This window comes from Aquaspirillum soli, from assembly GCF_054781915.1.
The window spans coordinates 1-57,378 of record NZ_BAAGTM010000008.1 but is presented as its reverse complement, the minus strand read 5'-3'; the positions used below and the strand labels follow the sequence as shown (position 1 = coordinate 57,378).

At 50.2% G+C, this 57,378-nt stretch carries 57 protein-coding genes (1 of these 57 only partly in view); 30 read left to right on the top strand and 27 right to left on the bottom strand.

The window, feature by feature from the left end; translation table 11 throughout:
• The 5 genes in view from ACYVJG_RS08765 to ACYVJG_RS08745 are tightly spaced (at most 29 nt apart) and all read right to left on the bottom strand, a layout consistent with a single transcriptional unit that may run on beyond the window.
• A protein-coding gene (locus tag ACYVJG_RS08765; protein ID WP_460430721.1) for a mechanosensitive ion channel family protein crosses the window boundary here: on the bottom strand, positions 1–157 show its start. Its footprint begins 1,163 nt before the window's first position; only the first 157 of its 1,320 coding nucleotides appear in the window; the start codon lies at positions 155–157; its stop codon lies off the left edge, out of view.
• Positions 158–186: 29 nt separating this feature from the next.
• Positions 187–876 carry a lipoprotein-releasing ABC transporter ATP-binding protein LolD gene (gene lolD, locus ACYVJG_RS08760; RefSeq protein ID WP_460430720.1) on the bottom strand — a complete coding sequence of 230 codons (690 nt, stop codon included), beginning with the start codon at positions 874–876 and terminating at the stop codon, positions 187–189.
• The gene (locus ACYVJG_RS08755) at positions 869–2,110 is read right to left on the bottom strand and encodes a lipoprotein-releasing ABC transporter permease subunit (RefSeq protein WP_460430719.1); all 1,242 of its coding nucleotides are present in this window, start codon (positions 2,108–2,110) and stop codon (positions 869–871) included. The genes lolD and ACYVJG_RS08755 overlap by 8 nt, the downstream gene beginning before the upstream one ends.
• 10 nt (positions 2,111–2,120) lie before the next feature.
• Positions 2,121–2,339: a hypothetical protein gene (locus tag ACYVJG_RS08750; RefSeq protein WP_460430718.1), complete on the bottom strand. Its 219-nt coding sequence runs from the start codon at positions 2,337–2,339 to the stop codon at positions 2,121–2,123.
• Positions 2,336–3,397, bottom strand: a complete 1,062-nt coding sequence (locus ACYVJG_RS08745; protein WP_460430717.1) for a C40 family peptidase — start codon at positions 3,395–3,397, stop codon at positions 2,336–2,338. Before ACYVJG_RS08745 ends, ACYVJG_RS08750 begins: the two co-directional genes overlap by 4 nt.
• Positions 3,398–3,524: 127 nt before the next feature.
• On the opposite strand from ACYVJG_RS08745, the gene ACYVJG_RS08740 reads away from it, so the two are divergent.
• The 16 genes from ACYVJG_RS08740 to ACYVJG_RS08665 all read left to right on the top strand — a co-directional run bounded on the left by ACYVJG_RS08740 (position 3,525) and on the right by ACYVJG_RS08665 (position 19,147).
• Positions 3,525–5,207, top strand: coding sequence for an ABC1 kinase family protein (locus ACYVJG_RS08740; RefSeq protein WP_460430716.1), 1,683 nt, complete (start codon positions 3,525–3,527; stop codon positions 5,205–5,207).
• Positions 5,208–5,350: 143 nt separating this feature from the next.
• Positions 5,351–7,063, top strand: coding sequence for a cation:proton antiporter domain-containing protein (locus ACYVJG_RS08735; protein WP_460430715.1), 1,713 nt, complete (start codon positions 5,351–5,353; stop codon positions 7,061–7,063).
• Positions 7,064–7,120: 57 nt separating this feature from the next.
• Positions 7,121–7,777 (top strand): (d)CMP kinase, encoded by a 657-nt coding sequence (cmk, locus tag ACYVJG_RS08730; protein WP_460430714.1) that lies wholly within the window; start codon positions 7,121–7,123, stop codon positions 7,775–7,777.
• A gap of 114 nt (positions 7,778–7,891) precedes the next feature.
• Positions 7,892–9,571: a 30S ribosomal protein S1 gene (rpsA, locus tag ACYVJG_RS08725; protein WP_460430761.1), complete on the top strand. Its 1,680-nt coding sequence runs from the start codon at positions 7,892–7,894 to the stop codon at positions 9,569–9,571.
• A gap of 11 nt (positions 9,572–9,582) precedes the next feature.
• The gene (locus tag ACYVJG_RS08720) at positions 9,583–9,879 is read left to right on the top strand and encodes an integration host factor subunit beta (RefSeq protein ID WP_022653922.1); all 297 of its coding nucleotides are present in this window, start codon (positions 9,583–9,585) and stop codon (positions 9,877–9,879) included.
• Between the two features lie 107 nt (positions 9,880–9,986).
• On the top strand, positions 9,987–10,283 hold the full coding sequence (locus ACYVJG_RS08715) for a LapA family protein (protein WP_022653923.1): 297 nt from the start codon (positions 9,987–9,989) through the stop codon (positions 10,281–10,283).
• A gap of 35 nt (positions 10,284–10,318) precedes the next feature.
• The gene (gene lapB / locus ACYVJG_RS08710; RefSeq protein ID WP_460430713.1) at positions 10,319–11,479 is read left to right on the top strand and encodes a lipopolysaccharide assembly protein LapB; all 1,161 of its coding nucleotides are present in this window, start codon (positions 10,319–10,321) and stop codon (positions 11,477–11,479) included.
• A gap of 39 nt (positions 11,480–11,518) precedes the next feature.
• Positions 11,519–12,247, top strand: coding sequence for an orotidine-5'-phosphate decarboxylase (gene pyrF / locus ACYVJG_RS08705; RefSeq protein WP_460430712.1), 729 nt, complete (start codon positions 11,519–11,521; stop codon positions 12,245–12,247).
• Positions 12,244–13,593: a UDP-glucose dehydrogenase family protein gene (locus ACYVJG_RS08700; protein ID WP_460430711.1), complete on the top strand. Its 1,350-nt coding sequence runs from the start codon at positions 12,244–12,246 to the stop codon at positions 13,591–13,593. Before pyrF ends, ACYVJG_RS08700 begins: the two co-directional genes overlap by 4 nt.
• Positions 13,594–13,602: 9 nt before the next feature.
• Positions 13,603–14,562, top strand: a complete 960-nt coding sequence (rfaE1, locus tag ACYVJG_RS08695; protein ID WP_460430710.1) for a D-glycero-beta-D-manno-heptose-7-phosphate kinase — start codon at positions 13,603–13,605, stop codon at positions 14,560–14,562.
• Positions 14,563–14,572: 10 nt separating this feature from the next.
• Positions 14,573–15,562, top strand: a complete 990-nt coding sequence (gene rfaD, locus ACYVJG_RS08690) for an ADP-glyceromanno-heptose 6-epimerase (RefSeq protein ID WP_460430709.1) — start codon at positions 14,573–14,575, stop codon at positions 15,560–15,562.
• Positions 15,563–15,571: 9 nt separating this feature from the next.
• A complete protein-coding gene (locus ACYVJG_RS08685; RefSeq protein ID WP_460430708.1) occupies positions 15,572–16,216 on the top strand; it encodes an MBL fold metallo-hydrolase in 645 nt (214 codons plus the stop codon).
• 88 nt (positions 16,217–16,304) lie between these two features.
• Entirely contained in the window at positions 16,305–17,228 is a 924-nt protein-coding gene (locus ACYVJG_RS08680; protein WP_022653931.1) for a branched-chain amino acid transaminase, read from the top strand.
• Positions 17,229–17,238: 10 nt separating this feature from the next.
• Positions 17,239–17,445 carry a zinc-finger domain-containing protein gene (locus tag ACYVJG_RS08675; RefSeq protein ID WP_022653932.1) on the top strand — a complete coding sequence of 69 codons (207 nt, stop codon included), beginning with the start codon at positions 17,239–17,241 and terminating at the stop codon, positions 17,443–17,445.
• Between the two features lie 72 nt (positions 17,446–17,517).
• A complete protein-coding gene (gene waaF, locus ACYVJG_RS08670; RefSeq protein ID WP_460430707.1) occupies positions 17,518–18,534 on the top strand; it encodes a lipopolysaccharide heptosyltransferase II in 1,017 nt (338 codons plus the stop codon).
• A 34-nt stretch (positions 18,535–18,568) separates the two neighbouring features.
• Entirely contained in the window at positions 18,569–19,147 is a 579-nt protein-coding gene (locus ACYVJG_RS08665) for a TetR/AcrR family transcriptional regulator (protein ID WP_022653934.1), read from the top strand.
• A gap of 11 nt (positions 19,148–19,158) precedes the next feature.
• Here ACYVJG_RS08665 and ACYVJG_RS08660 read toward each other — a convergent pair whose 3' ends face one another.
• The 6 genes from ACYVJG_RS08660 to ACYVJG_RS08635 form a co-directional block, all read right to left on the bottom strand.
• Positions 19,159–19,833 carry a GGDEF domain-containing response regulator gene (locus tag ACYVJG_RS08660; RefSeq protein ID WP_460430760.1) on the bottom strand — a complete coding sequence of 225 codons (675 nt, stop codon included), beginning with the start codon at positions 19,831–19,833 and terminating at the stop codon, positions 19,159–19,161.
• A complete protein-coding gene (locus tag ACYVJG_RS08655; protein WP_460430706.1) occupies positions 19,757–20,410 on the bottom strand; it encodes a response regulator in 654 nt (217 codons plus the stop codon). Before ACYVJG_RS08655 ends, ACYVJG_RS08660 begins: the two co-directional genes overlap by 77 nt.
• Positions 20,411–20,589: 179 nt before the next feature.
• Complete coding sequence (locus ACYVJG_RS08650) at positions 20,590–21,213, bottom strand: alpha/beta hydrolase (RefSeq protein WP_460430705.1); 624 nt, start codon at positions 21,211–21,213, stop codon at positions 20,590–20,592.
• Complete coding sequence (locus ACYVJG_RS08645) at positions 21,206–21,529, bottom strand: (2Fe-2S) ferredoxin domain-containing protein (protein WP_460430704.1); 324 nt, start codon at positions 21,527–21,529, stop codon at positions 21,206–21,208. The genes ACYVJG_RS08650 and ACYVJG_RS08645 overlap by 8 nt, the downstream gene beginning before the upstream one ends.
• Positions 21,530–21,569: 40 nt before the next feature.
• Positions 21,570–22,979 carry a replicative DNA helicase gene (gene dnaB / locus ACYVJG_RS08640; protein ID WP_460430703.1) on the bottom strand — a complete coding sequence of 470 codons (1,410 nt, stop codon included), beginning with the start codon at positions 22,977–22,979 and terminating at the stop codon, positions 21,570–21,572.
• A gap of 39 nt (positions 22,980–23,018) precedes the next feature.
• Positions 23,019–24,191, bottom strand: coding sequence for a BaiN/RdsA family NAD(P)/FAD-dependent oxidoreductase (locus tag ACYVJG_RS08635; RefSeq protein ID WP_460430702.1), 1,173 nt, complete (start codon positions 24,189–24,191; stop codon positions 23,019–23,021).
• Positions 24,192–24,433: 242 nt separating this feature from the next.
• Here ACYVJG_RS08635 and fliW point away from each other — a divergent pair, with 242 nt between their 5' ends.
• On the top strand, positions 24,434–24,862 hold the full coding sequence (gene fliW, locus ACYVJG_RS08630) for a flagellar assembly protein FliW (protein ID WP_460430701.1): 429 nt from the start codon (positions 24,434–24,436) through the stop codon (positions 24,860–24,862).
• Between the two features lie 54 nt (positions 24,863–24,916).
• Here fliW and aroA read toward each other — a convergent pair whose 3' ends face one another.
• From aroA to mltB, 5 genes are read right to left on the bottom strand one after another with little or no spacing between them, the layout of a single operon-like run.
• On the bottom strand, positions 24,917–26,206 hold the full coding sequence (gene aroA / locus ACYVJG_RS08625) for a 3-phosphoshikimate 1-carboxyvinyltransferase (RefSeq protein ID WP_022654659.1): 1,290 nt from the start codon (positions 26,204–26,206) through the stop codon (positions 24,917–24,919).
• A 30-nt stretch (positions 26,207–26,236) separates the two neighbouring features.
• Entirely contained in the window at positions 26,237–26,842 is a 606-nt protein-coding gene (recR, locus tag ACYVJG_RS08620) for a recombination mediator RecR (RefSeq protein WP_022654658.1), read from the bottom strand.
• Positions 26,843–26,863: 21 nt separating this feature from the next.
• A complete protein-coding gene (locus tag ACYVJG_RS08615; protein WP_281166795.1) occupies positions 26,864–27,190 on the bottom strand; it encodes a YbaB/EbfC family nucleoid-associated protein in 327 nt (108 codons plus the stop codon).
• 31 nt (positions 27,191–27,221) lie between these two features.
• On the bottom strand, positions 27,222–29,090 hold the full coding sequence (dnaX, locus tag ACYVJG_RS08610; protein WP_460430700.1) for a DNA polymerase III subunit gamma/tau: 1,869 nt from the start codon (positions 29,088–29,090) through the stop codon (positions 27,222–27,224).
• A 33-nt stretch (positions 29,091–29,123) separates the two neighbouring features.
• Complete coding sequence (gene mltB / locus ACYVJG_RS08605) at positions 29,124–30,140, bottom strand: lytic murein transglycosylase B (protein WP_460430699.1); 1,017 nt, start codon at positions 30,138–30,140, stop codon at positions 29,124–29,126.
• 139 nt (positions 30,141–30,279) lie between these two features.
• Here mltB and ACYVJG_RS08600 point away from each other — a divergent pair, with 139 nt between their 5' ends.
• Genes ACYVJG_RS08600 through ACYVJG_RS08590 form a run of 3 tightly spaced genes read left to right on the top strand, consistent with a single transcriptional unit; the run spans position 30,280 to position 31,082 of the window.
• Entirely contained in the window at positions 30,280–30,804 is a 525-nt protein-coding gene (locus ACYVJG_RS08600; protein WP_460430698.1) for a YbaK/EbsC family protein, read from the top strand.
• Positions 30,758–30,877: an AAA family ATPase gene (locus ACYVJG_RS08595; RefSeq protein WP_460430697.1), complete on the top strand. Its 120-nt coding sequence runs from the start codon at positions 30,758–30,760 to the stop codon at positions 30,875–30,877. Before ACYVJG_RS08600 ends, ACYVJG_RS08595 begins: the two co-directional genes overlap by 47 nt.
• Positions 30,873–31,082 (top strand): PD-(D/E)XK nuclease domain-containing protein, encoded by a 210-nt coding sequence (locus ACYVJG_RS08590; RefSeq protein WP_460430759.1) that lies wholly within the window; start codon positions 30,873–30,875, stop codon positions 31,080–31,082. Before ACYVJG_RS08595 ends, ACYVJG_RS08590 begins: the two co-directional genes overlap by 5 nt.
• A gap of 4 nt (positions 31,083–31,086) precedes the next feature.
• Here ACYVJG_RS08590 and ACYVJG_RS08585 read toward each other — a convergent pair whose 3' ends face one another.
• Positions 31,087–32,442: an ATP-binding protein gene (locus tag ACYVJG_RS08585; protein ID WP_460430696.1), complete on the bottom strand. Its 1,356-nt coding sequence runs from the start codon at positions 32,440–32,442 to the stop codon at positions 31,087–31,089.
• 230 nt (positions 32,443–32,672) lie between these two features.
• Positions 32,673–33,971 carry an isocitrate lyase gene (gene aceA, locus ACYVJG_RS08580; protein WP_022654726.1) on the bottom strand — a complete coding sequence of 433 codons (1,299 nt, stop codon included), beginning with the start codon at positions 33,969–33,971 and terminating at the stop codon, positions 32,673–32,675.
• Positions 33,972–34,470: 499 nt separating this feature from the next.
• Between aceA and grpE the strand changes: the two genes are divergently transcribed.
• The 3 genes from grpE (at position 34,471) to dnaJ (ending at position 38,297) form a co-directional block, all read left to right on the top strand.
• Positions 34,471–35,022, top strand: a complete 552-nt coding sequence (gene grpE / locus ACYVJG_RS08575) for a nucleotide exchange factor GrpE (RefSeq protein WP_460430695.1) — start codon at positions 34,471–34,473, stop codon at positions 35,020–35,022.
• 128 nt (positions 35,023–35,150) lie between these two features.
• Entirely contained in the window at positions 35,151–37,079 is a 1,929-nt protein-coding gene (gene dnaK / locus ACYVJG_RS08570; RefSeq protein ID WP_460430694.1) for a molecular chaperone DnaK, read from the top strand.
• An 84-nt stretch (positions 37,080–37,163) separates the two neighbouring features.
• Positions 37,164–38,297: a molecular chaperone DnaJ gene (gene dnaJ / locus ACYVJG_RS08565; protein ID WP_460430693.1), complete on the top strand. Its 1,134-nt coding sequence runs from the start codon at positions 37,164–37,166 to the stop codon at positions 38,295–38,297.
• A gap of 68 nt (positions 38,298–38,365) precedes the next feature.
• Here dnaJ and bfr read toward each other — a convergent pair whose 3' ends face one another.
• Complete coding sequence (gene bfr, locus ACYVJG_RS08560; RefSeq protein ID WP_022654722.1) at positions 38,366–38,836, bottom strand: bacterioferritin; 471 nt, start codon at positions 38,834–38,836, stop codon at positions 38,366–38,368.
• Positions 38,837–38,967: 131 nt separating this feature from the next.
• Entirely contained in the window at positions 38,968–39,174 is a 207-nt protein-coding gene (locus ACYVJG_RS08555) for a bacterioferritin-associated ferredoxin (protein WP_022654721.1), read from the bottom strand.
• Between the two features lie 169 nt (positions 39,175–39,343).
• On the opposite strand from ACYVJG_RS08555, the gene ACYVJG_RS08550 reads away from it, so the two are divergent.
• The gene (locus ACYVJG_RS08550) at positions 39,344–39,796 is read left to right on the top strand and encodes an NUDIX hydrolase (RefSeq protein WP_460430692.1); all 453 of its coding nucleotides are present in this window, start codon (positions 39,344–39,346) and stop codon (positions 39,794–39,796) included.
• On the top strand, positions 39,790–40,863 hold the full coding sequence (gene mnmA, locus ACYVJG_RS08545; RefSeq protein WP_460430691.1) for a tRNA 2-thiouridine(34) synthase MnmA: 1,074 nt from the start codon (positions 39,790–39,792) through the stop codon (positions 40,861–40,863). The genes ACYVJG_RS08550 and mnmA overlap by 7 nt, the downstream gene beginning before the upstream one ends.
• A 230-nt stretch (positions 40,864–41,093) precedes the next feature.
• On the opposite strand, the gene ACYVJG_RS08540 is transcribed toward mnmA, so the two are convergent.
• Genes ACYVJG_RS08540 through hsdR form a run of 3 tightly spaced genes read right to left on the bottom strand, consistent with a single transcriptional unit; the run spans position 41,094 to position 46,614 of the window.
• Positions 41,094–42,758: a restriction endonuclease subunit S gene (locus tag ACYVJG_RS08540; protein ID WP_460430690.1), complete on the bottom strand. Its 1,665-nt coding sequence runs from the start codon at positions 42,756–42,758 to the stop codon at positions 41,094–41,096.
• A 2-nt stretch (positions 42,759–42,760) separates the two neighbouring features.
• A complete protein-coding gene (locus tag ACYVJG_RS08535) occupies positions 42,761–44,254 on the bottom strand; it encodes a type I restriction-modification system subunit M (RefSeq protein WP_460430689.1) in 1,494 nt (497 codons plus the stop codon).
• Positions 44,255–44,271: 17 nt separating this feature from the next.
• Positions 44,272–46,614: an EcoAI/FtnUII family type I restriction enzme subunit R gene (hsdR, locus tag ACYVJG_RS08530; protein WP_460430688.1), complete on the bottom strand. Its 2,343-nt coding sequence runs from the start codon at positions 46,612–46,614 to the stop codon at positions 44,272–44,274.
• A 316-nt stretch (positions 46,615–46,930) separates the two neighbouring features.
• Between hsdR and ACYVJG_RS08525 the strand changes: the two genes are divergently transcribed.
• Positions 46,931–48,244 (top strand): hemolysin family protein, encoded by a 1,314-nt coding sequence (locus ACYVJG_RS08525; protein ID WP_460430687.1) that lies wholly within the window; start codon positions 46,931–46,933, stop codon positions 48,242–48,244.
• 71 nt (positions 48,245–48,315) lie between these two features.
• Here ACYVJG_RS08525 and ppsA read toward each other — a convergent pair whose 3' ends face one another.
• Positions 48,316–50,706: a phosphoenolpyruvate synthase gene (ppsA, locus tag ACYVJG_RS08520; protein ID WP_460430686.1), complete on the bottom strand. Its 2,391-nt coding sequence runs from the start codon at positions 50,704–50,706 to the stop codon at positions 48,316–48,318.
• A gap of 174 nt (positions 50,707–50,880) precedes the next feature.
• Between ppsA and ppsR the strand changes: the two genes are divergently transcribed.
• The 4 genes from ppsR (at position 50,881) to ACYVJG_RS08500 (ending at position 55,306) form a co-directional block, all read left to right on the top strand.
• Positions 50,881–51,708: a posphoenolpyruvate synthetase regulatory kinase/phosphorylase PpsR gene (gene ppsR, locus ACYVJG_RS08515; protein WP_022654365.1), complete on the top strand. Its 828-nt coding sequence runs from the start codon at positions 50,881–50,883 to the stop codon at positions 51,706–51,708.
• Positions 51,709–51,803: 95 nt separating this feature from the next.
• On the top strand, positions 51,804–52,604 hold the full coding sequence (gene trpC, locus ACYVJG_RS08510) for an indole-3-glycerol phosphate synthase TrpC (RefSeq protein ID WP_460430685.1): 801 nt from the start codon (positions 51,804–51,806) through the stop codon (positions 52,602–52,604).
• Positions 52,605–52,733: 129 nt separating this feature from the next.
• Entirely contained in the window at positions 52,734–53,405 is a 672-nt protein-coding gene (locus ACYVJG_RS08505; protein ID WP_022654367.1) for an OmpA family protein, read from the top strand.
• A 32-nt stretch (positions 53,406–53,437) separates the two neighbouring features.
• On the top strand, positions 53,438–55,306 hold the full coding sequence (locus tag ACYVJG_RS08500; RefSeq protein WP_460430684.1) for a sensor domain-containing diguanylate cyclase: 1,869 nt from the start codon (positions 53,438–53,440) through the stop codon (positions 55,304–55,306).
• Between the two features lie 41 nt (positions 55,307–55,347).
• Here ACYVJG_RS08500 and ACYVJG_RS08495 read toward each other — a convergent pair whose 3' ends face one another.
• From ACYVJG_RS08495 to ACYVJG_RS08485, 3 genes are all read right to left on the bottom strand, one after another.
• The gene (locus ACYVJG_RS08495; protein ID WP_460430683.1) at positions 55,348–55,530 is read right to left on the bottom strand and encodes a hypothetical protein; all 183 of its coding nucleotides are present in this window, start codon (positions 55,528–55,530) and stop codon (positions 55,348–55,350) included.
• 387 nt (positions 55,531–55,917) lie between these two features.
• Positions 55,918–56,520, bottom strand: coding sequence for a flavin reductase family protein (locus ACYVJG_RS08490; RefSeq protein ID WP_460430682.1), 603 nt, complete (start codon positions 56,518–56,520; stop codon positions 55,918–55,920).
• Positions 56,521–56,752: 232 nt separating this feature from the next.
• Positions 56,753–57,378, bottom strand: a 626-nt coding sequence (locus ACYVJG_RS08485; RefSeq protein WP_460430681.1) for a PD-(D/E)XK nuclease family transposase, incomplete at its 5' end; no start/stop codon positions are given.

The following is a 57,378-nucleotide window of genomic DNA, read 5'->3' as shown; positions in this document are numbered from 1 at the left end:
GATGGCTTGAGAAAAAGCGTTGAAACACTTTTCTGGCAATCCACACACCGCAGTAGATGGCAACGGCAATGATGGCGAGTTGGAGTTGTCCTGCTGGTGTGATAACGATATCTACAAAGCGGTCAAATTCTGGTACACGATCGAATAAATCTTGCATGAAGTCCCCTGTCGATGCGAAAGAAAGGCCTAGACAGGGTGTAATACCCCATCTTGCAGCTGCAGGCGGCGTTGGGCACGCGCGGCCAATTGTGGGTCGTGGGTGACAATAATTAGGCTGGTGCCCAAGTCGGCATTCAGTTCTAACATTTCAGCAAACACTGTCTCTGCATTGCCCCGATCCAAATTGCCGGTGGGTTCATCAGCCAATACACACGCTGGACGGGTCACCAAGGCGCGAGCAATGGCGGCCCGTTGTCGTTCACCACCGGACAATTCACTGGGCTTGTGATGTAGGCGATGCGCTAACCCCACTTTGCTTAAGATCTCGCTGGCAGCTTGCTGTGCGTCAGGACGGCTTTGCCGCCGAATCAATAACGGCATTGCCACATTTTCCAGTGCCGAAAACTCGGGCAACAAATGATGAAACTGGTAGATAAAGCCAAGATATTGATTTCTCAAGCGACCCTTTGCCGCTTCTGACAGGTTGGCCAGCGCCTGCCCCATAATATGTACACTGCCGCTGCTGCTATGATCTAGTCCCCCGAGAAGATGGAGCAGGGTGCTTTTACCAGAACCTGAAGCACCAATGATGGCAATGCTGTCTCCTGCGGCAACTGATAAATCGATATTCGATAACACAGTGACCGCGCTCGGCCCTTCTAGATAGGTTTTACTGATGCCTTTGGCCTCAATTACCCACGGTGTGACGTTATTCATAACGCAAGGCCTCCGCTGGTTGCGTCCGAGCGGCACGCCAGCTTGGATAGAGGGTGGCTAAAAAGGCTAATAGCAGAGCAATGCCTGCAATCGTGAGCACATCCGGCCATTGCACATCCGAGGGTAAGGTATCAATCAAATACACTTCCGAAGAGAGAATTTTTGCGCCGACCCAGTGTTCTACCGTACTGACAATGCTGCCGAGATTAAGCGCCAGAACCACACCGCCACCCACTCCTGCTAAGACGCCCATTACCCCCGAGGCGGCCCCTTGTAACATAAAAATCTGCATGATTGAGCGTGGCGATGCGCCTAAAGTACGCAAAATCGCAATATCTGCCCGCTTGTCTGTGACGACCATGACCAAGGTGGAGACCAAATTAAACGCTGCCACTGCCACAATCAGCGTCAAAATAATAAACATCATCCGTTTTTCGATTTGTACGGCGCGGAAATAGTTGGCGTTTTGCTCGGTCCAGTCAGTGACAAAAGCCTGTTCATTTAACATCCCGAGCAGCGCCTTTTTCACCTGTGGCGCATCGAGTGAGTCGGTCAGTTTTAACCGTACACCGCTCACATCTTGTCCTAAGCGGAACAAGAGCTGGGCGTCTTGTAGATGAATCATGGCCAAGGAGGCATCATATTCATACATATCGACTTTGAAGATGCCGCGTACGGTAAATTGCTTTAAACGCGGCAGCATACCTGCTGGCGTGACTTGGCCTTGTGGGGTAATCAGGGTGACTTTATCGCCAACGCCAACCCCTAAAGCGCGTGCTAACTCCACCCCAATCACCACCCCAAACTCACCACCGCGTAAATCGGTCAATTGGCCGCGTAGCATGTGCTGGCCAACATCCACCACCTGATTTTCCAGTGCCGGTTCGATGCCGCGAATCATCGCCCCGCGTACATTACCTGCCATCGACAATAAACCTTGTGCATTGACGAAGGGGGCCACGCCAATCACGTGAGGGACTGTACGGGCAGCGTCGGCCACCTGTGGCCAATAAGCAAGGGCACCGCTGCTGCCTTGAATTTCAACATGCGATGCCACGCCTAAAATGCGCGAGCGGATTTCTTTTTGAAAACCATTCATCACCGACAGCACCACAATCAACGCGGCCACACCCAAGGCAATCCCAATCACCGACACCAAGGAAATAAAAGAAATAAAACCATTGCTGCGCCGCGCTCGTACATAACGCAACGCGATGAAAGACTCAAAATTCATATGGTGGGTGTTATCGCTCGTGATAAGGGTTTTCGAGTTGTTGCATCAACTCCGCCATAAAGTCACGAACTTGGATTGGGTCACAACCCATCAAGATCGCATCTTCAAAGGCATCTTGTGCCACTTGTTGTAGTTCTACTAGGTTTTCCTGCATCACTTTAATTTTTTCGACACAGGCCACTGGCTGACCTTGTGGGTCGAGCCAGACCGGGAAAGAAGGAACTGTCATCGTTTTGTGGCTTTTTTCTCAGAGGTTGGACTGGTTTTTTTGCTGGCAGCAGCTTTTACACGTTCTTTGCGCGCATCGGTTTTTTCTTTTACTTTGCTTGTGCTGCTGGCTTTTTTATTACTGTTCTTGTCCTGTCCTTTACGGTTTTGTGCTTCACGCGCATTTTGTTTACGCTGGTTTTTGCGGTCGGTCACGCTTTCTTTGCCTTTGTTTTTCTTTTCCTTCGCTTCGCGTGCGGCTTCGGCAGCTTTTTCTTTCGCTGTTAGCTTTTTCGGTTTGCCTTTGGCATCGAGTTCAATTTTCTTACGGGTGTTTTCCACCGGACGATACAACTCACGCCGCGCGGTTTCGCGTTCTTTTTTGCGTTCAGATAACAAAGCCGCAGCACCGAGGCCAGTGGCACCAATTGCAGCGGCTGCTAACACAGGTGCGCTGCTGCTGGCGCTGGCTGTATTGCCGCTTTCCTCGGCAAACTGCGCAATCGCGTCCCGTTCACGCGGTTTTTTTGCCACCACTTCATCACGAACATCGCCGGCAAAGGCATTGCCACGGTTGATGCGACGAGCACCATTAAAACGCCCAGCCCAATACGACGCACTCATGCTGGCAATTTCAATGTTTTTTCCTGTTCGCGGTGCATGAACAAAGCGACCATTGCCGATATACAAGCCGTTATGGGAATTGGCAAAACCACGGGTGTTGAAAAATACAATATCTCCCGGTCTCAGTTCACTGCGGTCGATACTGCGGCCAATTTGGGCTTGTTCGGCGGCGGTACGCGGCAGATTGACCCCAATTGAGCGTTGGAAAATATAACGAATAAAGCCACTGCAATCGAAGCCGTTGGTGGGGGTGGTGCCGCCAAAGCGATAGGCAATGCCCATCAAGCTCATGGCTTGCAGAATTAAATCACCTACCACCGCTTCTTCTGCTGTGGCACGCGGTTCGCCACTGCTGGCGCGGGGCGCGGGGTCGTCATGGCCATCGTTGGGTGCTGCATGCGCCAACTGGACGACACCGGCAAAGAGGAAGGCTAGTAAGCCGATAGCTAATCTCATAGACTGGACTGTAATTGAACGGCGTCATTTATGTAAAGAGAAGCTAATATTCTCATGTCCTTAGCTGACGCTCATCATGTTGCTGGTTAACCTAAGGCAGATTCTGCCGCGCTGTGATGCGATGTCAATGTTAAAAGAAACCTTTATTGCCATGCGCGATCTGCCTAGATTGCGCGAAATCAGTGCCATTTTAATCCGACATGGCCTCGGAGAGTTCGCCCAACGCTTAAATTTACCGAAAGCGATGGAAAAAGCCGGTGAATGGCTGCACATGCCATTGCCCAATGCGGCGGATTATTTAGATACGCCTGTGCGTTTGCGCCGTGCCTTGGAAGACCTTGGCCCCACTTTTATTAAGCTTGGCCAAATTCTTGCCACGCGAGCGGATGTGTTTGCTGCCGATTGGATTACCGAGTTTGAGCGTTTGCAAAGCAATGCCCCTGCCCTACCCGAACAAGCGGTACAACAACTGTTACAGGCCACATTAGGCTGTGATCCTGAAAGTGTGTTTAGTTTTTTTGATCCACAAGCGATTGGCTCCGCCTCGATTGCACAAGTGCATTATGCTCGGCTACATGATGGCACCGAAGTCGCAATTAAACTACGGCGCCCGAATATCGTTGAAAAAATTGAAGCAGATCTCCGCATTTTGGGTTACTTGGCCGCATTGATTGAACAAGAGTTCCCCGAAGCCCGACGTTATCAGCCATGTTTGATTGTGAAACAGTTTGCGCGTGCTTTGCGGCGTGAACTGAATTTGGCGGTTGAGGCGCGCAATATGGAGCGGTTTGCCAAAAATTTTGCTAACGAGCCCCACATCGTGGTGCCGCAGGTATTTTGGCAACACACACAGCAAAATCTCAATGTACAAACTTTCATTCATGGCATTCCCGCTAATCGCCTTGACAGTGTGGATTTAGCCGGTTTGGACCGAAAGTTATTAGCAAAACGTGCGGCTGATGCCATCCTCAAAATGATTTTGGTTGATGGGTATTTTCATGCTGACCCACATCCCGGCAATGTGTTTTTTCTGCCGGATAATCGGGTGGTGTTTGTCGATTTTGGGATGGTGGGCCGACTTTCTCCGCCTCGCCGCGAAGAGTTGGCCGATTTGTTGGCTGCCTTTGCCCAGCGCAGTGAGCGTGCGGTGTTCGACGTGTTGATTAATTGGACACAAGACAGTGAGGTAGATGAGGCCCGTCTCAACGAAGACATTGCCGAGTTTTTATTTCAGTACGATCAAATTCAGCTCAAAGACCTCAATCTCTCGCAGCTGATTCACGACATTATGGCGTTGATGCGAGACCATGCGATTGTACTACCAGCCGATTTGGCCATGTTATTCAAAGCCTTGATTACCCTAGAAGGATTGGTCAGACAATTAGATCCTTCATTTCAAATGGTCAACCACCTTACGCCCTTTGTTCGCAAAGTGGTGGCCGAACGTTATCAGCCAAAAGAATTATGGCGAAAAGGTAAAGCAGGTTTGGCCGAACTGGCCAGTGTATTGGGTGATGTACCGCATGATATGTTGCAGTTGGCCAAGGAAATTCGACGCGGTAAGTTCCGCATTGATTTAGACCTAAAACGGCTCGATCACTTTGGCCAACAGTTAGATAAAAGTGCGAATCGTCTGACCATGGGGATTGTTACAGGGTGTTTAATTATTGGCTCGTCGATTGTGATGACAGTGGATGCCGGCCCCATGCTGTTTGGTCTGCCGTTGTTTGGTTTTCTTGGTTTTCTAGTGGCATTTGCCAACAGTTTATGGTTGATGTGGTCGATTTGGCGTTCAAGTAAACATTTTTAATGTTTTGTTTTGAAATGGTTTTTTTGCGGTAAGCGTAAAAAAATTGCTTAGAGAAGAAAAAAATGGCCTCGTCTAAGTTTTTTCTAATCTTACGCTGTTTTAATGGCTGCCATGTCTTAGTAAAAACAGATAGGTGAACCGCGATGGAACATAATATTTCCTTGATTACTACGATTGCCTCCGGTTTTGCCATTGCCTTGGTCTTGGGGGTCATTGCTGAACGACTGCGCTTGCCGGCTTTGGTTGGCTATTTACTGGCCGGCATTATGATTGGTCCCGGTACGCCCGGTTTTGTTGCGGATGTGCATATTGCCAGCCAACTGTCTGAAATCGGCGTGATGTTGTTGATGTTTGGTGTGGGCCTACATTTTTCGATGCGCGATTTATTGGCGGTGAAGCGAATCGCTGTACCGGGGGCGGTGGTGCAAATGTCGATTGCCACTCTCCTCGGCATGATGGTGGCGTCGTGGTGGGGCTGGCCGTGGGGACAGGCGCTGGTCTTTGGCTTGTCATTATCGTGCGCCAGTACCGTGGTGTTGCTCAAAGCCCTTGAAGTACGCGGCATTTTAGACACCATGAATGGTCGTATTGCCGTGGGCTGGTTGGTGGTTGAAGACTTAGCGACTGTGTTGATTTTGGTCTTGCTGCCGCCATTAGCGGGGATTTTAGGCAGTCAAACGGCTAATACTGGCGCGAGCGACACGGCGATTTGGATCACTATCGGCCAGACTTTGTTACAGGTATTTGCGTTTATTGCCTTGATGTTGGTGGTGGGACGGCGGGTGATGCCGTGGTTGTTGTGGCAAGTGGCGCGGACGGGTTCGCGTGAATTGTTCACTTTGGCGGTGATTGCTGCGGCGATCAGTATTGCCTACGGTGCTGCGATGTTGTTCAGCGTGTCGTTTGCACTGGGTGCCTTTTTTGCCGGCATGATGATGCGCGAATCTGAGTTTAGCCATCGGGCAGCAGAAGAGTCGCTGCCACTGCGTGATGCGTTCTCAGTGTTGTTCTTTGTCTCGGTGGGGATGTTATTCGACCCGAAAATTATCATGGAACAACCGGTGCAGGTGTTGGCGACGGTATTGATTATTATGTTTGGCAAAACCTTAGCTGCTGTCGGTTTGGTCTTGCTGTTCCGTTATCCCTTTAACACGGCGTTAACCGTGGCGGCCAGCTTGGCTCAAATTGGCGAATTTTCGTTTATTTTGGCTGGTTTGGGATTGGCGCTGGGTTTGTTACCGCAAGAAGGCATGAGCTTGGTATTGGCGGGGGCATTGATTTCGATTGCCTTAAACCCTCTGCTGTTTACCTTGGTGCAACCGCTGAAAAAATGGCTGTTGGCTCGTTCGGCATGGGCGCGGCAACTGGAACAGCGGCAAGACCCGTATGCAGAGCTGCCAATGAGCACCGAGCGTCATTTTTTATCGGGACAGGTGGTGTTAGTCGGCTATGGCCGAGTCGGTAGCCGGATTGCCTCTGCCTTAAAAGAACGCGGTATTCCCTTTGTTGTCGCGGAACAAAATCGCGAAGTGGTTGAAGCCTTGCGGCAACAGGGCATGGCTGCCGTCTCAGGTGATGTGACAGATCCGGCGGTGTTGATTCAAGCCCATATTGCCAATGCAGCGATGTTGGTCGCTGCTTGCCCCGATCCGTTGGTGATTCGGCAAATGATAGAAACTGCGAAAATGCTGAACCCCAATATCGAGGTGGTGTTGCGTAGCCATAGCGAGGAGGAATCGCTGTTATTTGAAAAAGAAGGTGGGACAGTGTTTTTTGCCGAGGAACAATTGGCCAATGGCATGGCGCAGCATGTCTTGGCACGATTTTCTCCTAATACCGACCATGCCCACGGATAAAGTCGAGAAAATGCGGCTAAAACAACTAAAATATCGTTTTTGTTTCGGGTGAAAAATATGTCGTTTCCTGTGATTACCATTGATGGCCCGTCCGCTTCCGGTAAGGGTACGGTGGCCAGCCGCGTTGCGGCCGCATTGGGGTTTCATTATTTAGACTCAGGGGCTTTGTACCGCGTGCTGGCGTTATATGCACAACAGAAACAAGTGGCATGGGATAACGAAGCTCGCCTTGCCTTATTGGCCGTGCGTTTGCCGCTGTCGTTTGAACAGGGACGTGCTTGTGTAGATGGCCAAGATTGTGACGATTTCATTCGTGGAGAGGAGATCGGGGCTGGCGCTTCGCAAATTGCCGCTTTGCCAGCTGTTCGCTCGGCATTATTGCAACGTCAACGCGATTTTCGCCAAGCGCCCGGGCTGGTCACTGATGGCCGTGATATGGGTTCAGTGGTGTTTCCGGATGCCACTTTAAAGATTTTTCTGACAGCTTCTGCCGAAGAACGCGCGCAAAGACGGTATAAGCAGTTGATAGAAAAGGGCCAATCTGCTAACCTCGCACGCCTTCAACAAGACATTGAAGCGCGTGATGCGCGTGATGCCTCTCGCTCGGTTGCCCCGTTGCGACAAGAACACGACGCGCGTTTACTGGATACCACTGAACTGGACATCGCCACTGCTGTGGCACAGGTTTTAGCTTGGTATCGTGCTCTGCCTTGAGTGAAGTGGTTGTTTGCTGTGGTGATGTGAGGATCACGACAGTGTTTTTTAACTAACCCCGGTGGGGTTTTTCTCCACCTATTGAGTATTTTTTACATGACTACCACCCCCGTAATGGAAAGCTTTGCCGCCCTGTTTGAGGAAAGCCTGACCCGTCAGGACATGAAAGCTGGTGAGGTGATCACTGCTGAAGTGGTCGCAATCGACCAAAACTTTGTCACTGTGAATGCCGGTTTGAAATCCGAATCTTTGGTACCGGTTGATGAATTCAAAAATGACAAAGGCGAAGTTGAAGTTGAAATCGGCGACTTCGTGACTGTTGCTATCGATAGCCTCGAGAATGGCTATGGCGAAACCAAACTGTCCCGCGACAAAGCAAAACGCATGGCAGCTTGGATTGAGCTGGAAGAAGCGCTCGAAGCCGGTACCATCCTGTCTGGTCTGATCAGCGGTAAAGTGAAGGGTGGTTTGACCGTGATGGTCAACGGTATCCGTGCTTTCTTGCCTGGTTCGTTGGTGGATACCCGTCCAGTGAAGGACACCACACCTTACGAAGGCAAGCAAGTTGAATTCAAAGTGATCAAACTTGATCGCAAACGCAACAACGTTGTGGTGAGCCGCCGCGCTGTGCTGGAAGAAACCTTGGGTGAAGAACGCAAAGCGTTGCTGGAAAACCTCAAGGAAGGTGCGATTGTTAAAGGCGTGGTTAAAAACATCACCGACTACGGCGCGTTCGTTGATCTGGGTGGTATCGATGGTCTGTTGCACATCACCGACTTGGCATGGCGCCGTGTTAAACATCCAACAGAAGTGTTGGCTGTGGGTGATGAAGTCGAAGCCAAAGTGCTCAAATTCGACCAAGACAAAAACCGCGTTTCCTTGGGTCTCAAACAGTTGGGCGAAGATCCATGGGTGGGTCTGTCCCGTCGCTATCCTTCCGGCACCCGTCTGTTTGGCCGCGTGACCAACTTGACCGACTACGGCTCATTCGTCGAAATCGAACAAGGTATCGAAGGCTTGGTGCACGTCTCCGAAATGGACTGGACCAACAAGAACGTTCACCCATCCAAAGTGGTTGCTTTGGGTGATGAAGTTGAAGTCATGATCTTGGAAATCGACGAAGATCGTCGTCGTATCTCCTTGGGTATGAAACAGTGCATGCCAAACCCATGGGATGATTTTGCTGCTAACTACAAAAAAGGCGACAAAATCTCCGGTACCATCAAGTCGATCACTGACTTCGGTGTGTTTATCGGCTTGCCTGGTGGCATCGATGGTTTAGTGCACTTGTCTGATCTGTCTTGGAACGAAGCTGGCGAAGAAGCCGTGCGTAAGTTCAAGAAAGGTGACGAAGTTGAAGCCGTGGTGTTGGCAATCGACGTTGAGCGCGAGCGCATCTCCATGGGCATCAAACAGTTGGATGGCGATCCTTTCAACAACTTCATCGCAATGCACGACAAAAACGCGATTGTTAAAGGCGTAGTGAAATCTGCTGATGCCAAAGGCGCGACGATTGCGTTGGATGGTGACGTTGAAGGTTACTTGCCTGCTTCCGAAGTGTCGCGTGACCGCGTTGAAGACATTCGTTCCCACGTCAAAGACGGCGACGAATTAGAGCTGATGATCATCAATATCGACCGTAAGAACCGTTCGATCAAGTTGTCGATCAAAGCTAAAGATGCCGCTGAAGAAGCTGGTGCAATGAAATCCTTGCAGGCAGATGCAGCAGGTAACGCAGGTACCACCAACTTAGGTGCACTGCTGAAAGCTAAACTGTCTGGCGGTAACGAGTAAGCGGAATCGTGATGACCAAATCCGAGCTGATTGCCAAGCTCGCAGAACGTTATCCGCAACTGGTTGCTAAAGACGCTGAGATGGCCGTCAAGGCCATCTTGGATGCGATGGCAACCAGCCTTGCTCGTGGGCAAAGAATAGAGATTCGTGGATTCGGTAGTTTCGATCTCAACTACCGTCCTCCGCGTTTAGGTCGCAATCCCAAATCTGGTGCCAGTGTGTCTGTACCTGAAAAGTATGTGCCACACTTCAAAGCAGGTAAGGAACTGCGTGAACGTGTCGATGCCCACGCACAAACGAATGCTTGAGCTTTGGCTCTCATCTGAGGAAAACGCCGTGAAGTAATTCACGGCGTTTTTCATTGTTAGGCCCGTTGGTTTACACTATCGGGCCTAACCCATTTATAGAGGCTGCCATGCGTTATGTGATTTGGGCGCTCAAGCTATTGGTCTTTATCTTGTTGCTGGCGTTGGCGATGCAAAATACGCTGCCCGTGACCTTACATCTTTTCCTTGGTTATGTCTGGGAAGCCCCGCTGATTGTCTTGTTATTGGCTTTTTTCTCGACAGGTGCCGCCTTGGGTTTAATGGCTGGTTTTGTCTATTACTTGCGGTTACGGCGTGAGCTAACGGTGTTGAAAAAAGAATTGCGACAACGCAGTGCACCGATGTCGTCAGTGGTGGACGACCCGAGTGATGCCATTGCTAACTGACACTATTTTTTGTTTTTTGAATAAGAGAGCTGCCGGTGCAGGATTTTGAACTGTGGTGGTTATTGGTCTTTCCGGCATTTTTTGGCTTGGGCTGGTTAGCGGCACGGATTGATATGCGTGCGGTGTTGGCACAAGCTAAGGCCGTTCCTTCTGCCTATTTCCGTGGGTTACATGCTCTATTGGACGACAACACCGAAGTTGCTGTGCGTGAATTGACCGAGGTAGCACGAGCCAATCCCAAAGCGTTTGAATTAGAGCTGGCGGTGGGGCGTTTGCATCGCCGTCGTGGAGAGAACGACCTCGCGATTCGTCTCCATCAACGCATGTTGGACGATCAAGAGCTGCCTGCTAATCAAAAAGACCGTGTGCGCTTGGAGTTGGCCGAGGACTTTTTGCGGGCAGGGTTGGTGGATCGCGCCGAAGAGTTGTTGTTGAGTTTGGAACCGACGCCTTTTGCACAAGAAGCGCGGCAACATCTGTTGGCAATCTATCAACAAGAGCGTAACTGGACACGAGCCATTGATATGGCACGGGCGCTGCGTAGTGAGGCCATGAGCTATCAGCATGAGTTGTCACAATTTTATTGCGAGTTGGCACAGGCTGCGTTGTTCAAATCGCAGTTAGACGAGGCGCGCAATTATCTTGCCGAGGCATTAACCGCCAATCGTCGTTCTGCTCGTGCCAGTTTGATCGCTGGTGATATCGAATTAGTCGCTGGTCAAACTGAGGCAGCGATTGAGGCGTGGCTACGGGTAGAAAAGCAAAACCCAGAATATCTGACCTTGGTGGCTGAGCGTTTATTAGATGCTTATGAACGATTAGAAAAACCAACTGAGGGGTTGGCCTTGTTGCGTGGTTTCTTACAAACCTTCCCCGAACTCGATTTAATCGACTTGTTATATCCGCGTATTGCCCAGCGTGAGGGAGACGAAGCCGCACTCGACTTTTTGCGTGATGCCGTACATCGCCGTCCAACCTTAGCAGGGATGGCAAAGTTGATTGATGCGCGTTTTGCCTCGCTCACGCCGGATAGTCGGCAGGATGCCGAATTAGCGCGTGATCTTGTCCTGACGCAGGTGAAGCGCTTGAGTGTCCATCGTTGTAAACGCTGTCAATTTCGCTCGAAAACCTTTTTTTGGCATTGTCCTGCTTGTAATGAGTGGGAAACTTTTACTCCCAATCGCACCGAGTCGTAATGTGCGTGGGTTTCTCCTGATTGATTTGAGTGTGTGTGAATGAATCCCCTTGCTCCTGCTGCTGCCGCTGTGACGGCCTCCCCGGTGATTGTTGCCCTCGACTTTCCCGATGCACAAGAAACCCTTGCCTTTGTATCACGTTTACCACCAGCGAGTTGCCGCTTAAAAGTGGGTAAAGAACTTTTCACCGCGGCTGGGCCTGCATTAGTCGAGGCGCTAGTTGCCCGTGGTTTTGATGTCTTTCTTGATTTGAAATACCACGATATTCCAAACACCGTCGCCAGCGCGTGCCGTGTGGCGGCATCGTTAGGGGTATGGATGGTAGATTTGCATGCCAGTGGTGGTCGGCAGATGATGGAAACTGCGCGTGAAGCCCTCGCCAATATCAGTCAACCGCCGTTGTTAATCGCGGTGACTGTATTGACCAGCATGACACCAACTGATTTGACTGAATTGGGTTTACCAGATGCGGCAACTCAAGTGATGCGGTTGGCTGCCTTGGCACAAAGCAGTGGTATGGATGGTGTCGTATGTTCGGCGCAAGAAGCCGGTTTATTACGTCAGACGCTTGGGCCTGCGTTTACCTTGGTGACCCCGGGGATTCGGCCACAAGGCAGTGCCAGCAACGATCAGCATCGTATTATGACCCCTGCTGCGGCGATGGCGGCTGGTTCAAGCTATCTGGTTATTGGTCGCCCCATTACGCAAGCGGCAGATCCGGTGCGAGCGTTACAAGCGATTCATCAAGAGCTTGGGCTATCGGCATGAAAATCACGGTTGTTGGTACCGGCTATGTCGGCTTGGTGACCGGTGCATGTTTGGCCGAAGTGGGTAACCATGTGCTGTGTTTGGATGTTGATCCGGCAAAAATCGCCTTATTGCAAGGCGGCGGTATCCCGATTTACGAGCCCGGTCTTGAGGCGATGGTGAAACGCAATGCGGCAGCCGGCCGGCTATCGTTTACCACGGATATTCCTGCTGCTGTGGCGCATGGCGATATTCAATTTATTGCGGTTGGTACACCTCCCGATGAAGATGGTTCGGCTGATTTGCAATATGTTCTTGCTGCTGCGCGTGCGATTGGCCGTTATATGTCAGCAGAGCGAATTGTGGTGGATAAATCGACTGTCCCTGTTGGCACTGCGGATAAGGTCAAAGCGGCGATTGCAGAAGAATTGGCATTGCGTGAGTGTGCGTTACCGTTTGCCGTGGTATCGAACCCCGAGTTTTTGAAAGAAGGGGCCGCAATCGAAGATTTTATGAAGCCAGACCGCATTGTGGTTGGGGTGGAAGATGCGCGAGCAGCAGAAAAAATGCGCCGTTTATATGCCCCTTTCCAACGCAATCATGATCGTTTGTTGGTGATGGATATTCGTTCGGCTGAGCTGACGAAATATGCAGCCAATGCGATGTTAGCCACGCGCATTTCGTTTATGAATGAGTTGGCTTTGTTGGCGGAAACACTCGGGGCGGATATCGAACAGGTGCGGCAAGGGATTGGCTCGGATCCTCGAATCGGTTACCACTTTTTGTATGCCGGCTGTGGCTATGGTGGATCCTGTTTTCCGAAAGATGTGCAGGCCTTATTGCGCACAGCAGCAGAAAATCAGATGCCTTTACGGGTATTGCAGGCTGTTGAAGCGGCGAATGAAGCACAAAAACAGGTGTTGTTGCAGAAAATCACCGCGCACTATGGCGCAGATTTACGCGCTAAACACTTTGCTGTGTGGGGCTTGGCCTTTAAGCCGAATACCGATGATATGCGCGAAGCACCAAGCTTAACCTTAATCGCTGGGTTATTAGCCGCTGGCGCACAGGTCACGGTATATGACCCTGTTGCGATGGACGAAGCGCGTAAACGGTTGCCTGTTTCTCCTCAACTGCACTGGGCTTCGGGGATGGAAGCTGCCCTACAGGCGGCGGATGCATTGGTGATTGTGACGGAGTGGAAAGAATTTCGTAGTCCCGACTTTGGCTTATTGGCACGTCAATTAACAGATAAAACGATTTTTGATGGCCGCAATCTTTATCCTGCTGCTGCGATGGTAGAAGCAGGTTTGACGTATTTTCCGATTGGCCGTGCCGCAGTGCGGCGTCCAGCCATCGGACAGTGAGGAGTCGGTATGCGGGTGCAAATGCCTGAGCTGGCGCGCTTGCAAGCAGCGCGTGTGTTAGTGGTGGGTGATGTGATGCTGGACCGCTATTGGTTCGGTGAAGTGAGCCGAATTTCACCAGAGGCGCCAGTGCCAGTGGCGCGTATTCAACGCGGTGAAGAACGTGCCGGCGGGGCGGCAAACGTGGCGCGTAATATCGTCTGTTTGGGTGGACAAGCCACGTTGTTGTCGGTGGTGGGGGATGATGAAGCTGCGTTTACTTTAGAAAAACTCCTGCGCCATGATGGGGTACAGGTATCGTTTCGACGCGATCCAGAATTGGATACGACGGTGAAACTGCGTGTGGTCGCTCGTCAACAACAGCTTATTCGGCTCGATTTTGAGGCCGAACCTAGCCATGAAGTGTTAGCCGATAAACTTGATGATTTTGCCCAACAGTTACCACAGCATGATGTGGTGATTTTATCGGATTACGGTAAGGGCGGTTTAACGCATGTGGCGAAAATGATTGCATTGGCACAACAGGCGGGTAAGCCCGTGTTGATCGACCCTAAAGGGGATGATTGGCAAAAGTATGCCGGTGCCACGTTGTTAACACCGAATAAAAGTGAATTTAAACAAGTCGCTGGGGCATGGCAGAGTGAGGTACAACTGAGTGAACGTGCCCAACAACTGCGGCAACAATTGGCCTTACAGGCATTATTGGTTACCCGCAGCGAAGAAGGCATGAGCCTGTTCCGTGAGGCTGGCGAAGCGGTGCATGTCCCGACCCAAGCGCGTGAAGTATTCGATGTTTCGGGGGCGGGTGATACGGTGATTGCCAGTTTGGGTTTGATGTTGGCGGCGGGGGTGGCCCTTCCTGAAGCAATGGGCTTGGCGAATGTGGCTGCTGGCATTGTGGTTGGAAAATTAGGGACGGCAACGGTCAGTGCCGCTGAATTACAACACGCGCTACACCAGCACGCATAAAGGAAAAATTATGTATATCGTTGTGACTGGAGCCGCTGGTTTTATTGGCTCAAATTTGGTTCGTGCACTGAATGAACGCGGTGAAAATCGCATTATTGCCGTTGATGATTTAACGGATGGGATGAAGTTTCGCAATTTAGTGGATTGTGAAATCAGTCATTACATCGATAAAACCGATTTTATTGAGATGCTGTTAGATGGGACGTGGGATGGTGAAATCATGGCCATTCTGCACCAAGGCGCGTGTTCCGATACCATGGAACACAATGGTAAGTATATGATGGAAAACAACTATCAATACTCCATTAGTTTGCTCGAATATTGCCAGCAAGATGCCATTCCTTTCTTGTATGCCTCCAGTGCAGCGGTGTATGGCGGTGGACAAGTGTTTGTTGAGTCACGCGAATTTGAATCGCCATTAAATGTCTATGGCTACTCAAAATACCTGTTTGATCAGCATGTGCGCCGCCGGATCAACCAAGGTTTATCAGCACAAGTGGCTGGTTTCCGCTATTTCAATGTCTATGGTCGCCATGAACAGCACAAAGGCCGGATGGCATCGGTTGCTTTCCACCACTTCAATCAATACCGCGACACTGGCAAAGTTAAACTGTTTGGGGCGTATGACGGCTATGCCGAAGGGATGCAAAGTCGAGATTTTGTCTCGGTAGAAGATGTGGTGAAGGTCAACTTGTTCTTCCTCGACAATCCAGAAAAATCCGGCATCTTTAACCTCGGCACCGGACGTGCTGAGCCATTCAATGCCGTAGCGGTAGCGGCAGTCAATGCTTGTCGCGCACAACAGGGTGAAGCTGCGTTGTCGTTGGCCGATATGGTGGCGCAAGGGATTGTGGAATACATTGATTTCCCTGAGGCACTCAAAGGGAAATATCAAAGCTATACCTGTGCTGATATTTCTTTATTGCGTCAGGCGGGCTATCAAGAGCCATTCCTCACCGTGGCAGAGGGCGTAGAACGCTATGCCCAACAAACTTTGTGAGCGTAAAAAATGGGCAATCGTGTTATTCCCGTGACTCCCTTCGACCAGAACTGTTCTTTGGTGTGGTGTGATGCGACTAAGAAAGCGGTGGTGATCGATCCGGGCGGTGATGTCGCTATCATTATGGCTGCTATTGCTCAGGTCGGTGTGACAGTGGAGAAAATTATTCTCACCCACGGCCATCTTGACCATGTTGGCGGTAGCGCGGCATTAGCAGCAGAATTAAACATCCCTGTGTGGGGGCCACATCCTGCCGATCAGTATTGGTTAGATGGCTTGCCGCGACAATCGCAGATGTTTGGCTTTCCTTTTACGCCTGCCTTGCAACCTGACCAATGGTTACAAGAGGGGGAAGTGATCACCTGTGGTGAACGTCAATTCGAGGTGATTCACTGCCCGGGACATACGCCCGGTCATGTGGTGTTGTTTGACCGTGAGGCGAAACAGGCATGGGTGGGGGATGTGTTGTTTGCTGGTTCAATTGGCCGCAGTGATTTTCCCGGTGGCGATCACGATACCTTGGTGGCGTCAATCCGCGACAAACTTTTCCCCTTGGGAGATGATGTCAGTTTCATTCCGGGGCATGGCCCAGATTCAACCTTTGGTGAAGAACGCCGCAGCAACCCCTTTGTTGCTGATCGTCGCTTTGGGTAAACTGTAGGAATCGCTAGCTTTTAAGCTGGGAACGATGTCAAAATTAAACGCTTTATTCTATACAACGACTCGGACGGAGTAATCTAAGATGTCAATGGCTGACCGCGATGGTTTCATTTGGTACGACGGCAAATTGGTGGATTGGCGCGAAGCAAACACCCATGTACTGACCCACACCTTACACTACGGTATGGGCGTGTTTGAAGGGGTGCGCGCATATGAAACTGCGCGTGGCCCAGCCGTGTTCCGCTTGCAAGACCATACCGACCGTTTATTCCGTTCTGCCAAAATTTTGGGTATGGATTTGCCCTTCTCAAAAGAAGAAATCAATCAAGCACACCTTGATGTGGTAAAGGCAAATCAACTCAAATCCTGCTATTTCCGTCCTATGGCTTTCTACGGTTCTGGCAAGCTGGGCGTGGCACCGATGAAAAACGATGTGCGCGTGATTGTGGCCGCATGGCCGTGGGGCGCGTACTTGGGTGAAGAGGGTTTGGAAAAAGGGATTCGTGTCAAAACCAGTTCCTTTACCCGTCACCATGTCAATATCACAATGTGTAAAGCCAAAGCCAATGGCAACTACATGAACTCGATTTTGGCAAACAACGAAGCCACTGCCGATGGCTATGATGAAGCCTTGTTGTTGGATGTGGATGGTTTTGTTGCTGAAGGTTCGGGCGAAAACATCTTTATCGTGCGTAAAGGCAAACTCTATACCCCAGACCTGACCAGCGCCTTAGAAGGCATCACCCGCGATACGATTGTGCAATTAGCGGCTGAGATGGGGTTGGAGTTGATCGAAAAACGTATCACCCGTGACGAAGTGTATAGCGCAGATGAAGCGTTCTTCACGGGCACGGCTGCTGAAGTGACACCAATTCGCGAACTAGACCGTCGCCCAATTGGTGAAGGCGTGCGTGGTCCTATCACCACAGAACTGCAAAAACGCTATTTCGCTTGTGTTAAAGGTCAAGATGAAAGCCATGCTGATTGGCTGACCTATATCGCGTAAGGATGATGGTATGAGTGCTTTGAAAGAAAACCGCGCCAAATACATTGAAGTCAAAGGCGATGACTTGCCCCTACATTGCCCAATGCCCGACATGGTGAAGTGGAATCAACACCCTCGGGTGTTCTTGGCGATTGATCGTAGTGAGAATGGTGAAGTGCAATGCCCATACTGTGGCACTCGCTACAAGCTGGTTGGCCCAGTGAAGAAACATCACTAAGCCGATTGCTTTTTATCATTCCGACCCCTGTCGGTAAGGTGCGGCGTGTCCGCACCTTTTTTGCTTATTACAATGATCAAAAAAATCTTAGTGCTCACGCCTGCTTGGGTTGGGGATGCGGTCATGGCGCAACCGCTTTATCGGCGTTTGCAACAACGCCATCCCGAGGTGGTGATTGATGTCTTGGCACCTGCATGGACAGCGGCGATACATGGTCGGATGTCAGAAATTCGGCGGGTGATCGAAAACCCTTTTGCTCACGGCCAACTGCGTTTGCGAGATCGCTACCGTTTGGGGCGTAAGCTGGCGCAAGAGGGCTATCAACAAGCGATTGTCTTACCCAATTCACTGAAATCAGCGCTGATTCCTTGGTTTGCGGGCATCCCCTGTCGTACTGGTTGGGTGGGGGAAATGCGTTATGGTTTATTAAACGATGCGCGCAAGCTGGATAAAACCGCTTTGCCGAGTATGTTAGAGCGTTTTTTGGCCTTGGCCGAACCGCCTAAAACAACCGTAAACAAACCCTTGCCGTTTCCTATTCTACAAGCCAAGCCGGTGCCTGCCACTGTCTTGGCGCGTTATGGTTTAGGGTTAGAAAAAACCGTGGTGGCATTGTGTCCGGGGGCAGAATACGGCCCCGCAAAACGGTGGCCGGTGGCACATTTTGCGGCTGTTGCACAACAAGCGGTGGCGGCAGGACATCAGGTGTGGATTTTTGGTTCACCGAAAGATGCCGAGTTTGGGACAGCGATTCGTGAGCTGGCGGCTTTGCCGGCGGTAGTCGATTTATGTGGTAAAACCACATTGGAAGAGGCGATTGATTTATTAGCCTGTGCCAAGGTGGCGGTGTGTAACGATTCGGGTTTAATGCACATTGCTGCGGCACTTGGTGTGCCTTTGGTCGCGTTGTATGGCTCATCTAGCCCAGAATTTACCCCGCCATTAACCGAGCGGGCGAGTATTATGTCATTAAATTTATCTTGCAGTCCCTGTTTTGAACGGGTATGTCCGTTAAAACACACTGACTGTTTGCAACAACTTCAGCCAGCCCAAGTGTACCAACAGGTAGAACACTGGCTGCTTGCCTAAAGGCACCGGCAGTATATTAAAGGACAGATGAGGAATGCTTGTTTCTACCGAAGAAAATTCTCGTCGTATGGAGCTTGTACGTGCGGCTGCACGTCTATTTCGTGATCGTGGTTATGAACGAACCACGGTGCGTGATATTGGTAATGCGGTAGGGTTGCAGTCGGGTAGCTTGTTCTATCATTTTCGAACTAAAGAAGAAATTCTGGTCGCTGTGATGGCCTTGGGGATTAGCAATACCACAGAACAGCTGGCGGCTGCATTGGCCGAGGTGCAACATCCTCGCGATAAAGTGGCCACCTTGATTCGGGTGCATCTGCACTCTTTATTGGGCGAAAACCAAGCTGCACTAGAGGTCATGTTATACGAGTGGCGCAGTGTGTCAGAAGAACAGCGTCCGGGGCTGATTATTTTGCGTGATCGCTACGAAGCGCTGTGGCAACAGGCTTTAGACGAGGCGGCAGCAGTGGGCTTGGTCAAGCCCGATACCCGCTTATTACGCCGCACGTTGTTAGGCAGTTTGCATTGGTCAGTGCAATGGTTCCGCCGTGAAGGGGAATTATCAGTGGATGAATTAGCAGAACGTATGTTAGAGCTGGTGTTGGTTACCAAATAAGGGCGGCAACCTCAGCCGGCGAGTTGTACTTGGTTGCGTCCTTGTTGTTTCGCGAGATAGAGGGCTTCATCGGCTTGTTTGAGTGTTGCGGTAAGACTGTGTTTTGTGACTGCAGAAACACCAATGCTGATATTAAGCCGGAGTTCTCCTTGTGGAGTGGTGACAGGTCGATGCATAAGCTGTTGTCGCACATCGTTTAAACGGCTGACAAAATCACTGATGTTGCCATTGGCAATCGCCGTCACAAATTCTTCCCCACCAAAGCGGGCGGTTAAACCATCGGGAAAATGTTCTTGCAATAACTGCCCGACAAATTGAATGGCAACATCGCCTATATCGTGGCCATAGGTGTCATTGACTTGTTTGAAAAAATCAATGTCACTGATGGCAACACAATATTCGCCTTTGACACGCGCCATCTGATCTAAAAAATGACGCCGATTTGATAAATTGGTGAGCGGGTCTCGATTGGCTGCATGTTCGAGTGCTTGCACATTCTCGATAAATTCAATGTTGCGCGTGATACGACAAAAGAACTCTTCGGGACTGAACGGTTTGTGCATAAAATCGTCTGCACCTGCTTTGATAAAACGGGCGCCGATGACCGGATTAGTCAGCCCAGAAATACCAATAATCGACAAGCGATGATTGCCATACCGTCGCCGAATTTCGCTGGCAAAGCGCATCCCATCCATCCCCGGCATATCTTGATCGGTGAGCACCAAACGAATACAGGGCTCTTGCAGCAGCATATTGAGCCCTTTGGGCGCTATTTGCTTCGAACACCTGATAATGCTGCCGTTCGAGTAAATGCCGTAGGTAATTCCGCATCAACGCAGCATCATCAACAATTAACACGCCGATATTGGGATTTTTTTGCAGTCGGTTCAGCATCCGTACTACATATTCCAGTGCCGCAGGGCTGTCTTTCGGGACATAGTCCACCACCGAGAGGGCGAGGATTTTATCGCGGATAGAAATGTCGCTGTGTGCGGTCAGGGCGAGCGTCGGAATATTGGCGTCAATCAATAAGGGTAGGATTTCCCCTTCGATGGCATCCGGTAGGCAATAATCAGCCACAGCAGCAAAGAAATCGCCGTCGGTCGCTAAAATCTGTTCCACTTCTTGTAGGTTCATTGCCACCGTCGGGGCAAATCCTGCGGAATAGAGTAATTTAGTCAGACGTTTGAGCATCATCAAACTGTCTTCAACTATCAGCACTTTGGGCCGAATCGTCTCAAAGGGATCTGCGGCGACGTACATGAGTGAGTGAACCTTTGCGGGGAGATCGAGAGAGCTTATCGCAAAAATGATCTATTTATCTTTTGCTGTGTTTTTGTTATTTTATTTTTGTTTTGATTTATTGCAAGTAAATTTTATATTTATTGGGGATGGTGTGCTCACCGCTGCCAAGTCGAACCAGCGGTGAGTGAAGAGACAAATTAGTTCGTTGGTGCTAATAGCCGGTTTAATAGCTGGCCGAGTGGGATGAGTTTGCCATGAAAAAAGTGGCCTGCACCGGGAAAGACCACCACCGGTAGCTGTTGTGGCCGTGCCCATGCCAATACATCAGCTAACGGGATCACCTCATCTTCTTCTCCATGAATCACCAACGTATCTGGTGGGACTTCGGCGACTTGTGTTTCATAACGGCTCACAGCAGGGCCAAGCAAAATCAACCGTTGAGCTGCAACCCGTTGGCGGACATGACTCATGACAAAACCACCAAAGGAAAACCCCGCCAACACCAACGGCAAAGCGGTCCCATGCTGTTGCTGGGCAAAGTCGATGACTGCTAACACATCTTCTACTTCACCTCGGCCATAGTCGTGTTCGCCCTCGCTGGCGCCCACGCCGCGTAAATTCGGACAATAAACGGTATAGCCAAGCTGTGACAGGCTTTTCGCACAGGTTTGCACCACCTTATTGGTGTGTGTACCCCCTTGCAGTGGATTGGGATGCGCCACTACAGCAATGCCGCGTGTCGGTCCTTTAGCCATCACAACGATCGTGTCTAACCCACCCACTGGGCCGGCGACGGTGATTTTTTCCGGCATCTTAAGCATGGTCCGCCACTCGCAAGCGTTCAACGATACGACCATGTTGCAGATGTTCAGTCAAAATTTCATCAATATCTTCTTCGTCAACAAAGGTATACCAGACGGCTTCGGGATACACCACTAACAAGGGTCCTTGTTCACACCGATCAAAACAGCCCGCTTTTTGTACCCGAACTCGTCCGCTATCCAGTAAACCCAGTGCTTTTACTTTTTGTTTGGCATAGTCGAGCATCGCACTGCCGCCATGATTGTGACAGCATTGCCGTTCACCCTCGGCACGTTGATTGACACAGAAAAAAACATGATGGTTGTAGTAACTCATCACAGTTGCCTTTCTTTATAAAAAAATCGAATCACTGCGATCATTCGTGGCTGTCCCAACTGCGGTTAGGATCGAGGACCGCATTTTCAAACCGTGAATACATCCCCCGGAAGGCCAAGCGCACAATCCCCGTTGGGCCATTCCGATGTTTACCAATAATCACCTCGGCTAAACCTTTATCAGGTGAATCAGGGTTGTAGTATTCATCACGGTACATAAACATAATCAAATCGGCGTCTTGCTCAATGGCACCCGACTCACGCAAATCAGACATCATTGGCCGTTTATTGGGCCGTTGTTCAACCGAGCGGTTTAACTGTGACAAGGCAATCACTGGCACTGAGAGTTCCCGTGCCAAGCCTTTCATCGCCCGCGAAATCTCCGAAATTTCCGCTGTACGATTTTGTTGTTGGCGCGCACCGTGGCTGCTACCGCTCATCAACTGTAAATAATCCACCACAATCAGCCCCAATTTCCCATCAAAACGGCGTGCTAAACGCCGCGAACGGGCGCGCAACTCGAGCGCGGATAAGCTGGGGGTTTCATCAATAAAAATTTTTGCATCCGCCAGCACACCTAGGGCGTGGGTAAATTTTTGCCAATCCTCATCGTCAAAACGACCGGTACGCAATTTATGTTGGTCGAGCCGACCAACCGAGCCGATCATCCGCGTTGCCAACTGGGTGGCTGGCATTTCCATTGAAAAAACGGCAACTGGCAGCGCAGTTTGAATCGCAACATTCTCGGCCAAATTCATGGCAAAAGCGGTTTTCCCCATCGAGGGCCTCCCCGCCACAATAATCAGATCACCGGGTTGTAAGCCAGAGGTTTTCTCATCGATATCAATAAACCCAGTGGGAATGCCTGTCACCGCATCGGGATTGTCTCGGCTATAGAGATGGTCAATTCGCGTGGTGACTTCGGTGAGGATATCTGGCATTTCCAAAAAGCCTTGCTGCGTGCGAGCACTGCTTTCAGCAATTTGAAACACCTTGGATTCGGCTTCATCCAACAGCTGGGCGGCTTCTCGTCCCTGTGGGTTAAAAGCCGATTCCACAATCTCGTTGCCAACCGAAACCAACTGCCGCATCACCGATTGTTCACGCACAATTTCGGCATAACGCTTGATGTTGGCTGAGGAAGGCGTGTTTTGTGTCAACGTGACGAGATACGATAAGCCCCCGATCAATTCCAATTCGTTTTGTGCCTGTAAACGTTCGGAAACGGTGAGGGCATCGGCGGGGCGACTGGCATCTAATAGCCGTACAATCGCCAACCAAATCAGGCGGTGCTCATGGCGATAAAAATCTTGTGCCATGATTAAGTCAGCGACTTTTTCCCACGCGCTGTTATCTAACAGCAACGCCCCAAGCACGGCTTGTTCTGCCTCGGTGGAATGGGGCGGTAGGCGTAATTCAGATAAAGGGTCGGCAGGTAAGGATTCAGACATGAAACAAAACCGTTTCACAATAACGAGTGGCTGCGTAGTTTAGCAGTTTCGCCCTGCCACGACGCCACTCGACCACGCCCATTGAAAGTTATATCCCCCCAACCAGCCAGTCACATCCACCACTTCGCCAATGAAAAATAATCCCGGCACCCGTTGTGCCATCAGGGTTTTCGAGCTCAATTCTCGGGTGGAGACACCACCGCGTGTCACCTCGGCTTTTTTGTAACCTTGCGTACCGTTGGGGCGTAATTGAAATTGATGGGCTGCTTGTTCAAGCTGTGCCAAGTGTTTTTTGCTGAGTTGGCGACTGTTGCCATCAATGCCCAACCGTTGTAACCACGCTTCGGCAAACCGGCGTGGCCAATACTCTGCCAAACGATTGAGCAAGGTTTTGTCACGTCGCTCGGCTGCATCGATAAAGTCGGTGATAGTCTGATCTGGCATTAAATCCAACGTCACCCTTTCGCCTGCACGCCAATAGCTGGAAATTTGCAAAATCGCAGGACCAGAGAGCCCTTTATGGGTCAACAACCCTGCTTCACGAAAAGCTGGGCCGTGTTCGGCTTGTGCCGACATCGACAGCGCAATCCCAGACAGCGGCGCAAATTGTTCACAATCTTCGCGATGCAATGTTAAAGGAACCAAGGCAGGCGCGAGTTCGGTCACCGCCAAGCCAAATTGTTCAGCCAGACGATAGCCGAATGGGCTGGCGCCAATTTGTGGGATAGATAAGCCCCCTGTGGCAATCACCAGTGACGCTGCTTGAAAGCGTCCTTGTGAGGTGTTGAGCTGAAACACATCGCTGCGGCTGACATCTTGGACCGACACACCCAGTTGCATCACCACCCCAGCGGCTTGGCAGCGTTGGTGCAGCATATCAATAATGTCTTGGCTACTGTGGTCACAAAATAACTGGCCAAGGGTTTTTTCATGCCACGGGATACGATGTTCCTTGAGATACGCTAAAAAATCCCATTGGCTAAACTGTGCCAATGCTGAGCGACAGAAGTGCGGATTGTCCGAAATAAAACGGTCGGGGTGAATGTCGAGGTTGGTAAAGTTGCAACGACCACCGCCCGAGATGCGGATTTTTTCTGCCAATTTTGTATTGTGGTCTAACAACAAGACACGCCGACCGCGTGCACCGGCGGTTGCTGCACAAATTAAACCGGCGGCACCGGCACCGATAATGATGACATCAAATACATTCATGAACTTTGCTTTCGTACTGCTAGGGGTTGTTTGGCATAGCGTGATGCTGTTGTTTGTGTTGGCTATTCTATGAGTCTTATTTCATCCGGATAAGGCACAATAAAATGCTGTGGTTTGAGCAAATTAGCATCACTGCATCTGATACAAGGCAAATGGGTCACAGAATTGTTATCAAGCTAGGTTAATATCGTGTCAGAATAAGCGCTGTGCAGAATCTGCACCTACATTTCAAGGAGAGACCGATGCTGTTTCAATCTAGCTTGCTTGGCCCTGTCGAAGTTGACGAAAACACTGTATTACACTTCCCTGCTGGTTTGCCAGGGTTAGAGGGCTGCACACGCTTTAAGCTGTTCCATGAAGAAAACGACAGCCCTCGTGTCTTCTGGATGCAGTCGCTGGATGATGCAGACATTCTGTTCAGCGTAGTGGATGCCCAAGAAGTGGCTGTCCGTTATGAAATTGAACTGACCCCTGCCGAAATTGACGCTTTGCAGCTCAAAGCCGCTGACGATGCAGCAGTGTTGGTGATTGTTTACAAAGATGGTCAAGAACAAACCGACCCAATGGGCAAGTTGCGTGCAAACTTACGCAGCCCATTGGTGATTAACTTGGAAACTCGCATTGGTTTGCAAAAAGTAGGCTTGAACTGCGACATCGTGTTCCGTAGCTAATCCCCTGCTCTGCGATACCAAAAACGCTCTGCCAGTCAGCAGAGCGTTTTTTTGTTAAGGGGCTTGAATGGCTTCCAATGCTTCGAAATAGCGTGGGAAGGTTTTTGCCACACAATCAGGGTCGCGAATAATGACCGAGGTGGCAAAGCTGACTAAGGACAGACACATGGCCATTCGATGGTCGTCATACGTATCAATTTCTGCATCTGGCAAGAAAACTTGCGGTGGCGTGATACGGATATAGTCTTCCCCTTCTTCTACTTGTGCGCCGACTTTGCGTAATTCTGCTGCCATCGCTGCAATGCGGTCGGTTTCCTTGACGCGCCAACTGGCAATATTGGTTAGGGTGGTGACGCCCTCGGCAAATAATGCACACGCAGCTAAGGTCATGGCCGCATCAGGAATATGATTGCAATCGAGGGTAATGGCTTTGACCTTGCCATCTGCGGGTGCTTCTGCCTCAATCCAATGTTCTCCCATGCGAATCACTGCACCCATCTCGGCCAACGCTTCAGCAAAACGTACATCCCCCTGAATCGAATGGGCCCCCACGCCTTGTACACGCACCGGCCCACCCCCTAATAACCCTGCGGCGAGGAAATAACTGGCTGAACTGGCATCGCCTTCAACATAAATTTCTGTTGGGCTGCGATAGGCTTGCGCCGGCACGGTAAAGGCTTGCCAGCCTTCACGGGCGACTTCGACCCCAAATTTCGACATCAAACGTAGGGTGATATCAATATACGGTTTAGAAATCAGCTCGCCGATCACTTCCACTCGGGTCGCTTGTTGGGCTAGGGGCAGCGCCATTAACAGTGCAGTCAAAAACTGACTCGAGACATCGCCGCGTACTTTTACGACACCGCCGGCGGTGATGGTGGCCGGTTCAATCAACAGCGGAGGAAAACCGCTGTTGCCGAGGTATTCAATTTTTGCCCCCAAAGTGTGGAGGGCTTCAACCAAATCACCAATTGGCCTTTCGTGCATCCGTGGCACGCCAGACAGGTGATACTGTCCGCCCATCAACGCCAAGGCAGCGGTGAGTGGGCGAAAGGCGGTGCCGGCATTGCCTAAAAAAAGTTTGGCATCTTTGACCGGAAATGCTCCCCCTGCCCCTTTTACCCGATAATCTCCGGCAATCGGTTGTTCTTCGACTTCAACACCAAGCGCAGTGAGTGCATCAAGCATTCGCCGTGTGTCATCTGAATCGAGCAGACCATGAATCAGCGTTTCCCCTTCTGCCAACGCGGCCAATAAGAGGGTGCGGTTAGAAATACTTTTTGAGCCCGGTAAATCTAAAGCACCACGCGCCCGTGGCTGATGTTGCAGTTTTAGAGTGAGCATGGGAAATTTCGCGTCCAAAAATAAAAAGAATTAAGACGAGGCGAGGTGTCGACGCTCGTAAAAAGCTTGTGCCAGTGTGCCCGGATCGGTGAATTCCAGCTCACCGCCGACCGGCATGCCACGTGCAATACGCGAGACCGTTAAACCATGTCCTCGCAGCATTTCGCTGATGACATGAGCCGTGGCCTCTCCCTCGGCAGTGTAATTAGTCGCCAATATGACTTCTTGAACCACACCATCTAAAGCGCGTTGTTGTAAGCGGTCGAGTTGAAGCTCTTGTGGGCCAATGCCATCTAATGGTGAAAGCCGTCCCATCAAGACAAAATAGAAGCCGTTGAAACAACGGCTTTCTTCTAGACGCAACAAATCAACCGGCATTTCCACGATACATAAACGCTGTGGGTCGCGGCTGGTATCCAGACAGATATCACACAACGGGCTTTCGCTAAAAGTATGGCAACGTTGGCAATGGCCCAAATGATCGAGCGCATGTTGTAACGCGTGTGCCAGTTGTGCCGCACCGCTGCGGTCGTGTTGCAGCAGGTGATAGGCCATGCGTAGTGCAGATTTTGGCCCCACCCCCGGTAACACCCGCAGCGCAGACACCAGCTGCGCCAAAGACATTGGCGTGTTCATTGGTTGGTCACTTGTGGATCATTAGAAAGGCATTTTGAAGCCGGGAGGCAGATTCAAACCCGCTGTAAAGCCTGCCATTCTCTCTTGCGATGTGGTCTCGGCACGACGATTGGCATCGTTGACTGCCGCTGCAATCAAGTCTTCTAACATCTCTTTATCATCCATCACAGCAGGGTCGATGGTCACGCGTCTGATGTCGTGGTTACACGCCATCACAATTTTGACCATGCCAGCCCCAGATTGACCTTCAACTTCGATTTTGGCCAATTCCTCTTGGGCTTTTTTCATGTTTTCCTGCATTTGCTGGGCCTGTTTCATCAGACCCGCGATGCCGCCTTTTAACATCAAACACTCCTTAATCAATCACAGAGAGGGCGCATTATGCTTGCGCCGGTGGTGGGGTGAGAACTCGAATTGAGTCTTCAATAATCACTGCATCCAAGGTGTTCACCAACTGTTGAACGACCTCGTCTTGGGCAAACTCCTGCCGTGCTTGTTCCAACTGTTCACGGCGTAGGCGTTCTTGTTGGCTGAAATGGGTTTCGCCTTCAATGGTGCCAAATTCAATGGCTAATCGTACGGGGTGACCCAGATAATCCTGCATGATTTGGGTCAATTTCTCTTGATACTGTTGTACTAAGCGACGTTGTCCCTCGGGAATCCGCAAGCGGAATACGTCGCCTTGATGCCCCAAATACTCAGCATGTTGCAACACCACTTGTCCGGCGCCAAGCTGTGGCCGAACCGCTTGCACTAATTGATACCAATCCCCTTGCCAGCTGGCAGTGGGGGGCGCAGTGGTGTTTGTTGTCATTGCCACTTCTACCACGGGTGACGGTGAATCTTCCCAAGGAGGTGAAACAGGGGGTGGTGTTTGTTGCACGGGGGGCGCGATTGTTACCGCTGGTGCAATTGGTGTGGGCGGTGCCGCTGGTGTTGCGCGTGGTGGTTCGTTTACCGTTGGCACCGACGCGGTAACGGCAGGGCTTTTGCCTTGTTTGTTATTGCGGATTTTATCAATTATGGCGCGGGCCGCCGCTGGGCCGGTGGCGCTCGTTGCGACAGACTGCGACAGGGTTGACGTTGCGGTTGGTTTGCTGGCGCTTGTTGTCACAGTGGGCGAATGTGACGTGCTGGCAGCCTGCGTAAGATGGCGGGCGCGTTGGCTGGGATGAAACGCCAATAAGCGCAACAGGGTCATGGTAAAACCAGCATAATCGTCTGGTGCCAGCGGCAAGTCACGCCGACCTAACAACACGATTTGGTAATAGAGTTGCACATCTTCTGCTGGAATTAACTCGGCAAGGGCAAACAAACTGTCTCGTTCAGGCTCGTCGTTGTCAATGGCCGTTGGGACGGTTTGTGCTAGGGCAATTTGTTGTAATACCACGGCCAGTTCACTCAGCGCAGTGTCTAAACTGCTGCCCTGTGCGGCCAGTTGTTCGGCTTCGGCCAACAATGCACTGCCATCATCGGCGGCAAGGTGAGCGAGCAAGGCAAATAAATGTCGTCGATCCACCGCCCCCAACATCGCCCGCACACCTTGTTCCTCGACGGCACCCAAACCATACGCGATGGCTTGATCCAATAGCGACAGCGCATCACGCATCGAACCTGCGGCGGCTCGCGCTAACAGCACCAAAGCGGGTGTGTCATAGCTGACCCCTTCCACCTCCAACACATGGCTAAGGTGGCTGGCAATTTGTGGTGCAGTCATATTGCGTAAGGAAAACTGCAAACAGCGTGACAATACCGTCACCGGCACTTTTTGCGGGTCGGTGGTGGCAAGGATAAATTTCACATGTGCGGGAGGCTCTTCCAATGTTTTTAGCATGGCATTGAAAGCCGATTTCGACAGCATGTGAACTTCATCGATGATATACACCTTATAACGTCCGGCTGTGGGCGCATATTGGGCGTTTTCAATCACTTCACGGATGTTGTCGATGCCGGTATTACTGGCCGCATCAATTTCTAATAAATCAACGAAGCGGCCACTGTCGATTTGTACACACGCGCTGCATTCACCACAGGGTTCTGCACCGACACCCTGCTCACAATTCAGGCTTTTGGCCAAAATACGCGCAATGGTCGTTTTACCAACACCACGGGTGCCGGTTAACAGATAAGCATGATGTAGCCGTTGTTGATTTAAAGCATTGCCAAGGGCACGGACAACATGCTCTTGTCCGACTAAGTCAGCAAAACGTTTAGGGCGCCACTTACGGGCAAGGACTTGATAGCTCATAGGGGCCGATTCTAGCAGATTGCAGCAGACCCGTTATTGGCTTGCAGCCGCAGCTAAGGCAGCGAGGCGTTTATCATGGATTTCTTCTGCCAGTTGATGCACTGCCATCGCATAGAGTGTGCTCTTGTTATAGCGGGTGATGGTGTAGAAGTTCTGTAAACCAATCCAGTATTCGGTGACCCCTGCGGCGGTTTCTAATGGGAATAACACCGCTTTAGCCCGATCATTGCCTTCCCCGCCGAGGGTTTTTAAACCACGCTGTTTGAGTTCTGCAATGCTGTAGTGCAAATTAAATTTATCTGCCACCAGACGCTCACGTTCTTTCACTTCTGAGGCATCTACCGGCAACACAACATCCGCGCCTTTTTGCCAACCATGTTTCTGCAAATAATTGGCAACCGAGGCGATAGCATCGGCTGGGCTGGCCCAGATATTACGGTGACCGTCTCCATCAAAATCCACTGCCCACTTGCGGAAGCTTGAAGGCATAAACTGTGGCATCCCCATTGCTCCTGCGTAGGAGCCAACAAAGGACAGTGGGTCGGCGTTTTCTTCTAAGGTTAAATGAAAAAATTCGGCCAATTCACTGTGGAAATAGCTGGCGCGGCGTGGGTAATCAAAGGCCAAGGTGCTGAGGGCATCCACGACACGAAAATTGCCACTCAAACGACCATAACGGGTTTCGACGCCTAAAATAGCGACAATAATCTCTGCCGGTACGCCATAGTGTTGTTCGACGGCTTGCAATGTTTTGGCGTGTTTTGCCCAAAACGCGACACCGCCATCAATCAAAGCGGTGTTGAGAAAATTTGGCCGAAATTGATACCACGGCCGAGACGTCGATGGCCGATCCATAATTTTCAAAATCGAGGGTTTGGTATTCACAGCGCGAAGGGTCGCTTCAATGACATCGCGGGGCACGCCTCTTTCTCGGCTGGTTTGTTCCATAAAAGCCTGCACTTCTGGACGCATCAACAGCGCTTCATCTGCTTGGGCAGTGGCGGTGAACACAGAAAATAAGCAGGCGGAGAGAAATGCCAAGCGTTGCATGTCAAACCCTTAAATACAAAGAAAAAAAACATAGTACCTGCAAAGAACAGGAAGTGCTATGCACTTTCCCGCTAAAAGCCGCTGTGATTGGGATTTAGCGCAGAAAATCGTATGATGTTTTATTTTGTTGGAGAACAAAATGAGTCTAGAAAGCGCCCGTGCCTATCTGAAAAATTGGCAGCGTGACCAAGATATTTTGGAATTTTCTGTGTCCAGTGCAACAGTTGAATTGGCTGCCAAGGCGTTAAACACAGATCCTGCACATATTGCGAAAACACTGTCGTTTATGGTCAACGGTAAACCCATTTTGGTCGTAGCCAGTGGCGATAAAAGAATCGATAACCGCAAATTTAAGCAAACTTTTGGCACTAAGCCGGTGATGTTAGCGCCCGAACAGGTGGAAGCATTGATCGGACATCAAGTGGGTGGGGTGTGTCCGTTTGGTGTCAACGAGGGCGTAACCATCTATCTTGATGATTCGTTGCAAGACTATGAGTTTGTTTACCCTGCTTGTGGCAGTGCCCAATCAGCGATTCAACTCACCCCAGATGAATTAGCCACAATTGTTCATGCGGCAAAATGGATCGACGTCTGTAAAGCTAAGTCTGAGGAACATCATGTTACCGCACAAGAAACTGCCAATCGGGATCCAAACCTTCGCTAAAATTCGCGAAGACAACCATTACTACATCGACAAAACCCCGATGGCTTACCAACTGGTGACAAGGCCGCATTGACATGGCGGTGTTGTTTAACCAACAAGTCTATTTGTTTGAATTCAAAGTTGTCGAAGCGACACCACAAGGCAAAGCCTCACAACAACTGCAAGACCGAGGCTATGCCGAGAAATACCGCAGCCGAGGTGAGCCGATTCACTTAATCGGGATTGAGTTTAGCCGTGAACAGCGGAATGTGGTGGCTTGCGATTATCAGCTAGGTTGATCTCTCAATCCAAAGGTAAATACTGTGTGAAATACAAAGGCATGACGATGTTGATTTGCTCTAGTGCAGGTGAGCCTTGTGTACCAGTCAACTTAAATGTTTTGCTCGGCTTGCATTTTTCTATGTAGGAAGCCAGCGATTTGGCGCGTGTCCGTTTACCGCTTTTGACTTCTACAGGGACAATATCGCCATCATTCATAGTAAGGAGAAACTCAATTTCTGCCCGTGCATCGTTCCAAGAATAACTTGGGTCGATACCCATGGCGGTGAGCTCCTGTTGCACAAAGTTTTCGGCAATATAACCTTTGTACTCATAGTGTTGCTGTTTGATTTCTTTATAACTGCTGCCCAGCATATGGTTGAGTAAGCCGATATCAAATAAGAACAGCTTTACCATATTCTCTTTCTTGTAGGCTGCAAGAGGGGCTTTGGGTTGACCTTCAATCGGATAGTTTGCCAAAGCTAAGCGACAGCACTTTAACCAGTGGATGGCTGTTTCAAAATCGCTATAACGAGATTTACGCTCATGGACGTTTTTAAATTTAAAACGTTTCACTGACTCATCGACAACTAGGGAGAGCTGTGTAGGAATGCTATTGAATACTGATTCGATCAGTGTTACATCGACCTTCCCCGCGTACTTACCAAAATCGCGGCGATAACCTGCAACTAAATCAGCATGAATTTTAGAGACCTTATCGACACGTTCTAAAATGCTCGATTCTTTATATTGATACCAAGCTGCAACCGCTTCAGGCATCCCACCGGTAAAAAAGTAGTCTGTGAGTTTATCCATCAATTTGTTATGTGCCGCAGGGGTGCTCGCTTGGCTATCAAATGCTTTGATCAGGGCTGATTCTTCTGAAGCATAAATAAACTCCTGAAAGGTGAGTGGACGCAAGTTGTATTGCTCGACTTTTCCAACAGGGAAGCTATTTAACAAACCAATATTTGAGCCACTGGCTGCTACAAAGTAAGACGGTGCTTTTTCAGCAAAGTATTTGAGTGAGGTCACTGCCCGTTCACACTCACCAATTTCATCTAAGATCAATAGATCTGTTTCTGGGTGAAATCTCTGGTTGGTGATGAGTTCAATATTCATCAACAAATCATCAGGGGTCAGCGAACCAGCAAATGCTTCTTTGTAAGCAGGATTTTCCAGAAAATCGAGACGAAGAACGTTAGCAAACGTATTGCCAAACAATTCTTGTAACAAGAATGTTTTACCCGTCTGTCTTGCCCCGTCTATCAATAGGGGTTTGCGGATCGGTTGATTTTTCCATGCGATGAGTGTGCTAAGTAAGGTACGTTTCATCATTTTGGCCTGTGTAGCAAATTGTTCAACCGCCAATGCTAGCACTTACTCTGCATTATTATGCGCATAAAAAAGTTTATATCCGCACTTTTATGCGCATAAAAGTGTTATTTTCTCCTTGAGCTTGGATCAGTCCTTATCATGACCACCACAACAAAACACTGTGGGTATGGTTAATCTTCTAAGCCCAAAAAAAGAACAACCCCCACCTATTACTAGGCGGGGGTGTTTTCTGTCCATCCCACTTAATTCACCGGTTCAGACCGGCGTTGGGATTAGTGGAATTGCTCTTCTTCGGTCGAACCGGTCAGCGCGGTCACGCTGGATTGGCCGCCTTGGATCACAGTGGTCACATCGTCGAAGTAACCTGTGCCGACTTCCTGTTGGTGCGACACGAAGGTGTAGCCACGATCGCGAGCGGCGAATTCTGGCTCTTGCACCTTCTCGACGTAGGCAGACATACCACGTTGTGCGTAGTCTTGTGCCAAGTCGAACATGTTGTACCACATGGAGTGAATACCAGCCAAAGTGATGAACTGATATTTGTAGCCCATTGCGCCCAGTTCGCGCTGGAATTTGGCGATGGTGGCATCGTCCAAGTTTTTCTTCCAGTTGAAGGAAGGCGAGCAGTTGTAAGCCAACAGTTTGCCTGGGAATTTAGCGTGGATTGCTTCTGCGAATTGACGCGCAAATTCCAGATCTGGGGTACCTGTTTCACACCAGATGAGGTCGGCGTAAGGTGCATAAGCCAAGCCACGGGAAATGGCTTGTTCCAGACCTTTTTTGGTTTTGTAGAAGCCTTCGGCGGTGCGCTCACCGGTCACGAATGGTTTGTCGTTTTCGTCGTAGTCAGAGGTCAGCAAGTCAGCTGCTTCAGCATCGGTACGAGCCAAGATCAGAGTTGGAACACCCAACACGTCGGAAGCCAGACGAGCAGCGATCAGTTTTTGCACAGCTTCTTGTGTTGGCACCAACACTTTACCGCCCATGTGACCACATTTTTTCACCGAAGCCAATTGGTCTTCGAAGTGAACGCCAGCAGCACCGGCTTTGATCATGGACTTCATCAATTCGTAGGCATTCAACACGCCACCGAAACCGGCTTCAGCATCAGCAACGATAGGTGCGAAGTAGTCGATGTAACCTTCTTGACCTGCATCAACGCCTTTGGAGTGTTGAATTTCGTCTGCACGTTTGAAGGTGTTGTTGATGCGCTCAACCACTGCAGGCACCGAGTTGACTGGGTACAGCGATTGGTCTGGGTACATGGACATGTAGCTGTTGTTATCAGCAGCAACTTGCCAGCCGGACAGGTAAATGGCTTTGATGCCAGCTTTCACTTGTTGCATGGCTTGACCACCGGTCAATGCGCCCAAGCAGTTGATGAAAGGTTCGTTGTGTACCAGGTTCCACAGTTTTTCAGCTCCGCGACGAGCCAAAGTGTATTCCACTGGGAAGGAGCCGCGCAGGCGCTCCACGTCAGCAGCAGTGTAGCCACGCTTAATACCGGCCCAGCGTGGGTTCTCGGCCCAATCTTTTTCAATAGCGGCGATACGTTGTTCGCGAGTTGTCATGTGTAAAACCTCAGGTGTAGAAAAAATAATGTTGCTAAAGCGAGCCTAAGCCCTAACGTGTGCCTCTTGCACTAAACAAGAGCGCAACACAGGGTTGGATTACCCCTGTGTAAGCCAGACTCTGATAGTGAGTCTGGCCTTTACCTCAGCGCAGCAGACGAGGTGATTCGTTGCTGTGCAGACCGATTTAACGGCATTGCGGAGAGGATTAGAGCATAAAAAAAAACGTCTGTGTGCACCGCACAACAAAAAAATGCTGAGTTTTTTTTGGGGTGTTCAATAGTGAAAAATGCAAAATAAAAACTGTCATTTTGCACACCTGCTAGCTTGTTTTTCCGAACTTCTACGGTTAAAAACGAAAAACCAGCCCGTCTTCCACAATTTATCCAGCCAGATTTTTTTAAACCTTATGTCATAGGCTCTTGAAAACCCCTACTGTTGCCACGACTATCGCCGCCACATCGATATCATCGAACCCTCTTACTCATTAAGGTATGTTATGACTCAAGCAGAACAACCCGATCCAATTCCTGTTGCTAATGATGAAGTGTCCGCTGCGACTGGTGAGACTTTGAGTTTTAATCAGCCAAACGATGATCAAGCGCAACAGATTGCCGAACTAGAAGCCAAAATTGCCGAGCTAAACGATCAGTTTTTGCGGGCGCGGGCCGAGATGGAAAACGTGCGCCGCCGCGCTGCTGAAGATGTGCAAGCGGCCAACAAATATGCGATTAGCCGTTTCGCCAGTGAACTATTGGCGGTGCATGACAGCTTAGAGATGGCTTTATCCGACACGTCCGGTCAGTTTGAAACTCTGAAGGTCGGGGTCGATATGACCTTGAAACAGCTCAACAGTGCATTCGAAAAGGTGAATTTAGTCGCCATTCATCCATTGGGTGAAAAACTGGATCCTCACCAACATCAAGCGATCAGCATGATTGAACATGAAGCAGAACCGAATACGGTGGTGCATGTGATGCAAAAAGGGTATCGCTTGGTTGATCGTGTTTTGCGTCCCGCTATGGTGGTGGTATCCAAAGGGCGTGCTTAAGCCTGTATTAAGTTTCTCTTGAAACGGCAACACTCATCCCTATTTAGCAGAACAAGCATTAACACTCACATATCGGCAGCGATTTGTTTCGATCGGTGCCGTAAAAACAAAGTAAGGACAAAAAAATTATGGCAAAAATTATCGGTATTGACCTCGGTACAACGAACTCTTGTGTGGCAGTGATTGAAAACAGTCAGCCAAAAGTGATTGAGAACGCCGAAGGCGCACGTACAACCCCTTCCATTATTGCTTATATGGAAGATGGCGAGATTTTGGTGGGTGCACCGGCAAAACGCCAAGCCGTGACCAACCCAAAAAATACTTTGTATGCGGTGAAGCGTCTGATTGGTCGTAAGTTTGAAGAAAAAGAAGTCCAAAAAGACATCGATCTGATGCCTTTCAGCATTGTGAAAGCTGACAACGGTGATGCTTGGGTCTCGGTGCGCGATAAGAAAATGGCTCCGCCACAAATCAGCGCCGAAGTGCTGCGTAAAATGAAGAAAACCGCAGAAGACTATCTGGGCGAAGAAGTGACCGAAGCCGTGATCACGGTGCCGGCGTACTTTAATGATAGCCAACGTCAAGCTACCAAAGATGCCGGCCGTATCGCTGGTTTGGAAGTGAAGCGGATTATCAACGAACCCACTGCCGCCGCTTTGGCCTTTGGCATGGATAAATCCGAAAAAGGCGACCGCAAAATTGCCGTGTATGACTTGGGCGGTGGTACTTTTGACGTGTCGATCATCGAAATTGCTGATGTCGATGGCGAAAAACAATTTGAAGTGTTGGCAACCAATGGTGACACCTTCTTGGGTGGTGAAGATTTCGATCAACGCTTGATGGATTACATCGTTGATGAATTCAAAAAAGAAGCAGGTGTGGATCTGAAAAACGATGTGATGGCCTTGCAACGTTTGAAAGAAGCCGCAGAAAAAGCCAAGATTGAGTTGTCTTCGGCCCAACAAACCGAAATCAACTTGCCCTATATCACGATGGATGCAACTGGCCCTAAACATTTGGCGATGAAAATTACCCGCGCCAAATTCGAAACGTTGGTGGAAGACCTGATCACTCGTTCGATGGAGCCATGTAAAATCGCCATTAAGGATGCCGGTTTGTCGGTATCGGATATTGACGATGTGATTTTGGTTGGCGGTCAAAGCCGGATGCCAAAAGTCCAAGAAGCGGTTGAGGCTTTCTTTGGCAAAGCCCCACGTAAAGACGTCAACCCTGATGAAGCGGTTGCCGTGGGTGCAGCGATTCAAGGTTCGGTGTTGTCTGGTGATCGTACCGACGTGCTGTTGTTGGACGTGACCCCACTGTCGTTAGGGATTGAAACCTTGGGCGGTGTGATGACCAAGTTGATTCAAAAGAACACCACCATCCCCACTAAAGCATCGCAAGTATTCTCGACTGCCGATGACAACCAAAACGCAGTGACTATCCATGTGTTGCAAGGTGAGCGTGAGCGTGCAGCCGCCAACAAATCATTGGGTCAGTTTAATCTGTCGGACATTCCACCTGCACCACGTGGCATGCCACAAATTGAAGTGACGTTTGATATTGATGCGAACGGTATTTTGCATGTCTCGGCTAAAGATAAAGCGACTGGCAAAGAAAACAAAATCACCATTCAAGCCAGCTCTGGTTTGTCGGAAGACGAAATCCAACGCATGGTGAAAGATGCGGAGCTGAATGCGGAAGAAGATAAAAAACTGGCCGAATTGGTTCAAGCCAAGAACCAAGCAGAAGGTTTAATCCACTCGGTGAAAAAATCTTTGACTGATTACGGCGATAAGATTGGTGCCGATGAAAAAGCCAAAATCGAAAGCGCAATCAAAGAAGCTGAAGAAGCTGTCAAGAGCGATGATAAGGCACAAATTGACGCGAAATCCGAGGCGTTGATGACTGCGAGCCAAAAACTGGGCGAAATCATGTATGCTCAGGCGCAAGCTGAAGCCGGTGCGGCTCAGCCCGAAGGTGGCGCGAAGGCTGATAAAAAAGAAGATGGCAATGTTGTTGATGCCGAATTTGAAGAAGTGAAAAAAGACAAGTAAGACGCGTCATCGGGAGGGAACGGTTTGTCGGATGACGGGCCGTTCCTTCCTTTTTCTTGAACTCTTTCGCGTCCCACACCCCCTATGAGCAAACGAGACTTTTACGACATCCTTGGTATCAACCGTGATGCCGCTGATGATGAAATTAAAAAAGCCTATCGCAAACTGGCGATGAAATACCATCCGGACCGCAATCCGGACAGTAAAGAAGCAGAAGAGAAATTTAAAGAAGTCAAAGAGGCTTATGAAATTCTCTCTGACAGTCAAAAGCGTGCCGCTTATGATCAGTATGGCCATGCTGGGGTTGACCCACAAGCCGGTGGCTTTGGTGGCGGTGGCGGCGCAGGGTTTGGTGGCTTTGGTGATGCCTTTGCTGATATCTTTGGTGATATCTTTGGCGGAGGCGGGCGCAGCGGCGGTGGACGCAGTAATGTCTATCGTGGTGCAGACCTGCGTTACAACATGGAAATTTCGCTGGAAGAAGCAGCCAAAGGCTGTGAAAAACAGATTCGGATTCCGGCTGTCGAAACATGCGACATCTGCAACGGCAGTGGGGCTAAACCGGGGACACAGGCACAAACCTGTTCCACCTGCGGTGGTCACGGCCAAGTGCGGATGCAGCAGGGCTTTTTCTCGATCCAGCAAACTTGCCCAACGTGTCATGGTACCGGCAAGGTGATTCCTGAGCCTTGTTCAGCGTGTCATGGCTCTGGCCGCGTGAAAAAACACAAAACCTTGAACGTCAAAATTCCGGCAGGGATTGATGAAGGTGATCGTATTCGCTTAGCGGGTGAAGGTGAACCGGGGGTCAATGGTGGGCCTCACGGCGATCTTTACGTGGTGGCGCACATCAAACCACACGCGGTTTTCCAGCGTGAAGGACAAGATTTGCATTGTGAGATGCCAATCAGCTTTTCCACAGCAGCGTTGGGTGGCGAAATTGAAATTCCAACCCTCGATGGTGCTGCCAAGCTCAAAATCCCGCCAGAAACACAATCGGCACAGGTGTTCCGCTTGCGCGGCAAAGGGATCAAAGCGGTTCGTGGCACAACCTATGGTGATTTAATGTGCCATGTGGTAGTAGAAACCCCCGTTAAATTAACCGAGCGGCAAAAAGAGCTATTGCGTGAATTTGAAGCGATTAGCCAAGGCGATAGTGCGAAACACAATCCGCGTGCCAAGTCATTTATGGATAAATTGCGTGAATTCTTTGAGTAATTAAACGCAATATTCAGGCAACAAAAAACCCCGTGATAAGCGGGGTTTTTTGTGACTAGCTAATGAAATTATTCATCCATCTGGCTTTGCAGATAGTTTTGTAAGCCGATCTTATCGATCAGTTCTAACTGTGTTTCCAGCCAATCGAGATGTTCTTCTTCGCTTTCGAGAATGTCTTCTAATAAGTCACGCGTGACATAGTCTTTGACATGCTCGCAGTGGGCGATGGCTTCGCGCAGTAATGGAATAGCTTCATTCTCGAGTTTGAGATCACAGGCCAGCATTTCTGCAGTATTCTCACCGATATACAACTTGCCCAAGTCTTGCAAGTTAGGCAGGCCTTCGAGAAACAAAATACGTTCGATAATTTTATCGGCATGTTTCATTTCATCGATGGATTCATGATATTCATGCTCGTTCAGTTTTTTTAAGCCCCAGTTTTTATACATACGGGCATGTAAGAAATACTGATTGATGGCTGTCAGTTCGTTTTTCAGAATCTGATTTAAGAACTTAAGTACTTTTTTATCGCCTTGCATCACACGACCTCCTAACAGGGATTCACCTGTTAAGGTTATTCGTTATTGCAGGCAAAAGCTAGGCTTACGCTAAAATTTTCCGTTTATGTCGGAATGAGAGGCAAGTTGAGAAATAACCACTAAAACGAGGATTAGGCGGCGACAGGCAAGGCTTTGGCTGTGTTGTGTTGGTTGGCCAGTGTGTCTTGCAAAATTTCATGAGCGCAGCGTGCACAGGCACCGCATTCTGAAGCAACCCCAAGGCAACGGTTGAGATCGCGCAGGCGTGTGGCGTGGCCTTCGGTAACGGCAGCACGGATTTGATGATCTGTAACACCATGACACAAACAAACATACATGATGCGGCCCTCAAAAATTAGAGATGAGAAACAATATCAACTGCATTGTGGTTTATTTGAGAATCGATGTCAATTACTGTGATAGCACATTGTGTGTGCTAGCTGCCGGTGCGCGACGAGGTTGGGCGTATAATCATATTTTTGCGGTGAGTTGAGACGGGGGATCAACATGACACAATGGAAACCAAATGCCACAGTGGCAGCGATTGTTGAACGCGATGGGCGTTTTTTATTGGTTGAGGAACATACCAAACAGGGGATTCGCTTTAACCAACCTGCCGGTCATTGGGAATATGGCGAGAGCCTGCAACAAGCGGTGATTCGCGAAACACAAGAAGAAACAGGCTGGTTGGTTGAACCCTACGCGCTATTGGGCATCTATACCGCTCCAGCAGCAGAACAATGTACCTATCTGCGTTTTGCGTTTTTATGTCGCCCTGTCACCGAAACGGTGAATGCCACCTTGGATGACGGCATTATTGCGGCTCACTGGCTGACCCTAGAACAAATTCGTGCCTGCCAATCACAACACCGCAGTCATATTGTGTTGCAGTGTGTTGAAGATGCGCTTGCTGGCAAACATTATCCCTTGTCTTTGATTCAAGAATTTCCTCCATGTTAACTTCGAATAAAAAACGTATTGTTGTTGGATTATCCGGTGGTGTGGATTCCTCGGTGACTGCCCATTTGCTAAAACAGCAAGGCCATGAAGTGGTCGGTGTGTTTATGCAAAATTGGGAGGATGATAACGACGATGAATATTGCTCGATTAAGCAAGATGCCCTCGACGCGATGAGTGTGGCCGATCGGCTGGGTATTGATATTGAGATTGTCAATTTTGCACACGAGTATAAAGAGCGCGTATTTTCGTATTTTCTACAAGAATATCGTGCGGGTCGGACACCTAACCCCGATGTATTATGTAATGCCGAGATTAAATTTAAGGCATTTCTTGATTATGCATTGACACTGGGGGCGGAGTGTATTGCCACTGGACACTATGCGCGAAAATTGGAACAAGACGGCAAGCATTACCTGTTAAAAGGGGTGGATGCCAGCAAAGACCAAAGCTACTTTTTATATCGTCTCAACCAATATCAATTATCGCGAGCCTTATTTCCTTTGGGCGAACTGCATAAAACAGCGGTCAGACAGATTGCTGAAGAAATTGGTTTACACAATGCAGCAAAAAAAGATTCGACCGGAATTTGTTTTATCGGCGAACGGCCTTTCCGTCAGTTTTTACAGAATTATTTGCCCACTGAACCCGGGGAAATGGTGACAGAAACCGGACGTGTTGTGGGGCAACACCTTGGATTGATGTATTACACCTTGGGTCAACGTAAGGGCTTAGGTATTGGTGGTGAGGGTTTGCCGTGGTTTGTTGCGGCAAAAGATATTCCGAATAATCGTCTGATTGTGGTGCAAGGCCATGACCACCCGCTGTTGCTGAAAGCAGATTTACACGCAGAACAACTGTCATGGACGTTAGATCAGCCGCCTACGGCTGGCCATTATGCTGCTAAAAACCGGTATCGGATGGCCGATGCGGAATGTGACATCCAAACCGTGGTGGATGGCCGATTAACCGTTCATTTCCCACAAAAACAGTGGGCCATTACCCCGGGGCAGTCTGTGGTGTTATACGATGGTGATATCTGTCTTGGTGGTGGGATTATTCATGTTTAGTGGTTGAGCTTTTCGGTGAAATGCCTGAAACGCTTCGTCGTGGTTTTTTCTATCCCCCGCAAACAGCGCCTTGCTGGGCTGGGGGCAAGGCGTCAACGCCATGGTCAATCCGGGCCGCCTGCCCCTCCTCGCTATCCAGCCAGTCGTTGAAATCGGCAAAGTGCTCGTAACGAGAATGCTCGTCTTCGTCGCACCAGATTTTGTGCTGCGCTGGCGTCATGTCCGGTGACTCAGCCGATGGCCTGTTCGACGAGGGCGTCGGCGAGGTGGAGCTGGGTGATTTGGGCGTCGGCGAGGCGGGACTTGAGCTGGTCGCACAGGGCCATCAGCTCGTCGACTTTGGCGACGATGCGGTGTTGTTCTTTCAAAGGAGGTACAGCGATTAGAAAGTTCGACAAGCTTGGAATATTTAGCTTGGGCATCTTGATGCGGTTTTCCTCCCGCCTCACCTGCGCCAGAAAAGGCTCGGAGAGAATCACTTTCAGAAGAAACCGTTTGGATAGTCCAATTACGCCAAGTGGGTACATGTCCGCGCTACACAACCCATCAAACTCGGCGATGACGGCTTTTGATAAAGATGGACGGATTTTTGAGTAGAGGATTTGCCCAGCATAAAACCTGTTGTTTGGACCTGTTATACCTGTCTCAGCAACTGTTCGTCGGCACAGTAATTTACCCGTGCCTTTTTCTATCGAGTCTGGAGCTACTTGATCAAAGTTCTGAAAATCTTGCGGGGCAACAAGCTCTGATTCAAAACTAACGATCGATCCAAACCTAGCCCAACTCCATGCGCTTGGTAGCTCAAACAACATCTCCTGTTCTGACACCGGCGACAGCGGTTTCTCTTTCTTGATCTTCCCTTCCTTCACCAGCTTCGCCTTCTCGGTGGCGATCTTCTTGAGCAGTTCGCTGGCGGGTTCGTCGTTGGGGTCTTGCGGGACGAGCTTGCCCATCACCGCCAGTTGCAGGATGGTTTGCTTGAGCTGAGCGATGCTCTCTTCAGTCGTGAACAGCGTGTCGAAGTGGCCGGCGATGCGCTGCCAGGCGCTGGCGAATTGCGCGTGATCGGCGGCGCTGGTCAGCGCGCTCAACAAGGTTTCCACCAGCGTCTGATGGGCGCCGAGGCTGGCGTCGGTTTCTTGCTCAAGCTGATCGCACAACACCATCAGCTCGTCAACTTTGGCAACGATTCGATGTTGTTCGGCAAGGGGAGGGACCGGGATGATTAGTGCGTATGCTTCATTACGATTTAGTCCTGGTTTAATACCTTTGCCGAGGCTATCCAGTCCAAGCGTATGCAGCATTTTGAATATAAACTGAATGCTTAACTCAGCAGGGGGAATACAGTAGTAAGCAACGTCGGTGACGCAACATCCTTCTTCCAAACAAAGGTTCAGAGCTCCAGCAGACCCCTTGCGCCCAATAACGATGCACTGGCCGGTCACGAACGATTCGTTGTGTGAGCCAACAACACCGTTTGATCCGAAAACAGGAAACTCTCCGGTACCACTGCGTTTTGCCTCAGGCAGGTTGTCCCCGTATTCAAACGCAAGAACCTCACCCAATCTCAGAAACGACCATCCACAGGGCAGTTTGAATGGCTCTTCTTCGTAGCCGATAGAGGGCAGCGGTTTTTCCTTCTTGATCTTCCCTGCTTGGACCAGCTTCGCCTTCTCGGCGGCGATCCTCTTGAGCAGTTCGCTTGCCGGCTCATCGTTCGGGTCCTGCGGCACCAGCAGACCGCGCACGGCCAGTTCCAGAATCAGCTCGCGCAGCTTCTTGATGCCGTACAGCTCGACCTTGCTCGACGAGCCCCGGCCAGCGGTGGATTTGCGTTTGAGGGCGGTGGTCCACAGATCGAGGTGATCGGTGATCAGTGTGTCAATAGCGGCCATGTTCACCGAGCTCCTGTCAGTGCAGCGGCGAGGATGTCCTTGAGCTGATCGCGCAGCGACTGGATGTTCTGCTGTTGTGCCCGATACTGCTGCAGGAGTTCTTCCGGGTCGTGGCTGATCTGCTCGCCGACGTGCGGGTTTTTGATGTCTAGGTTGTAGTTGCGGGCAGCAATGTCTTCCACGCTGACCTTCCACGCCTGCGGGGTTTCGACGCGGGCTGCGAAGCCGTCGGCTTCGTCACCCCACCATGCGCATTCGCTGGCGAATTCCTCGAACTGCATGGGGCGGGTCTTGTTGTAGCTGGTGACGCCCTCGGGATAGGGATGCTCGTAGAACCAAACTTCCTTGGTTGCCGGCGATTCGGCTTCGGATTTTTTGGTGAAGAAAAGGATGTTGGTCTTGATGCCGGTGTAAGGATTGAACACACCATTGGGCAGGCGGACGATGGTGTGCAGGTGGCATTGCTCCAGCAGCATCTGTTTCAAGCGAGTCTTCATCCCTTCGCCGAACAGGAAGCCATCAGGCAACACCACGGCAGCACGGCCATTCACCTTGAGCAGCTTCACTACCAAGGCCATGAACAGGTCGGCTGTTTCACGCGTGCGCAGGGTTGCGGGGAACTGGTTTTCGACGCCGTCCTCTTCCATGCCGCCGAATGGCGGGTTGGTGATGATGACATTCACGCGATCGGCCTCGCCGTAATCCTTATAGGCGCGGCGGCTGAGCATGTTGTCGTGTTCAATCTGCGTCGGTGTATCAATGCCATGCAAAATCATGTTGGTGGTGCATAGCATGTGCGGCAGGGCTTTTTTCTCCACGCCGTGAATGCTGGCGACGAGGACGGCTTCGTCCTCTGCGTTCTTCACATAGCGGTTGCGCTTGTGGTCAATGGTGCAGGCAAGAAAACCGCCGGTGCCGCAGGCCGGGTCGAGCACGCTGTCGGTGAGCTTAGGGTCGATCCGGTCAACGATGAATTTGGTCACGGCGCGGGGTGTGTAGAACTCACCCGCGTTACCGGCGCTTTGCAGGTCTTTGAGTATTTGCTCGTAGATACTGCCGAAGGTGTGGCGGTCTTGCGTGTTGTTGAAGTTGATCTCGCAGATTTTGTTAATAACCTGCCGCATCAGGGTGCCGGACTTCATGTAGTTGTAGGCATCCTCGAAAACGTTGCGGATGACCTTGGCGCGTTCGCCGGTGGGGCCGCTGAGGGGGAGCTTGTTCTTCAGCGTGGGAAAGAGCTCGAGGTTCACGAAGTCGCCCAACTCGTCGCCTGTCATGCCTTCGGATTTGGCTGCCCAGTTGCGCCAGCGCAGGTGCTCGGGCAGCGGCGACTTGTAGGCGTCTTCGAGCAGTTCGATTTCGGCTTCGCGATCATCGTAAATTTTGAGGAAGAACATCCAGACCAACTGGCTGATGCGCTGGGCGTCGCCATCGACGCCGACATCCTTGCGCATGATGTCTTGAATGGATTTGATGATGCTGCTGACGTTGCTCATTGAGATTCCAGAGTTGCTTAACTGACTTGTTTGAAGAGTTCGGTTTCAAGGGCCTGTAAGGCGGCTTCGTAATTGGCCTTGCCGCCAAATACGTTGTTGATGATTTCCACCGGCGTGCCCACTTGCTTGAAGGGATCAAGCTTGAGGACGTTGTTGTTCTCGATGCTGACAATGCCTTCGTCGGCGTATTTGTCGAGCAATGCTTCTAGCACGGCGCGCGCCTTGTCGCCGTATTGGGTGAAGTAGTTGCGCTTCTTGACGTTGTTGGCGCGCTCGGCTCGGGTGAGGGGCGGCTGGTCAAAGGCGATGTGGCAGATGAGGTCGAAATCGCCGTAGTCGTTGCCCACTTCCTTAGCGAGTGTGGACAGTTCGATGCCGTATTCGGCGAGGGCGTCGATGATAGCGGCCTTCTTCTTGCTGCCGTTCCATTTCTGCAGGAAGTTGTCCAGAGAGCCGAATTCCTGGCGGATGTTCTTGCGGCTGTAGTCGCGGTAGCTTTCGGTGACCATCTGGCCGTCATCACCGAGGAATTCGACTCGCTCGGCAATGATGGAAACCGTGACGCCGCCGACGTGGTACTTCTTGATGGTTTCGCCTTCTTCACCCCCCACTTCGTCCTCTTCATCGTCGCCTTTGGGATCGGGGGGAACGGGGTCATCATGAGGTCCTGGCTCATAGATCACCACCGGCTCACCATCGAAATCTGGGTCTTTGAAGAGCTCGGTGGCCTTCTTGAAATCCATGATGGTGAAGAAGTACTTGTTCTGCGATTCTTCGATCCGCGTGCCGCGCCCGACGATCTGCTTGAAGGTGGTCATAGATTTGATGCTTTTATCCAGCACGATGACCTTGCAAGTTTTGGCATCCACACCTGTCGTGAGCAATTCAGAGGTGGTGGCAATCACGGGATACTTGCTTTCAGGGTCAATAAAGTTATCCAGCTCAGCCTTGCCTTCGATACTGTCACCAGTAATTCGCATGACGTACTTGCTGTTGTTTTTCGCCAGATCTCCTGCTGCATTCACGATGGCTTTGCGCATACGCTCGGCATGGTCGATGTCTTCACAGAAGATGATGGTTTTCTGGAACGGGTCGGTGGCTTTGAGCAGCTTCATGACGCGCTCGGCGACCAGTTTAGTGCGCTGGTTAAGCACCAAGATGCGGTCCATATCGACCTGATTGTATTTGCGTTGCTCGATCGTGTTGCCGAGGTCGTCTTTCATGCCGGGCGGCGGCGTCCAGCCGTGAATGTCCTTGTCGATATCGATACGCACCACTTTGTAAGGTGCGAGGAATCCGTCCTGAATGCCCTGCTTGAGCGAATAGGTGTAGATCGGTTCGCCAAAGTAGGTGATGTTGGAAGCGTATTTCGTTTCCTTAGGCGTAGCAGTGAGGCCGAGCTGGATGGCTCCATTAAAGTATTCGAGAATTTCTTTCCAAGCGGAATCGTCGTTGGCGCTGCCACGGTGGCATTCGTCGATGACGATAAGGTCAAAGAAATCGCGCGAGACGGTTTTGAATATCTTGTCTTCCTCATCGGGGCCGGTGAGTGCCTGATACAGGCCCAGATAGACTTCATAAGACGGATCAATCTTGCGATTGCGAATTTTGGTCATCACCGAGCCAAAAGGCTTGAAATCATTGACCAGTGTCTGATCCGCCAGAATATTGCGATCCACTAAGAAAAGGATGCGCTTTGCCTTTTTTGCCTTCCAGAGACGATAAATGATCTGGAAGGTGGTATAGGTCTTACCCGTGCCGGTGGCCATCACCAGTAGTAGGCGCTTTTCGCCTTGGGCGACTTTTTCGATGACGCGGTTGATGGCTTCCGCTTGGTAATAGCGGGGCTCTTTGTTGCTGCCATCATCGTGATAGGGTTCGGTAATAAGGGATTCCTGATCGTCTGCAATACCTCTGAAACGCTTGTAGCGCGCCCAGAGTTCCTCTGGCGAAGGAAACGCATCCAACCCGAATTCGGTTTCAGTGTCTTCGCCTGCGGCAGCCGTCTTGTCATGACTGGCAAACCCGTCCCCGTTGGAACTGAATGCACAAGGCACATCCAGAATTTCGGCATAGCCTAGGGCCTGCTGCAGGCCATGGCTGATGGTGTAGTTGTTTTCCTTGGCTTCTACTACCGCCAACGGCACGCCCTTCTCTTTTTGCAGAACGTAATCGGCGAACTTCTTTTTCTTTGTGTTGCGCGAGGAGAGATTGCCTCGTACAACAACAGGACCAGGCGTGAGAGTGACTTCGCGACGAATCTGCGTCATTTCATCCCAGCCGGCATTGACGATTGCAGGCGTGATGAATTTTGCTTTGATATCAGACTCACTAAGCGTTTTTTTTTCCTTGGAATCCATCGTTACCTTCATCAAGAAATCAGGAATTATGCCGAATCCCTGATTTTGCAGAAAATTGAGTACGTGGTCGATAGCAAGATAGGAAAAAACCTAGTCTGATTTTTAGATAATGTTGAGACACTAGTGATGATAGTGCAAAAAAATCTGCTACGATGACCGTCCTTTTATGACTTGGAGGTTTGCCGAGCTTGGCTCGAATTCCTATGGACAGTTCTAGTTTGTGTGATCGTTCACTTTCCTTGCCGCTGGTTGTTTCCTTTTTTCCCTCATGCTTTCCGCTGTTTGTCTATTCTGTTGCTGTTGATGGAGGCACAGAATGGAAATCTTAATTTTGCTCGGTTTGATCGTACTCAATGGCGTGTTTGCCATGTCAGAAATTGCTTTGGTCACTGCGCGCAAAGCGCGTCTGAGCAAATTAGCCGAAGAAGGCAATGGTTCGGCGCGTATTGCCTTAACCCTCGGTGAAGACCCCACCAAATTTCTCTCAACAGTCCAAATTGGTATTACATCGATTGGTGTATTGAACGGTATTTTCGGTGAAGCGATCTTGGCTGCACCATTAGCCCAATCGTTACAGTCGCTTGGTGTGGAAGCGGCCCTTGCCTCGTTTAGTGCAACCGCCATTGTGGTGGTATTGGTGACTTATATCTCGATTGTGGTGGGTGAATTAGTCCCCAAACGATTAGGGCAGATGAGTCCAGAGGCTATTGCCTGCCTTGTTGCACGTCCGATGCAATGGTTAGCGATGTTGACCCGCCCATTTGTGATGTTATTGAGTCTTTCAACCCATTCTTTGTTGAAGTTGCTCGGTGTGAAACAGAACACCCAAAGTAGCGTCACCGAAGAAGAAATTCAGGCGATCTTGGCAGAGGGTTCAGAAGCTGGCGTGATTGAAGAAAACCAACGCGATTTATTACGCAATGTGTTCCGGTTGGAAGAGCGTCAACTTGGCTCGCTGATGATTCCTCGTTCTGAAGTGGTATTTATTGACACCACGCTGTCGTCAGAGGAAAACTTGCAACGGATGGTCGATTCTAAACATTCTCGGTTCCCCGTGTGTCAAGGCAGTTTGGATCAAGCTGTTGGGGTATTACATGCCAAACAAGCGTTGGCACAGATTACCCGTGGCGAGCAACCAAATTATTCCGCAGACTTAATGCCATGTGTCTATGTCCCAGAAACGTTGACTGGTATGGAGCTATTAGACCAATTCCGTGCCAACAATATGCAGATGGTGTTTGTGATTGATGAATATGGCGAGGTTGAAGGGATTGTGACGCTGCAAGATGTGTTAGAAGCGGTGACGGGTGAGTTCACGCCACAAAATGGTGAAGATGCGTGGGCGGTGAAACGTGAGGATGGCTCGTGGCTGTTAGATGGCACTATTCCGATTTTGGAATTAAAAGACTGTCTTGCCCTCAAATTGGTACCAGAAGAAGATAAAGGCCGTTATCACACCCTCAGCGGCATGGTGATGTTGTTGTTAGGGCGAGTGCCAAAAACCAGCGATTACACTGAATGGCATGGCTGGCGTTTTGAGGTGGTTGATATGGATGGTAAGCGTATTGATAAGGTGTTGGCTTCGCCTTTGCCTCCATTGGAAATCGCACCGCAGCCACCAGAGACATAATCTCAACGCAGCAAACGTAAAAAAAGGGCACATCGTAAGATGCGCCCTTTTTTCTGTTGCAACGGCAGAAATTAAGCTTGAGTGCCCAATTCTTTGGCCAGATACAACCATGTTTCAACCACGGTGTCAGGGTTCAGCGACACAGTTTCGATGCCTTCTTCAACCAACCACTTGGCAAAGTCAGGATGATCGGATGGGCCTTGGCCACAAATACCGACATACTTATTCAAGCGGCGGCAAGTCGAAATTGCCATGTGCAACATCGCTTTAACAGCGGGGTCACGCTCATCGAATGTCGGGGCGATAGGGCCACCGGAATCACGGTCCACACCCAAGGTCAGTTGGGTCATATCGTTGGAACCGATGGAGAAGCCATCGAAGTATTCGAGGAACTGTTCTGCTAACACAGCGTTGGTTGGCAATTCGCACATCATGATCAAACGCAGATCATTTTTGCCACGTTCTAAGCCAAACTCTTTCAGAATATCGACGACTTTGGCCGCTTCGGTCAGTGTCCGCACGAATGGAATCATCACTTCCACGTTGGTCAGACCCATGATGTCGCGCACTTTACGGATGGCGCGGCATTCCAGCTCAAAGCAATCGCGGAATTCTGGTGCAATGTAGCGAGCCGCACCACGGAAACCAATCATTGGGTTTTCTTCGTGTGGTTCGTACAAGCTGCCGCCGATCAAGTTGGCGTATTCGTTCGACTTGAAATCGGACAAACGCACAATCACTTTTTTCGGCCAGAAAGCGGCAGCCAGCGTGGCAACCCCTTCCGCAATTTTGTCGACATAGAAATCAACTGGGCTGGCATAGCCGGCGATGCGGTCGGTGATGGTGGCTTGTAATTCAGGATCTAAACGATCGAATTCGAGCAAGGCTTTCGGGTGAATACCGATTTGACGGTTAATCACAAACTCCATCCGAGCCAAGCCAACGCCTTCGTTTGGCAACTGGGCGAAGTCAAACGCCAATTCAGGGTTACCGACGTTCATCATCAATTTAACAGGGGCTTCTGGCATTTTATCCAGCGCTAGATCAATGATTTCGATGTCGAGTAAACCGTCGTAAATATGACCTGCATCACCTTCGGCACAAGACACGGTGACCTGCATGCCATCTTTCAGCATTTCTGTTGCATTACCGCAACCAACAACCGCTGGAATGCCTAATTCACGCGCAATAATCGCAGCGTGACAGGTACGACCCCCTCGGTTGGTGACGATGGCGGCTGCACGTTTCATCACCGGCTCCCAATCGGGGTCGGTCATGTCGGTGACTAACACATCGCCTGGTTTGACACGATCCATCTCGCTGGCATCTTGAATCAAACGCACCACGCCTTGGCCAATTTTTTGACCAATAGCACGGCCTTCAACCAGCAAAGGCGATTTGTTTTTCAAGCGATAGCGGCGCAGGGTATCAACACGCGATTCTTGCGATTTGACGGTTTCTGGACGGGCTTGCAGGATGTAGAGCTTGCCATCCACCCCATCTTTACCCCACTCGATGTCCATTGGACGCTCGTAGTGTTTTTCGATAATCAGGGCAAAGCGTGCTAATTCTTCCACGTCGGCATCCGACAGCGAGAATTGGCGGCGCAATGCTGGCTCAACGTCCAATGTGCGTACCGAACGACCAGCTTCGCGGTTCTCGGTAAACTCCATTTTGATCAGCTTCGAACCCATGTTCTTACGCAAAATAGCAGGACGGCCTGCTTGTAGCGTTGGTTTGTGAACATAGAATTCATCAGGGTTGACAGCACCTTGCACCACGGTTTCGCCCAAGCCATACGAGGCTGTCACGAACACCACATCGTCAAAGCCCGACTCGGTATCGATGGTGAACATCACGCCAGCGGCACCGCAGTCAGAACGCACCATGCGCTGAATACCGGCGGATAAGGCGACCACGTCGTGAGCAAAGCCCTTGTGGACGCGATACGAAATAGCGCGGTCGTTATAGAGCGAAGCAAAGACATGTTTGATGGCACCCATCACATTGTCAAAGCCGCGAATGTTCAGGAAAGTTTCCTGTTGACCTGCAAACGAAGCGTCAGGTAAATCTTCGGCTGTGGCGGACGAACGCACCGCAACCGAAATTTCTGCGCCAGAATCCGCTACCATTTGCTCGTAAGCAGTGCGGATTTCGTTTTCCAGCTGAGCGGGGAAAGGCGTATCAACAATCAGTTGACGGATTTCTTTACCAACGCGGGCCAGTTCCACGACATCTTCGACGTCGAGCTTGGCAAGCATCTCGTTGATACGATCCGACAAACCGTTGTGAGCCAGAAAATCGCGATACGCTTGGGCGGTTGTCGCAAAACCACCGGGGACACGCACACCGGAACTGGCAAGTTGGCTAATCATTTCGCCAAGCGATGCATTTTTACCACCAACGTGTTCCACGTCGGTCATACGTAGCTTGTCGAACCAGACAACGTAATTCTCTGCCATTATCAAGCTTCCTGTTTTGGAGGGGGATGACGATGAGGGGGACTAAGAAAGGCCGCATTCTAGCCGAAACCGCAGCTAAAACGTAACATTTTGCAGTGCACAAAATGGAAGAAAAGCCAAAATTTTTAGCTTTTCACCTGTATCTTGCTCACTTTTTGTTAGGAAAGCACCCGTATGCCACACCGCCGCTCTGCTTTTTTTATCTCAGATCGCACTGGAATTACCGCCGAATCGCTGGGTCATACCCTACTGACTCAGTTTGATACCTTGGAGTTTAAACGTGAAACTTTACCTTTTATCGACACCGTCGAGAAAGCCGAGGAAACGGCTCGGCTGATTCGAGATCGGGCAGAATATGATCATCACAAACCCTTGGTATTTCTCAGTATTGTTGACCGTGCGGTACAACATGCTTTGCTGAGTATCAAAGATCATGCGGTGGTGGTGGATTTCTTTGAAACTTTTATTGGGGCGATTGAGCAAGAATTGGGTATGACCGCTTCGCGGCAAGTGGGTAAATCTCATGGCATTGGCAATGACGAAAAATACGGCCACCGCATTGATGCGGTGAATTTCTCGCTCAACCACGATGATGGGGTAAAGCCGCGTGATTTGGATGAGGCGGATGTGATTTTGGTTGGGGTGTCGCGCTCGGGAAAAACGCCGACCTGCTTATACCTTGCTTTGCAATACGGCATTAAAGCAGCTAACTACCCTCTCACGCCTGATGATTTTGGGGCACCGACTTTGCCAAAACTCTTGTTGCCCTATCGCAGTAAATTGTTTGGCTTGACCATTCAACCGGATCGTTTGGTACAAATTCGCAGCGAACGGCGGCCAAACAGTCATTATGCCTCGTTAGACAATTGCCGTTTTGAAGTGGCTGAAGCAGAGGCGATGTTCCGCCATCACCGCATTCCGTATATCACCACCACCAGCAAATCGATTGAGGAAATCGCCACCACCATCATGCACCAAACCCATCTCAAACGTCGCTTTTAAAATTGGCTATTTTTCTTGTGGCAGAGCACCGAAACAGGGTGGCTCTGCTATGATCAGTTTTGATAATTTTTCATTCTTTCTTCGTGCTAACCCTTATGTCAGATATTCTTCAAACCATTCTGCAAACGAAACATCAAGAAGTCGCTAAAGCCCGTGCTGGATTGCCTTTAGCCGAAATTCGCGCCCAAGCCGAAGCGCGGCACGATGTGCGTGATTTTGTGGCAGCGATTCGTGCTAAGCACGCTGCACAACAGCCGGCAGTGATTGCAGAAATTAAAAAAGCCAGCCCTTCAAAAGGGGTGATTCGTGCTGATTTCGACCCTGTGGCGATTGCACAAAGTTATGCCCAATATGGTGCGGCGTGTCTGTCGGTGTTGACCGATGAGCAATATTTTCAAGGGCAAGCTGCTTATCTACAGGCGGCACGGGCGGCATGTGACTTACCGGTGTTGCGAAAAGATTTTATGGTCGATCCCTATCAAATTTTTGAAGCACGGGCGATGGGGGCCGATTGCATTTTGTTGATTGTGTCGGCTTTAGACGATGCCCAGCTGCAAGATTTTGAAGCGCAAGCCATTGCCTTGGGGATGTCGGTGTTGGTCGAAGTCCATGATGCAGCAGAACTGGAACGCGCCCAGCGTTTACAAACGCCGCTGATTGGGGTCAACAACCGTAATCTCCGCACATTTGAAGTCAGTATTCAACACACCCTTGATTTGCTGCCAGATTATCAGCCTCAGCGGATTGTGGTCACAGAAAGTGGTATTCGGACGCCGACGGAAGTGGCACAGCTACGGCAACAAAAGGTAGAGACTTTCTTGGTGGGTGAGGCATTTATGCGAGAAAACGACCCGGGAATAGCATTAGAACGCTTATTTTCTGCGTCAGTGAGCTAGCATAAATATCAGCAATGCGCGCAAAATAACACAGCGATACCTAAAAAAAGGAGGCTGTGTTGACTTTGCCTCGGCTAAGCCAAACACATGTTGCCTTGCTCGACCTTCCATTCCACTAGAGGATTTGTGATGTTAAAGAAATCTGTTCTTGGCTTAGTGATCAGTTCACTGTTGTTAAGTGCGTGTGCAACCGATCAATATGGCCGTCCACGTGATATGAACAACACCGAAAAAGGTGCCATCATGGGCACTTTGGGTGGTGCTGTTGCCGGTGCGTTAATCAACCATAAAAATCGGGGTAAAGGCGCGTTAATTGGTGCGATTGGCGGCGGATTGGCCGGTACTGCCATTGGTGCGTACATGGATAACCAAGCCAAAGACTTTACCCGCAGTTTGACGTCTGAGATTCAATCAGGCGCTATCACCGTGGTCAAAAACGCCGATCATTCAATCGTGGTGACCATGACGGATAGCACTGCCTTTGATGTGAATTCGTATGCGATTAAAGGCGGTTTTTATCCAACGATGAATAAGATTGCCGATATTGTGAACAAGTACGGCAAAACAACCCTGACCATTACGGGTCATACCGATAGCAGTGGCAGCGATCGAATCAACCAACCGTTGTCACAAAATCGGGCAAAAGCGGTCAATGATTACCTCGAAGGGCGCAATGTTGCCCAACAGCGGTTGTCGTACTACGGTTTAGGCGCAAAACAACCCCGTGCGTCAAATGCTACCGAGGCAGGTAAACGCCTCAATCGTCGAGTGGAAATCTTGATCCAAGCCGTTCAAGCCTAAGCATCTGCTGTGGTTTTTCTTGAAAGCTTGCCATGCCGCGCTTGCCTACCAACACTCCGCTAAAGTCGGAACAATTTTCCATCCAGTCTTGGCGTGCCATGCAACGCCGCTGGCGGGTCTATCCGCTATTGGGGGCGGGGTTGGTGGCAGGGGTGGTGTTGGTGATGAGTTTATTGATTGAGCGTTCGGAAGAACAACGCGAAATCGACCGCCTACGCAGTGACATCACGACGCAGGCCAGTCAATTACGTGCTCGCATTGAACATGAAATCAACGCGCCGCTGCATTTAAGTTTTGGCCTGAGCACCTTTATCAGTGGCAATCCCGAATTTACCGAAGACCAATTTGCTCGTATGACGCAACAGATGTTGCGCGTGAACAACCATGTTCGCCATATCGTGGCCGCCCCTGATAATGTGGTGCGGTATGTGGTGCCATTAAAAGGGAATGAAAAGGCCATGGGCCTTGCCTATATGCACCATCCCGAACAACGCGATAGCGTGTTGCAAATTATGCGCACAGGTAAGCCGATGGTGGCGGGGCCGGTGAACTTGGTACAAGGGGGACAGGCCTTTATCAATCGAGTGCCGATTTTTATTTCTAACGAAGATCACCCTCGCTATGGCGAATATTGGGGTTTGTTGTCGGTGGTGATGAATAGCACCACGCTTTTACATGCTACAGGTATCGATAAACCTTATCTGGGGTTGGAAATTGGTTTGCGCGGTCGTGATGGTCTCGGTGCTCAAGGTGGCATGATTTATGGTAAGGCCGAGGTCTTCGAGCACCGACCTGTGTTGCTAGAGGTCAATCTTCCCGGTGGTTCGACATGGCAATTGGGGCTGGCGCCGCAACAAGGTTGGCATCATGCGGTGTGGGCGGACTCGAATTTATTGCGCTATCGCATTCTCGGTATCAGTCTTGCGGTGATGGTGGGCATCATGGCGTTTTTGTGGTTAACCCATTTGCGCCGTTTACGTGAGCAAGACGATAAATTACAGCTACTAGCCTGTGCTTTTGAGCACAGTGCCGAGGCGATTTTTATCAGTGATGCCGAAAACCGCATTATTGCAGCCAACCCCGCATTTACCCGTCTGACGGGTTATGCGTTGCCAGAAATTTTGGGGCAGAACCCAAGCGTATTATCTGCAGGACAAACCCCCACCTCGGTGTATGAGGCAATGTGGATGAGTTTGGAACAGCATGGGCATTGGCAGGGTGAGATTTGGGATAAACGTAACAACGGCGAGATTTATCCGAAGTGGCTCAACATCTCGGTGATGCGTAACAGTAAGCACGAGGTGATTTATTACATTGCCAGTTTCACCGACATCACCGATCAAAAACGCAATGAAGAAAAAATTCGTCATCTTGCTCATCACGATTATCTGACGGGCTTGCCCAATCGTTTTACGCTACATCAGCGCATGGCTGAGGATATTCGACAAGCGAAACAAGACTGTGCCATGTTGGCCGTGCTGTTTATCGATTTAGACCGTTTTAAACCGATTAACGATACCTATGGTCATGAAGTGGGTGATAAGTTGTTGATTGAAGTTGCGAATCGGTTGAAGGAAACCGTCCGCCGTAATGATGTGGTGGCGCGATTGGGTGGCGATGAGTTTGTGGTGGAGTTGTTACAACTGGGGCATGTCAATGAAGCGGCGGCTGTCGCGGAGAAAATTTTGCATCGCCTCGGCGCGGCTTATTACATCGAAGGTCACGAGCTCTATACCACACCCAGTATCGGTATCAGTCTGTTCCCCACTGATGCCGATCAGGCCGATACGCTGTTAAAACAAGCAGATACTGCGATGTACCATGCCAAAGCACAAGGCCGCAATGTCTATCGCTTTTTCAATCACGACATGCACCCGATCAGCGAGTTAGAAGACTTCTAACACTCGGTAGCGTAGGCACTGCTTTACTGCAACGGCGTTGGTCAACCCTCGAAAATATCTTCTAACCGCTGCGCCTGCGTTAACGACACGCCCCATTGCTGCAACTGCTCCGGCGTTGCTGTCCGTAACCGCGACAACACCCAATCTGGCAACGGCTGACCAAATTTTGTTTCGATCATACTGCGGAGGAATATTTTCATGCCTTCCTCACGACCTTTCTGCATACCTTCTTCTAAACCCTCTTCCCGTGCAGTGATGATGTCGGTGTTGTAATCCTACACTGCCCGTTCGCGTGCCAATGCCCGTAACCGTTCTTCCTTGGTCTGGCTCATTTGCTCTAGGGATTGCAAAACAGTCATTACCGGTGTGTGTGTCAGCTGTGCCATGATGTGTTGCTCTTCGATATATTGCCCAGAATATCAAGCGATGTAAGCGGATTTGCCACTAGGCAATCCACCCTATCACGGTGTATGTCGCCCACAACACCGAACCGCCGCGAATGGCTGTTTTTCCATGGTGTGTTGTTCGTATACCGCTTCAGTCGTTTGGTAGGCACAAGACCTGTGCCTACCCTACCTCAGGGTTTTTGAGCAGCCTGTTAGGCTGCGCCTTTATGGCCGAGTAAGCGCAGTGGTCTCTCTTGTGTATGCATACCAATCACCGTCAAGTTTCCCTACTGCATCAAGAAGACCATTACTGATTTTTGATTCAACTAGCAAATCATCAGCGAGGTAGATACCTAGTACGTTCAACAGAACAACGCTGCCACCCGATGGTTCGGAAGACACTTGAACAACTTCTCTAAGAGAACATTCATAGCGAACTTTTGATGCAGCAACAGCAGGTGCAGCAACAAATTGACTCACACAAGACTCAATTCCAGCCGCCGAGAACTCGCTGATTTCTGGGGGAAGGCTTTCGCATGTGGCATTCATTTTTTCCAACAATGGCGCACTAACGATATTTACTACACAAGATTTTGTTTCAAGAATGTTCGCGAGAGTGTCCTTGTTCTTGCCGCTTCTCGGAGTAACTTGGGTGTACAGCAGGACGGGAGGGTTGCAGCTGGCCACGGTAAAAAACGAGTAGGGAGCAAGGTTTGTAATACCAGTCGCGGAGACTGTGCTGATCCAAGCGATCGGACGTGGAATGATGCCTCCGACAAGATGGCGATAGTTCTGTTCTGCAGTCAACTTGGAAGTGTCTAGATACATGGCGAAGTCTTACCCTTTTTTCTATCTGAAGCATTACGCTTGAATTAACCTGCTGGCCGGCTTTTCGGCCAGCCTAGTAGGGTGGGAACCGCTTGTACCCACTACCTCATCCGCTGGACTGAATCTGCTTTACACAACACCGAACCGCCTCACCCTTGATTGAGTGGGGCGTTTTTTTGGGATGCGATTGGTGATGGGTTTGGTGGGTGAAAACTCTGTTTACCCTACCAATCTAACCCTCGAAAATATCCTCTAACCGCTGCGCCTGCGTTAACGACACGCCCCATTGCTGCAACTGCTCCGGCGTCGCTGCCCGTAACCGCGACAACACCCAATCTGGCAACGGCTGACCAAATTTTGTTTCGATCATACTGCGGAGGAATATTTTCATGCCTTCTTCTCGACCTTCTTCTCTGCCTTCTTCCCGTGCAGTGATGATGTCGGTGTTGTAATCCCACACTGCCCGTTCACGCGCCAATGCCCGTAACCGTTCTTCCTTGGTCTGGCTCATTTGCTCTAAGGATTGCAAAACAGTCATTACCGGTGTGTGTGTCAGCTGTGCCATGATGTGTTGCTCCTGCCAGTGTTCAAACAGATCGACCCAATTCTTTAACGCAGTGGGCGCAAGTTGAAGACGGTCGGCTTTGTCTAATTCCAGAATATCAATTTGCTGTGCTTTGGTGAGGACAACATCAGGAATGTGTTGATCACGTAATTCAAACCGCCATGAAGCTTGTTCTGGATGTTCAGGGAATAAATCAAAATCCAGTAGATGAATACAAATTACATGCTTCATCTCGCGATAGGATTGACCGCTTTCTAACTGTTCGCTGATAAGACGCGAACTGTAATACAAAC

Coding starts and splice junctions, on each gene's coding strand:
- dnaK (WP_460430694.1), top strand. CDS start 35,151: ATGGCAAAAATTATCGGTATTGACCTCGGTACAACGAACTCTTGTGTG.
- ACYVJG_RS08650 (WP_460430705.1), bottom strand. CDS start 21,213: ATGCTTAAGATGCCGGAAAAAATCACCGTCGCCGGCCCAGTGGGTGGG.
- rfaE1 (WP_460430710.1), top strand. CDS start 13,603: ATGCGGGTGCAAATGCCTGAGCTGGCGCGCTTGCAAGCAGCGCGTGTG.
- ACYVJG_RS08700 (WP_460430711.1), top strand. CDS start 12,244: ATGAAAATCACGGTTGTTGGTACCGGCTATGTCGGCTTGGTGACCGGT.
- pyrF (WP_460430712.1), top strand. CDS start 11,519: ATGAATCCCCTTGCTCCTGCTGCTGCCGCTGTGACGGCCTCCCCGGTG.
- rfaD (WP_460430709.1), top strand. CDS start 14,573: ATGTATATCGTTGTGACTGGAGCCGCTGGTTTTATTGGCTCAAATTTG.
- ACYVJG_RS08600 (WP_460430698.1), top strand. CDS start 30,280: ATGAGTCTAGAAAGCGCCCGTGCCTATCTGAAAAATTGGCAGCGTGAC.
- ACYVJG_RS08550 (WP_460430692.1), top strand. CDS start 39,344: ATGACACAATGGAAACCAAATGCCACAGTGGCAGCGATTGTTGAACGC.
- ACYVJG_RS08675 (WP_022653932.1), top strand. CDS start 17,239: ATGAGTGCTTTGAAAGAAAACCGCGCCAAATACATTGAAGTCAAAGGC.
- aceA (WP_022654726.1), bottom strand. CDS start 33,971: ATGACAACTCGCGAACAACGTATCGCCGCTATTGAAAAAGATTGGGCC.
- ACYVJG_RS08555 (WP_022654721.1), bottom strand. CDS start 39,174: ATGTATGTTTGTTTGTGTCATGGTGTTACAGATCATCAAATCCGTGCT.
- ACYVJG_RS08490 (WP_460430682.1), bottom strand. CDS start 56,520: ATGTATCTAGACACTTCCAAGTTGACTGCAGAACAGAACTATCGCCAT.
- ACYVJG_RS08500 (WP_460430684.1), top strand. CDS start 53,438: ATGCCGCGCTTGCCTACCAACACTCCGCTAAAGTCGGAACAATTTTCC.
- ACYVJG_RS08755 (WP_460430719.1), bottom strand. CDS start 2,110: ATGAATTTTGAGTCTTTCATCGCGTTGCGTTATGTACGAGCGCGGCGC.
- hsdR (WP_460430688.1), bottom strand. CDS start 46,614: ATGGATTCCAAGGAAAAAAAAACGCTTAGTGAGTCTGATATCAAAGCA.
- cmk (WP_460430714.1), top strand. CDS start 7,121: ATGTCGTTTCCTGTGATTACCATTGATGGCCCGTCCGCTTCCGGTAAG.
- ACYVJG_RS08715 (WP_022653923.1), top strand. CDS start 9,987: ATGCGTTATGTGATTTGGGCGCTCAAGCTATTGGTCTTTATCTTGTTG.
- dnaB (WP_460430703.1), bottom strand. CDS start 22,979: ATGTCTGAATCCTTACCTGCCGACCCTTTATCTGAATTACGCCTACCG.
- ppsA (WP_460430686.1), bottom strand. CDS start 50,706: ATGGCAGAGAATTACGTTGTCTGGTTCGACAAGCTACGTATGACCGAC.
- ACYVJG_RS08665 (WP_022653934.1), top strand. CDS start 18,569: ATGCTTGTTTCTACCGAAGAAAATTCTCGTCGTATGGAGCTTGTACGT.
- dnaJ (WP_460430693.1), top strand. CDS start 37,164: ATGAGCAAACGAGACTTTTACGACATCCTTGGTATCAACCGTGATGCC.
- mnmA (WP_460430691.1), top strand. CDS start 39,790: ATGTTAACTTCGAATAAAAAACGTATTGTTGTTGGATTATCCGGTGGT.
- dnaX (WP_460430700.1), bottom strand. CDS start 29,090: ATGAGCTATCAAGTCCTTGCCCGTAAGTGGCGCCCTAAACGTTTTGCT.
- lolD (WP_460430720.1), bottom strand. CDS start 876: ATGAATAACGTCACACCGTGGGTAATTGAGGCCAAAGGCATCAGTAAA.
- recR (WP_022654658.1), bottom strand. CDS start 26,842: ATGAACACGCCAATGTCTTTGGCGCAGCTGGTGTCTGCGCTGCGGGTG.
- bfr (WP_022654722.1), bottom strand. CDS start 38,836: ATGCAAGGCGATAAAAAAGTACTTAAGTTCTTAAATCAGATTCTGAAA.
- ACYVJG_RS08655 (WP_460430706.1), bottom strand. CDS start 20,410: ATGTACGTCGCCGCAGATCCCTTTGAGACGATTCGGCCCAAAGTGCTG.
- ACYVJG_RS08720 (WP_022653922.1), top strand. CDS start 9,583: ATGACCAAATCCGAGCTGATTGCCAAGCTCGCAGAACGTTATCCGCAA.
- ppsR (WP_022654365.1), top strand. CDS start 50,881: ATGCCACACCGCCGCTCTGCTTTTTTTATCTCAGATCGCACTGGAATT.
- ACYVJG_RS08595 (WP_460430697.1), top strand. CDS start 30,758: ATGTTACCGCACAAGAAACTGCCAATCGGGATCCAAACCTTCGCTAAA.
- ACYVJG_RS08495 (WP_460430683.1), bottom strand. CDS start 55,530: ATGCAGAAAGGTCGTGAGGAAGGCATGAAAATATTCCTCCGCAGTATG.
- ACYVJG_RS08745 (WP_460430717.1), bottom strand. CDS start 3,397: ATGAGATTAGCTATCGGCTTACTAGCCTTCCTCTTTGCCGGTGTCGTC.
- rpsA (WP_460430761.1), top strand. CDS start 7,892: ATGGAAAGCTTTGCCGCCCTGTTTGAGGAAAGCCTGACCCGTCAGGAC.
- ACYVJG_RS08680 (WP_022653931.1), top strand. CDS start 16,305: ATGTCAATGGCTGACCGCGATGGTTTCATTTGGTACGACGGCAAATTG.
- aroA (WP_022654659.1), bottom strand. CDS start 26,206: ATGCTCACTCTAAAACTGCAACATCAGCCACGGGCGCGTGGTGCTTTA.
- ACYVJG_RS08660 (WP_460430760.1), bottom strand. CDS start 19,833: ATGCGCTTTGCCAGCGAAATTCGGCGACGGTATGGCAATCATCGCTTG.
- ACYVJG_RS08540 (WP_460430690.1), bottom strand. CDS start 42,758: ATGGCCGCTATTGACACACTGATCACCGATCACCTCGATCTGTGGACC.
- ACYVJG_RS08645 (WP_460430704.1), bottom strand. CDS start 21,529: ATGAGTTACTACAACCATCATGTTTTTTTCTGTGTCAATCAACGTGCC.
- ACYVJG_RS08525 (WP_460430687.1), top strand. CDS start 46,931: ATGGAAATCTTAATTTTGCTCGGTTTGATCGTACTCAATGGCGTGTTT.
- ACYVJG_RS08750 (WP_460430718.1), bottom strand. CDS start 2,339: ATGACAGTTCCTTCTTTCCCGGTCTGGCTCGACCCACAAGGTCAGCCA.
- ACYVJG_RS08685 (WP_460430708.1), top strand. CDS start 15,572: ATGGGCAATCGTGTTATTCCCGTGACTCCCTTCGACCAGAACTGTTCT.
- ACYVJG_RS08505 (WP_022654367.1), top strand. CDS start 52,734: ATGTTAAAGAAATCTGTTCTTGGCTTAGTGATCAGTTCACTGTTGTTA.
- waaF (WP_460430707.1), top strand. CDS start 17,518: ATGATCAAAAAAATCTTAGTGCTCACGCCTGCTTGGGTTGGGGATGCG.
- mltB (WP_460430699.1), bottom strand. CDS start 30,140: ATGCAACGCTTGGCATTTCTCTCCGCCTGCTTATTTTCTGTGTTCACC.
- ACYVJG_RS08635 (WP_460430702.1), bottom strand. CDS start 24,191: ATGAATGTATTTGATGTCATCATTATCGGTGCCGGTGCCGCCGGTTTA.
- ACYVJG_RS08740 (WP_460430716.1), top strand. CDS start 3,525: ATGTTAAAAGAAACCTTTATTGCCATGCGCGATCTGCCTAGATTGCGC.
- fliW (WP_460430701.1), top strand. CDS start 24,434: ATGCTGTTTCAATCTAGCTTGCTTGGCCCTGTCGAAGTTGACGAAAAC.
- grpE (WP_460430695.1), top strand. CDS start 34,471: ATGACTCAAGCAGAACAACCCGATCCAATTCCTGTTGCTAATGATGAA.
- ACYVJG_RS08735 (WP_460430715.1), top strand. CDS start 5,351: ATGGAACATAATATTTCCTTGATTACTACGATTGCCTCCGGTTTTGCC.
- ACYVJG_RS08535 (WP_460430689.1), bottom strand. CDS start 44,254: ATGAGCAACGTCAGCAGCATCATCAAATCCATTCAAGACATCATGCGC.
- trpC (WP_460430685.1), top strand. CDS start 51,804: ATGTCAGATATTCTTCAAACCATTCTGCAAACGAAACATCAAGAAGTC.